The sequence below is a fragment of the Sphingomonas sp. Leaf4 genome (genome assembly GCF_920939515.1).
Taxonomy (GTDB): Bacteria; Pseudomonadota; Alphaproteobacteria; order Sphingomonadales; family Sphingomonadaceae; genus Sphingomonas.
Map to the genome: position 1 here is coordinate 111447 of NZ_CAKLBB010000006.1, position 54594 is coordinate 166040.

The window sequence follows — 54594 nt, forward strand, 5'->3', positions numbered from 1 at the left end:
TGAACGATTTGGCGAAATAATCGGGCAGCCAGAACAGGAAGGTCCACCACACCGGATCGATCAGGAACCGCCCGGCGATATAGGCCCAGGTCTGGCGGATGCGGAACATCCGGCTCCACGGCACCGCCCGCTGCGGCTCGACCGGATCGGCCTCGATCCACGCCAGCTCTTCCGCCGATAGCGAGGCCTTGTCGCGCGGCCGGCGATAGAAGCCGAACCATGCCGCCAGCCACACCAGCGACAGCGCGCCGGTGATCCAGAACGCGGCGCGCCACCCAAGATCGAGCGTCACGACGATGAACGGCACCAGCAGCGGCGTCAGCAGCGCGCCGACGTTCGACCCCGCATTGAAAATGCCGATCGCCAGCGCCCGCTCGCGCTTGGGAAACCATTCGTTGGTCGCGGCGATCGCGGCGGGGAAGGTGCCCGCCTCGCCCGCCGCCAGCGGCATCCGCGCGAGGATCATGCCGCTGGTGGAGGTGAAGGCGGTGTGCAGCACATGGCCGACCGTCCACACGATCATCGCCAGCGCATAGCCGGCCTTCGCCCCCACCTTGTCGACGATCCGCCCGGCGACGACATAGGCGAGGCCGTAGGCAAGCTGGAAATAGAAGGCGAGATCAGCATAGCCCGTTTCCGACCAGCCATAGGTCTGCGCCAGATCGGGCTTCAACACCGCCAGCACCAGCCGGTCGACATAGGACAGCACGACCGCGAAGAAGAGCAGCGCGCACACGATCCAGCGCACCCGGCCGGCTGGCTTGGCCAGCGGTGGCAGCGGGGAAGCCGGCGATTCGGGCGGATTCGGGGACATGCGCTCTCCTGTACGCCACGTTCTCTGACGTGGTAGCGCTACCATGACCGTCATGCTATGCCACTGTCAACGCCGTCGGTCAGACGGGACGAGAAAGAGGATGCGGCATGGTGAAATGGATCGGGCTGGTCGCGCTGGCGGGTATGCTGTGGAGCGCGCCAGCGTGCGCCGAGGATGGCTATGACCTGTGGCTGCGCTATCGCGCGTCGCCCGCCACGGCCGCGCAGGCTGCCGTAGCGACCGGCGTGGTGCGCGACGAACGCGATCCGACGATCGATCTCGCCGCCGCCGAACTGGCGCGCGGATTGTCGGGGCTGACCGGGCGCAGCGTGGGCGAATCGGCGATCGGTGACGGCAGCGTGGTGATCGGCACGCCGCGTTCGCCGCGTATCGCCGCGCTGCGCCTGCCGCTCGAAGGGCTGGGGCGCGAGGGCTATGTGTTGCGCTCGGCAACCATCGACGGCCGGCGGGTGACGGTGGTCGCCGCCAACGCGCCGGTCGGCGTGCTGTACGGCAGCTTCCGGTTGCTGCGCACGCTCCAGACCGGGTCGTCGATCGCCGCGCTGAACGTGCGCGACCGGCCGAAACTCGATTTGCGCCTCCTCAACCACTGGGACAATCCCGATCGCTATGTCGAGCGCGGCTATGCCGGGCGGTCGCTGTGGGACTGGCAGAAACTGCCCGGCTTCGCCGACCCGCGCTATACCGAATACGCCCGTGCCAATGCCTCGGTCGGGATCAACGGCACCGTCCTCAACAACGTCAACGCCAGCGCCGACATGCTGACCCCGGCGTTCCTGCCGAAGATCGAGACGCTCGCCGGCATCTTCCGCCCATGGGGGATCAAGGTCTATCTGTCGGCGCGCTTCTCTGCCCCGATCGAGGTCGGCGGCCTCAAGACCGCCGATCCGCTCGACCCGCAGGTGGCGGCATGGTGGAAGGCGAAGGCCGACGAGATCTACGCGCGCATCCCCGATTTCGGCGGCTTTCTGGTCAAGGCCAATTCGGAAGGCCAGCCTGGCCCCGGCGACTATCACCGCAGCCATGCCGAGGGGGCGAACATGCTCGCCGCCGCGCTCAAGCCGCACGGCGGGGTCGTGATGTGGCGTGCCTTCGTCTATGCCAGCGAAAAGCCCGAGGACCGCGTCCGTCAGGCCTATAGCGAGTTCGCGCCATTGGACGGCAAGTTCGCCGACAACGTCATCGTCCAGGTCAAGAACGGCGCGATCGATTTCCAGCCGCGCGAACCCTTCCACCAGCTCTTCGGCGCTATGCCGCGTACGCCGCTGATGATGGAAGTGCAGATCACCAAGGAATATTTGGGCTTCGCCACCCATCTCGCCTATCTCGGCACGATGTGGGAGGAGGTGCTCAAGAGCGACACCTACCGCCCCCGTGCCGGCACCACCGTCGCCGACACGCTCGAACGCCCGGTGCGGCCCGGCGCGCCGACCGGCATCGCCGGGGTGGCCAACATCGGCACCGACCGCAACTGGTCGGGATCGCAGTTCGATCAGGCCAACTGGTACGCCTTCGGCCGGTTGGCGTGGGACCCGCAGGGGTCGGCCGGCGAGATCGCACGCGACTGGGCGGCGATGACGTGGAGCCCCGATCCGGCGGTCGTCGCCCCCGTCACCGCGATGATGCTGCGCTCGCGCGAGGCGGTGGTCGATTACATGATGCCGCTCGGCCTCAACCATCTCTTCGCGACCGGCCATCATTATGGCCCGGGGCCATGGGTGAACGATCTGGCGCGCGAGGACTGGAACCCGACCTATTTCCACAAGGCCGACCGCAGCGGCATCGGCTTCGACCGGACCCGCACCGGCAGCGACGCGGTGTCGCAATATGCCCCGGCGCTGACGCGGACCTGGGGCGATCCGAAGCGGGTTCCCGAAAAGCTGCTGCTGTGGTTCCATCACGTCTCGTGGGACCGGCGGATGGAATCGGGCCGGACGCTGTGGGAGGAACTGGTGGCGCACTACGATCACGGCGTGGCCGAGGTCGCGGCGATGCAGGAACAATGGGCCGCGCTGGAGGGCAAGGTCGATCCGCAGCGCTTTGCCGAAGTCACGCAGTTCCTCGCCATCCAGCGCGGCGAGGCACAGTGGTGGCGCGACGCCTCCATCGCCTATTTCGCCGAGGTGTCGGGTCGGCCGCTCCCCGCCGGCACCGTGCCGCCGCCGCAGCCGCTCGCCTACTACAAGGCGATCCGCACCCCCTATGCGCCGGGCAACGGCAAATGACCTTCGCGCTCGATCCCGCCGCCGCGCCGCGTACCGCGCGGATCGGGACCGAGCGTGAGCCGCTGCTGCTGATCGACGGCGCGCTGCTCGATCCGCAGCGGCTGGTCGAGATCGCCGCCGCCGGCAGCTTCGCTCCGGCCTATGGCCCGGCGGGCGGCTATCCCGGCATCCGAGCGCCGATGCCGAGCGCCTATGCCGATACCGTGGTCCGCGCGCTCGACCCGCTGTTGCGCGATGCCTTTGCATTGGGCGACGTCCGGCTCGGGCGTGCCGAATGTTCGTTCTCGATCGTGACCCGCCCCGCCGCCGACCTCGTCCCCACGCAGCGCGCGCCGCATGTCGACACGGTCGATCCGCTCCAGTTCGCCATCCTCCATTATCTGTGCGATCCGGCGCATGGCGGCACCGCCTTCTATCGTCACCGCGCGACCGGGTATGAAACGCTGACCGCCGATCGCCTGCCGCAGTATGAAGCGGTGCGGGCAGGGGAGGCGGACCCACCCGGCTATATCGACGGCACCACCCCCGCATTCGAACAGACCGCGATCGTCGCGGGCCGCTGGAACCGGCTGGTCGTCTATCGCAGCCGGGTGCTGCATTCGGGGCAGGTCCATGGGGCACTCGATCCCGACCCGCGCCGGGGGCGGCTGACCGCGAACATCTTCCTGACCTACCGCGCGAACGGGTAGCGTACGATAGCCCCGGCGCCGTCGCTGAACCCGATAATGGAGAGGTGTCGGGGCATCATGGTGCCCGGAACCGCTGGTGACCCCTACGAGAATCGAACTCGTGCTTACGCCGTGAGAGGGCGTCGTCCTAACCGCTAGACGAAGGGGCCGTGTAGCGGAGCGCGGCCTCTATGCCCGATCGCCGTTGCCGTCAAGCGGCTTGTCGGCGGGAGCAAACGCCTTTTGTCATCGGTCGCCCGGGAAAAGTTGCGGAATGATATTCATCTCCGCGAAACCTTTCGCGCGTTCCGGCTTTGAAACGCCAAACTCTCCATGATCGGATCATCGCATGAGCAAGGCCGTTCCCGTCATCCTTTCGCTGATTCCGCTGGCCGCCGTCATCGGTGCCTGCGTGGCCTGCCCGTAAAGCCCCACCGCTTGCCACACACCATAACGAAAAAGGCCGCCGGGATCGCTCCCGACGGCCTTTTCCATGAATCCCGAAGGACAGGGCTGGATCAGCCCTGCTGGCCCTCGTCCGCGTCGTCGCGGGCGATGTCGCCCGGCTCGGCGTTGGGGTCATAATCCTCGGTGAAGCCGGCGTCGTCACGCTCGAACATCGATGCCATGACATCGACGCCCTGCGCCTGCATCTCGGCCTCTTCGGGCGAGCGCGCGACGTTGACCTTGACGATCGTCGTCACTTCGGGGTGCAGCGCGACCTTCACGTCGTACAGGCCGATGGCCTTGATCGGACGGTCGAGCACGACCTGCGACTTGTCGACCTTGTGGCCGTCGGCGACGAGCGCGTCGACCAGATCGCGAACTGCGACCGAACCGTAGAGCTGGCCGGTGTTCGACGACTGACGGATCAGCGTGACCGACACGCCTTCCAGCGTCTTGGCTTCGGCTTCCGCGTCGGTACGACGGGCGGCGTTGTCGGCGACGATCCGGTCACGGTTCGCCTCGAACACCTTCTTATTGGCTTCGTTGGCGCGCAGCGCCTTCTTGCGCGGCAGCAGGAAATTCCGGGCGAACCCGTCCTTCACCTTCACCACGTCGCCGATGGCGCCGAGCTTCTCGACGCGCTCCAGCAGAATGACGTCCATGGGGGCGCTCCTTACTTAACGATGTAGGGCAGCAGGCCCAGGTGACGGGCGCGCTTGATGGCCTGGGCCAGTTCGCGCTGCTTCTTCGCGCTCACCGACGTGATGCGCGAGGGGACGATCTTGCCACGCTCGGACACGAAGCCCTGCAGCAGCCGGACATCCTTATAGTCGATCCGGGGAGCGTCCTTCGCGGAGAAGGGGCAGCTCTTGCGGCGGCGGAAAAACGGACGTGCCATGGGTGTTCTTCCTTACGCTTCGGCGTCGGCGGGGGCCGACTGCTCGCGGTCGCGGCGCGGGCCGCGGTCATCACGGTCGCGGCCACCGCGACGTTCGCCACGCTCCGAACGCTCGCTCTTGCGCATCATCACGGTCGGACCTTCCTCGTGGCCGTCAACCTTGACGGTCATGAAGCGGATCACGTCCTCGTTGATCTGCGTCTGGCGCTCCAGCTCGGCCACGACGTCGCCCGGCGCGTCGATTTCGAGCATGACGTAATGCGCCTTGCGGTTCTTCGCGATGCGATAGGCGAGGCTGCGCAGGCCCCAGGTCTCGGTCTTCACGACCTTGCCGTTCATGTCCTGAACGATTTTCGTGGCGGTTTCCGCCAGCGCGTCCACCTGCGCCTGTGCCAGATCCTGGCGCGCAAGGAACACGTGCTCGTAGAGAGCCATATTCTGATCCGTCTGTTGGCCGATCGCTGACGCCGCGCCAATCGCGGTCGCCCCTCCGGCTGTCGTCGTCAAATGCAATCCGGGGCGGCAGGTACGACCTGCCACCCCGGATGTTCATGGCCCATACCCGAATCGGGCGGGAAAGCAAGGTCAGTTCAGGATCGCGCCGCCGATCACCGCGCCGATCACCCCGCTGGCCAGCGCGACCAGCACCGCGTCGTTGCCCGAACGCACCCACTGATAGCCGCGCGGCGGGGCATAGACGCCGCGCTGGCGATATGCGCGGTAATCGATCACCCGGTAGTTGGCGGCGCGGTTGCGGTCGAACCGCTGGCCGCGCTGCCACTTGGCATAGCGTGCCGGCTGCTGGCGGACCACCGTCTTGCGGACGTTCTGGCCGTGGCGGTTCTTCTCGACCACGACCGTGCGGCCGGGGCGTTCCTTGATGACGGTGCGGCCCTGCGCCGACGCGGCCATCGGGGTGGCGAACAGCGACGCGGTCATCGCAGCAAGGATCAGTTTCTTCATCGCACAGGCTCCTGATTGCGTTTCGATGCCCCAAGAATGGCGACCGCATATCGCAGCGGTTTGTCACCTGCTGGCCCAAATGGTCGCATGCTGTCGCGGCGGCGCCCCTTGCGTTCAGCTTGGTGGCGGGACTAGGCGCGCGGGCTTGGAATTTGCAGGAGAGACGGCGATGCGGGCATTCATCTTCCCAGGGCAAGGCAGCCAGTCGGTCGGCATGGGTGCGGCGCTGGCCGCCGCCAGCCCCCATGCGCGCGAAGTGTTTCAGGAGGTCGACGACGCGCTCGGCCAGCATCTCTTCCGCCTGATGGCCGACGGCCCCGATGCCGACCTGCTGCTGACCAAAAATGCCCAGCCCGCGATCATGGCTAATGCCATCGCGACGCTGCGCGTGCTGGAGCGCGAGGGCGGCATCCGCTTGGCGGAGAAGGCGGACTTCGTCGCGGGCCATTCGCTCGGCGAATATACCGCGCTGTGCGCCGCCGGCGCGCTCGACCTGTCGACCACCGCGCGGCTGCTGAAGCTGCGCGGACAGGCGATGCAGGCGGCGGTGCCGGTGGGCGAAGGGGCGATGGCCGCGCTGCTCGGCGCCGATCTCGCCAAGGCGCAAGCGCTGGCCGAAGCGGCGGCGCAGGGCGACGTATGCACCGTCGCCAACGACAATGATCCGTCGCAGGTGGTGATCTCGGGCGCGAAGGCCGCGATCGATCGCGCGGTGCCGCTGGCCAAGGAAATGGGCATCAAGCGCGCGGTGATCCTGCCGGTGTCGGCCCCGTTCCACTGCCCGCTGATGCAGCCCGCCGCCGATGCAATGACCGAGGCGCTGGCGAAGGTGACGCTCTCCGCGCCGCTGGTCCCGCTCTACGCCAACGTCACCGCCGCCCCGGTGGCAGATGCCGATACGATCCGCCGCCTGCTGGTCGAACAGGTGACGGGCATGGTCCGCTGGCGCGAATCGGTGCTGGCGATGCAGGACGTGGGCGTCACCGACTTCGTCGAACTGGGCGGCAAGGTGCTGGGCACGATGGTAAAACGCATCGCCCCCGACGCCACTGTCACCAGCGTCACAACGATGGCCGACATCGAGGCTTTGGTCGGGCGGTTGTAAGGTCGGTTCACGCGGAGGCGCGGAGACGCGGAGGAAGTATGGACCTGGAAGCGGTTTCCGGTGATGTGGTCGACGTTGCCCTGCGACTGCACCGGGAACTGGGGCCGGGGCTTCTCGAAAGCGTCTATGAAATGCTGCTTGCAGGACGGCTCGAAGCAATGGGCTACGCCGTCGTCCGGCAACAGCCGATCGACGTCATCTTCGACGGCCTCCGCTTTGAAAAAGCATTCAAGATTGATCTGTTGGTGGCCGGACGGCTGCTGATCGAGATAAAATCGGTCGAAAAGCTCCTTCCGGTCCATGGGAAGCAATTGCTGACCTATTTGCGCCTGACCAAACAGCCCGTAGGGCTACTCATCAATTTCGGCGGCGAAACGCTCAAGGAGGGGCTGCGCCGGATCGTCAACGACTACCGCCCCTCCGCGTCTCCGCGCCTCCGCGTGAATCAATCTTCCGGAGAATAACGATGTTCGACCTAACGGGAATGACCGCCCTCGTCACCGGCGCCAGCGGCGGCCTCGGTTCCGCCATCGCCAAGGGCCTTGCCGCGCAGGGCGCGCGCCTCGCGCTGTCCGGCTCGAACCAGGCCAAGCTCGAAGCCTTCGCCGCTACCCTTCCCGGCGATCACGTCACGCTCGTCTGCGACCTGTCCGACGGGGCGCAGGTCGACGCGCTGGTGCCGGCCGCAGTGGCCGCGCTCGGCAAGCTCGACATCCTCGTCAACAATGCCGGCGTCACCCGCGACAACCTCGCGATGCGGATGAAGGACGACGAATGGGATCAGGTGATCCGCGTCAATCTCGAAGCCGCGTTCCGCCTCTGCCGCGCCGCCGCCCGGCCGATGATGAAGGCGCGCTTCGGCCGCATCGTCTCAATCACCTCGGTCGTCGGGCAGACCGGCAATCCGGGGCAAGCCAATTACGCCGCGTCAAAGGCTGGCCTCGTCGGCATGTCCAAGGCGCTGGGGCAGGAACTCGCCAGTCGCGGCATCACCGTCAACTGCGTCGCCCCCGGCTTCATGGCCTCGGCGATGACCGACGTGCTGCCCGAGGCGCAGAAAACCGCCCTGCTGGGCAAGATTCCCGCCGGGGCGCTCGGCACGGGCGATGACGTGGCGGCGGCGGTCGCCTATCTTGCCAGCCGCGAGGCCGGGTACGTTACCGGGCAGACGATCCATGTAAACGGCGGGATGGCGATGGTATGAGCGTATTTCTGATGGTCGCGGCGATGGCGGCGGCGGGCGACGGCAATGTCGTCAAATGCGCGGTCGCCAAGATGCCGAAGCTCGAACTGGCCAAGCTCCAGCAGGGCATGATCGTCGGCGTGCTGGAGGGCAAGAAGCCCGCCCCGCCGATCGAGGCGCTGGTGAAGAAGGCGCGCGCCCATGCCGCCACCTGCCAGCCGGGCACCGGCAAGGCCGATACCCGCGCGGGCGAACTGGTCGTCACCAGCATCGCGGTCGAGGCGCTGGCCTCCGGGCTCGGCGCCAACGGCGTCGATCCGGTGGCGATCAACCGCCGCCTCAGCCAGACCCCGCCCGCCGTCCTCAACGCCTTCCTCGCGCGCAAGCAGACGGCGGAGGTGGATGCGTTCATGAACGGCATGCTCGAACTGGCCGGCGCGAAAAAGGCGCAGGTGCGCGTGCAGCGGCTGATGGGCGGCTATGCGTTCAACGCCGCGACGCTGGCCCGGCTGTTCGCATCGCGCGCGGCCTGAGGGTCCGGTTGAAAACTGGCGGAGGGGCGCGCCGGTGCCGCGAAATGCGCTTCGGCGCATTTCCGAACGGACCCCGATGAAGCCGCGCCGGGTCTTGCGCGCGGCATTCGTGCGTTCTAGGGGCGTTCAGGAATACACCCCGCAGGTGAAGAGGGAATGAATATGAGCGAGACCGCCGAGCGCGTGAAGAAAATCGTCGTCGAGCATCTGGGCGTCGAAGCCGAGAAGGTCACCGAGGACGCGAGCTTCATCGACGATCTGGGCGCGGACAGCCTCGACATCGTCGAGCTGGTCATGGCGTTCGAGGAAGAATTCGGGGTCGAGATTCCCGACGATGCCGCCGAGAAGATCACGACCGTCAAGGACGCGATCACCTATATCGACGAGCACAAGGGCTGATCCGGCCGGGGCGGCACCGCCGCCCCGCCGACCTGCCAGAGAGTTTCACGGCCCCCCGTCCCGGCGTAAAGCCATGGGCGGGGGGTCGTTCGTATCGACGCTGAACGAAAGAGGAATGCCCATGCGCCGCGTAGTCGTGACCGGCCTCGGCCTCGTGACCCCGCTGGGTGCCGAGGTCGAGGTTGCCTGGAAGAACCTGATCGCCGGCAAATCGGGCGCGGGGCCGATCACGCATTTCGATGCGTCGAACCAGAAGTGCCGCATCGCGTGCGAAGTGAAGCCCGCCGGCCATGAATATGGCTTCGACGCGGGGCTGCGCGTCGATCACAAGATCCAGCGGCAGGTCGATCCGTTCATCGTCTTCGGCATCGACGCCGCCGGACAGGCGCTGGAAGACGCCGGCCTGACCGACATGACCGAGGAAGAGCGCTACCGCGCCGGCTGCTCGATCGGCGCCGGCATCGGCGGCCTGCCCGGTATCGCCAGCGAATCGCTGGTGTGCGAGAACAAGGGCCCGTCGCGCGTCAGCCCGCACTTCGTCCACGGCCGTCTCATCAACCTGATCTCGGGTCAGGTATCGATCAAATACGGCCTGATGGGGCCGAACCACGCCGTCGTCACCGCCTGTTCGACCGGCGCGCATTCGATCGGCGACGCCGCGCGGATGATCGCGATGGACGATGCCGACGTGATGCTCGCGGGCGGCTCGGAAGGCGCGATCTGCCCGCTGGGCATCGCCGGCTTCGCGCAAGCGCGTGCGCTCTCGACCGCATTCAACGATCAGCCTGAAAAAGCATCGCGCCCCTATGACCGCGACCGCGACGGCTTCGTGATGGGCGAGGGTGCCGGCGTCGTCGTGCTCGAGGAATATGAGCGCGCCAAGGCGCGTGGTGCCAAGATCTATGCCGAAGTCATCGGCTATGGCCTGTCGGGCGACGCCTATCACGTAACGGCACCGCATCCGCAGGGGTCTGGCGCGTTCCGGTCGATGGAAATGGCGATGCGCAAGTCGGGGCTGTCGCTGACCGACATCAACTATATCAACGCGCACGGCACCTCGACTCCGCTGGGCGACGAGCTGGAGCTGGGCGCGGTGCGGCGGCTGTTCGGCGATGCGATCGGCGACATCGCCATGTCGTCGACCAAGTCGGCGATTGGCCATCTGCTGGGCGGCGCGGGCGCGGTCGAGAGCATCTTCTGCATCCTTGCGATGCGCGACGGCATCGTGCCGCCGACGCTCAATCTCGACAATCCGTCGGAAAATTGCGCGGGCGTCAACCTCGTCCCCCACACCGCGCAGGAGCGCAAGGTGAAGGCGGTGCTGAACAACTCGTTCGGCTTCGGCGGCACCAACGCTTCGCTGGTGATGAAGGCGCTCTGAGCCCCATGCGCCGGATCGGTTGCCTCGGCCTGATCGTCGGACTGCTCGGGATCGCCGCGCTGTTTGTCGTGATGCAGGGCTGGGGCGGGGCCGGTCCGGCGACGCGGACGCTGACCGTCGTCATCCCCGAAGGTGCCAGCCTGACGGCGGCGGCGGGCGAGCTGGAAAAGGCCGGGGCGATCCGCTCCGCCGACCGTTTCCGCCTCTATGCCCGTTTCCTCGGCAGCGGCGATCCGATCCGCGCCGGCGAGTATCAGGTGCCCGCCGGCCTCAGTCAGTCGGACATCCTGAAACTGCTGCAAGGCGGCCGCACGCTACGCCGCTTCGTCACCGTCCCCGAAGGCTGGCCCTCGGTGCTGGTGCAGGAAGCGGTCGCCAAGGCTCCGCAACTCGAAGGGCCGACCCCGCTTCCGCCCGAAGGCAGCATCCTGCCCGACAGCTATGATTATCAGCGGGGCGACACCCGCGCCGCCTATGTCGCGCGGATGCAGGCGGCGATGGACCGCTACCTCACCGCCGCATGGGCCAGCCGCAAGCCGACCACGGTCGCCAAGACCCCGCGCGAGGCGATCATCCTCGCCTCGATCGTCGAGAAGGAGACGGGCAAGCCGTCCGAACGGCGGATGGTCGCGGCGGTCTATTCCAATCGCCTCCGCATCGGCATGCCGCTTCAGGCCGACCCGACCGTCATCTACCCGATCACGAAGGGCAAGCCGCTCGGCCGACGCATCCTGCGCTCCGAACTGCTGGCGAAGAATGGCTACAACACCTATGCCTCGCGTGGGCTGCCGGTCGGGCCGATCGCCAACCCCGGCCGTGCCTCGATCGACGCGGTGCTCGATCCCGAGGACAGCGAGGCGCTGTATTTCGTGGCCGACGGCAGCGGCGGCCATGTGTTCGCGAACACGCTTGCCGAACACAATGCCAACGTCCAGAAATGGTATGCCATTCGGAGGGCGCGGGGAGAGATGTGATGCGGAGGATGGTGCTGGTTGCCGCGCTGGGCGTGGTCGCGCAGCCGGCAGCGGCATGTGCCGCCCCCACCCCCTATCGTCCGCTAACCGCACGACCGGCCGGAACCCAAAGCGTCCTGCTGGTCGAGGTCGTGTCGCTCGACTTCGCCCGCTATCCTGCGGTCGCGACGGTTAGCGTGATACGGGACGGCAAGCGCGCCGCAACCACCCACCGCATCTCCTTCCAACGCTCGATCTGCGGCGGCGAGCGCGATCCGGCAAAGGGCGACCGGCTCGTCGTCTATCTGCGCGGCTCCGACGCGCTCGGCTGGGCGATACCGGCCGAGGCGAAGAGGCTCGAGCGCAGTTTCGGCTGAACCCTGCTCCCCTCCCTGACAAGGGAGGGGCTGGGGGTGGGTAGGCCCGCGAGGGAACGGCTCACCTGCCACCGGCCGACCCACCCCCAACCCAGTTTCGGGTGAACAGTGCCCCGCACTGTTCAGGTCATGCCGAGGGCATGACCGACCCGAAACTCTTGTCAGGGAGGGGAGTACGTGGGGCACCCTACACCACTACTGTCACCCCGGACTGGTTCCGGGGTCCACGGTTCCGCACACACTGTAATCCGTGCGCTCGCGGCACGGTGGACCCCGGAACCAGTCCGGGGTGACGGTAGCGGTAGATACGGGTCGGCCGCTACACCGCCACACCAACCCTCACCCCCGCAACCCGCTCGCTGCATGCGCGCGCGTTTCGGTTTCGGCGTGGGTCGCGCCGACGATCCAGCTTCCGCCGACGCACAGCACCGGATCGAACGCCAGCCATTCGGACGCGCTCGCTTCGGTAATCCCGCCGGTCGGGCAGAATTTCGCCTGATAGAAGGGCGCGGCCAGCGCCTTGAGCGCCTTCAACCCGCCCGACGCCTCGGCCGGAAAGAATTTGAAGTGGGTGAGTCCCAGATCCAGCCCGCGCATGATGTCGCCCGCATTGGCGATGCCCGGCAGGAACGGCACGCCGCTGTCAAGGATCGGCCGGGCGATCGTCTCGGTCAGGCCGGGCGACACGATGAACTCGCTGCCCGCATCCATCGCCTGCGCGAACTGCTGCGCGCTCACCACGGTCCCGGCACCGACGATCGCGCCCTCGACCTTCTTCATCTCGGCGATCGCTTCCAGCGCGGCGGAGGTGCGCAGCGTGACTTCCAGCACGCGCAGGCCGCCCTTCACCAGCGCCTCGGCCATCGGCCGCGCCTGTGCGGCGTCGTGGACGACCAGCACCGGGATGACCGGGCTGGTCTGCATGATGGTTTGAATGGAGAGGGGGGCAATCGAAACGGTCATCGTGCGTGCTCCTGCGCGAAGGCTGCGGCGGCCCCGAACAGGCCGGGCTGGGGATGGGTGATAAGCTTGACCGGAATGCCGGCCATCAACGTCTGGAACCGCCCCTTGGCGGTGAAGCGCGTGCCGAAGCCCGATTCGAGCAGATGGTCCTTGAGGCGCAGGCCGAGCCCGCCAGCGATCACCACCGCCTTGGCCCCCTGTGCCAGCGCCAGATCGCCCGCGACCGCGCCCAGCGTCAGGCAGAAGCGGTCGAGCGCGGCGACGGCGATGCTGTCGGTCCCCTCCAGCGCGGCGGTCCAGATCGTCTTGTCGTCGCTATGCGGCACCGACACGCCCTCGATCTCGGCCAGCGTCTCATACCATGCCACGATCGACGGCCCGGCGCAGGCGCGTTCGGCCGATCCCCGGCCATGCGCGCGGCGCAACCGCTTGAGCAACGCATCCTCAATCCCGTCGAGTGGCGCGAAATCCTGATGCCCGCCCTCGGTTTCCAGCACATGATAGCGCTCGTCGGTGCGCAGCAACTGCGCGACGCCAAGTCCCGTACCCGGGCCGCAGATCGTCACCACGCCGCGCGTCGGTAATGGCCCCTCGGGGCCGCACAGATGGATAAAATCGTCGTCCGACACCTGGGCCACGGCATGGCCGACCGCGCCGAAATCGTTGATGATCGACCACACGTCGACGCCCAGCCGCTCGTTCATCAGCGGCGGGCGGATGATCCACGGATTGTTGGTCAGCTTGATGAGCGTGTCGTTGACCGGCGAGGCGACGGCAAGGCTGGCGGCACGCGGCAGCGGCCGACCGAGATCACGTTCGAATGCACGCCACGCCAGTTGCAGGCTGCCATGCTCGGCCACCTTCTGCGTGACCGGTTCGCCCAGATGCACCACGCGCCCGCCCGCGACCTCGGCGATGGCGAAGCGCGCGTGCGTTCCGCCGATGTCCACCGCTACGACTTCCATAGCCTCTCCTCTTGTCGTTCTTTGGGGACGGCGGGCTGTTTTACAGCCCCGCCGCCGCCAGCATCGCCGATCCGCCAGCTTCCGCTTCGCTCGCACCCTGGCGCATCATCGCGAAAATCTCGCGACCGGTGCCATCGGCGGCCGGCGGCACGGGCACATGCTCGCGCGCGGCCCATTCGTCGGCGGGGACCAGCGCTTCGAGCGTGTTGGCATTGGCATCCAGCCGGATGACATCGCCATCGCGCAGCTTGCCGATCGGCCCGCCGCCCAGCGCCTCGGGCGACAGGTGGATCGCGGCGGGCACCTTGCCCGATGCGCCCGACATGCGGCCATCGGTGACGAGCGCCACCCGATACCCGCGGTTCTGGAGCACGCCCAGCGCCGGGGTCAGCTTGTGCAACTCGGGCATACCGTTGGCCTTGGGCCCCTGATGGCGCACCACCACCACCACGTCGCGGTCGAGCTCCCCGGCCTTGAACGCCGCCTGCACCGCTGCCTGATCGCTGAACACGCGCGCCGGTGCCTCGATCACCCAGCGGTCGCGGTCGACCGCCGATACCTTGATGCAGGCCCGGCCGATGTTGCCCGACAGGATGCGGAAGCCGCCTTCCTCGCTGAACGGATTGTCGATCGTGCGGACGATGCTGTCGTCGCCGCTCGTCGGCGCATGGTCGCGCCAGACGAGCTGGTCGTCCTCGATCACCGACTGACGGCCATAGGCGGCCATGCCGTCCTTCGCGATGGTCAGCGTATCGCCGTGCATCAGTCCGCCGCGCAGCAGCTCGCGGATCACGAACGATGGCCCGCCGGCATCCTCGAAGCCGTTCACATCGGCCGATCCGTTGGGATAGACTCGCGTGAGCAGCGGCACGACCTCGCTCAACCGGTTGAAATCCTCCCAGTCGATCACGATCCCCGCCGATCGCGCGATCGCGGGCAGGTGAATCAGGTGGTTGGTCGACCCGCCGGTCGCCAGCAACACGATGGCGGCGTTGACGATCGCCTTTTCATCGACGACCCGCCCGATCGGGCGATAATCGTCGCCGTCCCAGCCGATCTCGGCGAGGCGATGCACGGCGGCGCGCGTCAGTTCCTGCCGCCGCTTGGTCCCCGGATTGGCGAACGAGGCGTCGGGGACATGCAGCCCCAGCGCTTCCATCATCATCTGGTTGCTGTTCGCGGTGCCGTAAAAGGTACAGGTGCCCTTGCCATGATACGCCGCGATCTCGGCGTCGAGCAGTTCCTCGCGCCCCACCTTGCCCTCGGCATAGGCTTCGCGCACCGCCGCCTTCTGCTTGTTGGCGATGCCGGTGCGCATCGGCCCGCCGGGGATCAGCACCATCGGCAGGTGGCCGAAGCGCAGCGCCCCCATCAGCAGGCCGGGCACGATCTTGTCGCAGATGCCGAGCAGCGCCGCGCCCTCGAACGTGCCATGGCTGAGCGCGATGGCGGTCGACAGCGCGATGGTATCGCGGCTGAACAACGACAGCTCCATGCCGGCATAGCCTTGCGTCACGCCGTCGCACATCGCCGGCACGCCGCCCGCGACCTGCGCCGTCACGCCCGCCTCGCGCGCCCACACCTTCATCTGTTCGGGATAGCGGTAATAGGGCGCGTGCGCCGACAGCATGTCGTTGTAGGCGGTGACGATGCCGATGTTCATCCGGTTCGCCGGGCGCATCGCGTCTCGGTCCTCGTCGGTCCCGGCATAGGCGTGCGCGAGGTTCGCGCAGCCGAGCATCGGCCGGTCGACGCCCGATTCGCGCTCGCGGTCGATCAGCGCGAGGTACGCGGCGCGTCTGTCGCGCGACGCTTCGATGATGCGGTCGGTGACGGCGGCGATCGTGGCGTTCAGGGCCATCATGCGCTCCAGTGAATATCGACGGGAAGTTCGACTTCGGCCAGCACCCGGCCGATGGGATAGGGCGACGACGCCCCCTGATCGATCGCGCGTTCGAGGACCGATTTCTTCTCGTCCCCGGTGATCGCGATCATCAGCGCGCGCGCCGACGCGATCGCCGCATGGCTCAGCGTCACGCGCGCCACCGGTGCCTCGGGCGGCAGCGGATCGGGCATCACGCCCAGCGCGCGGCGCTCCTTCGGACCGGTCAGCGCTTCGGTAAGATCGGGGCCGGGGAAGATCGACGCGGTATGCCCGTCGCCGCCCATGCCGAGCAGGCACAGGTCCAGCGGCCAGTGGAGGTCCTGCAACCGCGCGTCGGCGGCGCGCCCGGCGGCCTTGTAGTCTGCTGCCTTCTCGGCGGTCAGCGGGATCACCCGTGCGCCCTTGGGCAGAAAAATCTTGGCAAGGCCGGTGACGTTCGACAGCGCGTCGCCCATCGGCACGATCCGGTCGTCGGTCGGCACGATCGTCACGCGCTTCCAGTCGATCTTGGCCTTGACCAGCTTGTCATAGATCGGGGCAGGGGTGCGCCCGCCCGCCAGCGCGATCACCGCCGCGCCGCGTGCGTCGATCGCCGATTCGATGATGAACTGGATGTCGCCGGCAAGGGCTGCGGCGAACTCGGCGGGTTCGTCATATTCCCACCATTCGATCTCGGTCATGTATCTCTGTTCCGTAGCATAATGTTCAGCGGGTCAAGCGAGCGACCAACGCTACTCGTTCCACGTTACCCCGTCGCGCTCGGTCAGCGCGACGCTGGCGTTCGGCCCCCAGCTTCCCGAGGGATAGGGCTTGGGCGCGGTGCCATTGGCCTTCCACCCGTCGCGGATCGCGTCGATCCACTGCCACTGCGCCTCCACCTCGTCGCGGCGGACGAACAACGTCGGATCGCCTTCGATCAGGTCGAGCAGCAAGCGCTCATAGGCGATCCGCCGCCGCGTGCCGGCGAACGCGGTGGTCAGCGACAGGTCGAGCGGGACTTCGCGCAACCGCACCCCGTCGCGGTCGAGGCCGGGTTCCTTGGCCATCACCAGCAACCGGACATATTCCTCGGGCTGTAACCGGATCACCAGCGTGTTCGGCTGCAACCGCCCGCCGCGATCGGCGAAGATCGAATGCGGCACCGGCTTGAACTGGATCGAGATTTCGGAATGGCGGTCGGTCATCCGCTTGCCGGTGCGCAGGTAGAAGGGCACCCCCTGCCAGCGCCAGTTGTCGACATGCGCCTTCACCGCGACGAACGTCTCGGTATCCGAATCCTTGCCCAGCTCCTCGTCATAGCCGCGCACGATCTCGCCCTTGACCGCGCCGGCGTCATACTGGCCGGTGACGGTGTGGGTGCCGACCTCGGCCGGCCCGATCGGGCGGAGCGAGCGCAGCACCTTGACCTTTTCGTCGCGGATCGCGGTGCCGTCGAACTTGGCGGGCGGTTCCATCGCGATCAGGGCGACCAGTTGCAGCACATGGTTCTGCACCATGTCGCGCAGCGCGCCGACCTCGTCGTAATAGCCCGCGCGGCCCTCCAGCCCGACCGTCTCCGAAATGGTGATCTGGACATGGTCGATGCCGCGCGCGTTCCACACCGGCTCGAACATCGCATTGCCGAAGCGCAGCGCGAGGATGTTCTGGACGGTTTCCTTGCCCAGATAATGGTCGATCCGGTAGGTCCGCTCCTCGGGAAAGCCGGCGGCGACCAGATCGTTGATCTCGCGGCTCGACGCCAGATCCTTGCCGAGCGGTTTCTCGAGGCTGATCCGCACGTTCGGCCCGGCGAGGCCAGCGCCCTGCAACCCGGTGATCGTCGGCCCGAACAGCCACGGCGCGGTCGACAGGAAGATCGCTAGCCCGCCCGAGATGTCGCCCAGCTTCTCGGCCAAGACGCCGAAGCCGTCGACGTTCGACGCATCGAGCGGTTGATAGTGCAGCCGCGCGAGGAAGGCGTCGATCGCGCTTTCGTCCTTGCGGTCGTCGCTCAGGAATTCGTCGAGCGCGTGGCGGGCGAAGGCGCGGAAACCCTCGTCGTCATGCTCGTGGCGCGCGGTGCCGGTGATCGTCAGCCCCTGCGGCAACAGCCCGTCGGCATGCAGCCCATAGAGCGAGGGGAGCAACATCCGCTGCGACAGATCCCCCGTCGCGCCGAACAACAGCAGCTTCGCCACCGGTTGCCTCGTCATGCCTGCTCCTTGGTCCAATCGTCGGTCGTGCGCGCTCCTAGCAGCCAATTTCGCAAACGCGAAGGCGGCATAGGTATGCGACTTGTGAAAACGATTGTCGGGCAGGGTGGGGGGCGGCGAGCGGGCATAGGTCTGTACTGCGTCACGCGATCGTCATTCCGGCCTTTGCGGGGATGACGATCGTGAATGCGGCAGCCCCAGCTCCGAACGTAAGGACGGACCCCGCCCCAAAACTCCGTCATTCCGGCGAAAGCCGGAATCCACGGATACAAGCCGGCGCGACCCTTGCGATACGTCCCGTGTCCATGGATTCCGGCCTGCGCCGGAATGACGAAGTTTGCGAGGCTACCGCCCGGCAAACCAAAGGCGGCCCGGAACAACGGACCACAGCCCTCCTACAGCACCAACCCGGCAGTCTGGTCGAACCCGGCCATCAGGTTGAAATTCTGCACCGCCGCGCCCGCCGCACCCTTGCCCAGATTGTCGAGCGTCGCGATCAGCCGGGCCTGTCCCGTCTCCATATTGCCGAACACCCGGAGCGACAGCCGGTCGGTGCCGGCATCCGCCTCGATCTCCACCACCGCCTCATCGCCCGGCAATACGCGGACGACCGGCGATTCGCGGTACGCATCCTGCAACGCCTGTTCCATCGCGGTCAGGCTCGGCCGCCGCTGGAACGCGAACAGCGGCAACGGCACCTCGACCACCATGCCGCGATAGGTATCGACCACGGCGGGGGTGAACAGCGGCGGATGGGCGAGCCGCGCATGGCGCTGCATCTCGCCGACATGCTTGTGCGCGAGACCAAGGCCATAGCCCCGGTACGCCGTGTCGGCACCGCCGCCCTCGAACTCGGCGATCATCGCCTTGCCGCCACCCGAATAGCCCGACACCGCGTTGACGCTGACCGGCCAGTCGTGCGGGATCAGCCCGGCGCGCACCAGCGGCCGCACCAGCGCGAGGAAGCCGGTGGGATAACAACCCGGGTTCGACACGCGCATCGCCGTGGCGATGGCGCCGGGCTGCGACGGTTCCAGCTCGGCCATGCCATAGGTCCAGCCATCGGCGGTGCGATGCGCGGTCGATGCGTCGATCACCCGCGTGGTGTCGTTGTCGATCAGCGCCACCGCCTGCCGCGCGGCATCGTCGGGCAGGCACAGGATCACGAAATCGGCGGCGTTCAGCGCGTCGCGCCGCGCCGCCGGGTCTTTCCGCTGCGTATCGTCGAGCGTGATGAACTCGACGCCCGCGCGCCCGGCCAGCCGGTCGGCGATCTCGAGGCCGGTGGTGCCGGCGGCACCATCGATGAACAAACGGGTCATGCGGGGCGTCTCCGGGCAAGAACGGGGCCGAACCGGTCGAGCGCGGCGATCGGCTCGACCGTCACGCTGCCATCGGCATGGATCGCGGTATCGCCGTCGACCAGCATCGCGACATGATCGGCAAAGAACAACAGGTCGCCGCGTCGCAGCGGATCGCCGCCGGCCAAGGCCACGCCGAACTCGGCCGCCTGCAAATCGACGAAGCGGGCAGGGGCCTCGCCGGTGATGCCATGGGCGAGGAATATCAGTCCCGCCGCATCGACCCCGGCACCCGACCGGCCACCCGCCACCACGGCCACGCCGCGCAGCGCCAGCGCTGCCGCCACGGCATCGCCCGACAGGTCGGACAGCGCGCGCAGGTGCTCGGCCGGCACATAGCCGCCATCGACCTCGGCCCAGTCGCCCGTTACCGTCGCGGCAACGCGCGCACCCATCGGCAATGGCATCGGCAGGGGGGTAGCGGTCGAGCGGTCGGCATGCACCACGCTCTCGCGCACCACTACGATATGACTGACGGCATATTCGCCGATCAGCGCGTCGCGCGCGACCAGCCCGACGCTGCCATCGATCGGCGAGCGACCCCAGGCGTGGGTCGAGGTGAATTCGAGAACGTCGAACGGCTCGCCCGGCAGCAGTTGCGAGAGGACAGGGCCGCCCGCGCTCGTCGTCACGTCGGTCATGCGTCCCACGCTGCGCCGTACCGCTACCGCATAATGCGGCGCGAACACGCGGTCGGCGAGACGAATGTCGGCGAGGTCGCGCCGGACCGCCTCGGTCCGTCCGTCGAGCCGAACCGATCGCCCGCGCAGCGCGAAACGGCTACGCGGTGGCGTGTCGCCGATTGAAGTCGCCGACTCCGTCGCCGTCCATGAACTGCCCGAACTCTGCAAGAAAATTGGCCCCTTCGCTCGTCTGCGCGACGAAGATGTTGCGCTTGTCGGCGTCGTCGCGTTGACGGCGCAGATAGCCGAGCGTGCCCAGTCTGTTCAAGGCGCGTGTCACGACGGGCTTCGACACGTTCAAGGCGCGCGCCAGTCCGCGCACGGTATGCGGTCCGGGCTGGAGGTAGACGATCATCATCAACGCCATCTGGCGGTTCGTCAGATCGGGTTCGCCCGACCGGACGTAATCGACGAGCCCGTCCATCCATTTCTTGAGCAACGCAGCTTGGAACATCACTGGAACCTAACGTTCAAAACGACCGTACGGCGGGGTCGGAAACAGGAACGTCGCAGTCGCGCGCTTAGTTTCCCGTTCGATACGATTATGTTACGGATGTACGTTCAGGTGCGCTGCGGATACGGTCGAACCGATGCTGCCGGTCGGCCGGGTTCGCAAAGGCAGGGGGCGTAGACTTCCGCGCCCGAAACCGAGGCTTCGGTTGGACCCGAGCGACCCAGGGCAAACAAAACACTTCCCGGGAATTACCCCGAAAAGTCATCGAGTCGTGTAAATTTCGCACCCCGGGGAAGCCGCCCCGGCGCACCGCCGGCGTGTGATCCATCCGCACAGAACCGTCGCCCCGGCGAAAGCCGAAGCCGCAGGCGACTCTCGTCGCACGCTGTTCTCGGAAGATCCCGGCCGTCGCCGGCACTACGTGAAGGGACCAGCCCCCGGAACCGGCCACCACGCACCGATGTTTACACTATCCGCAAAACCGGCGTGCCCCGAACGGCAAACGGCCGGACTGTCGCCAGCCCGGCCGCCTGCGTGACGATCGCTCGTCAGCCCCCTTGTCAGCCACCGCTTCTACGCCCCTTCCCCCCTTCCAGGGCGGAGCCGGTTGGCCTCCCCGAACCGTGGCCTGTTGTGCCTGCGTTTCGTGAGGTCTTCGATACGTGTCCGAACTGTTGCTGTCACCAGCCCAGCGACCCTGTGCTTACGCTTTCCTTCACCATGTGTTCATTGTGCAACAGCCGCCCTTGCGGGGGGGGCGGGGCGTACCTACAGCGACAGGCGAACCGTATTTGTCAGGACCAGAACCACCCCCATGCTGCTGTCGCGCTACGAGCGGATGATCGCCCGCCGCTATCTGCTGCCCGGTCGGGGGGAGGCGTTCATCGCGCTCGTCGCCTCGATCAGCCTCGTCGCGGTGATGCTCGGCGTCGCCGCGCTCGTCATCGTCATGAGCGTCATGAACGGCTTCCGCGCCGAACTGTTCGACAAGATCGTCGGGCTGAACGGCCATGCCATCATCCAGGGTTACAACAACCAGTTGCCCGACTGGAAACGCATCGCCGCCGAGGCGCGCCGGACGCCCGGCGTCACCAGCGCGACCCCGCTGATCGAACAGCCGCTGTTCGCGACCTACAACGGCCGGTCCGAATTCATCCTGACCCGCGGCATGCGCGTCGAGGATATTCGCTCGACCCCGACGATCCGCGACAATGTGAAGCTGGGCTCGCTCGGTCCGGTGACGGCGGGCAGCGGCAACGTCGTCATCGGTTCGCGGCTGGCGCAGGCACTGGGCGTGACGGTCGGCAGCGAGATGACGATCATCAGCCCGCAGGGACCGACGACGCCGTTCGGCACGATGATCCGCCAGGTGCCCTACCGCGTGGCGGCGATCGTCGAGGTCGGCGTGTATGATTACGACAAGGCGTTCGTCATCATGCCGATCGAGGATGCGCAGCAACTGCTCCTCACCGGCGACTCGGTCGGCATGATCGAGATCGAGACGAACGACCCCGACGACATCGACCGCATCATGGCGCCCTTACGCGAAAAATTCGTGGCGCAGGCGCAGGTGTCCGACTGGCGGCAGCTCAATTCGGAACTGTTCCAGGCGCTGTCGGTCGACCGGATCGTGACCTTTACCGTATTGTCGATCATCATTTTGATCGCGGTGTTCAACATCCTGTCGTCGCTCATCATGCTGGTGCGTGCCAAGACGCGCGACATCGCGATCCTGCGCACCATGGGCGCGACGCGCGGCGCGCTGCTGCGCATTTTCATGACGGTGGGCACCGCCATCGGCGCGCTGGGCGTCGGGGCGGGGCTGGTACTGGGCTTCGTGTTCCTTGCCTTCCGCCAGCAGGTGGTCGCCGGGATCGGCAAGGTGACGGGGATCGAGATCTGGGACCCGACGATGCGCTATCTGACCGAACTGCCGTCGAAGGTCGATCCGGTCGAGATCGTCGGCATCGCGCTCACCGCGCTGCTCTTTTCGTTCCTCGCCACGCTGTATCCGGCGTTCAAGGCGGCCAATACCGATCCCGTCCAGGTGCTGCGCTATGACTGAAGCCGTTCTCGAAACCCGCGACCTCCGTCGCAGCTTCACGCAAGGGGAAGCGACGATCGACGTCCTGCGCGGTGTGAACCTGCGCGTCGCGCCGGGCGAGATCGTGGCACTCCTTGGTCCCTCGGGCTCGGGCAAGTCGACGTTGCTGCAAGCGGTCGGCCTCTTGGAAGGTGGCTTCAAGGGCGAGATACTGGTGTGCGGCCAGCAGGTCGCCCGCGCCAGCGCCAACGGCCGGACCGAGGTCCGCCGCGACCGGATGGGCTTCATCTATCAGTTCCACCACCTGCTGCCCGATTTCAACGCGCTGGAAAACGTCGTCCTGCCGCAGTTGGTGCGCGGCAGCCACCGCAAGGAGGCCGACGCCCGCGCCACCGAACTCCTGACCGCGCTGGGCCTCGGCAATCGCCTGACCCACCGCCCCAGCCAGTTGTCGGGCGGCGAGCAGCAGCGCGTGGCGGTCGCCCGCGCGCTTGCCAATCGCCCAGCGCTGGTGCTGGCCGACGAACCGACTGGCAATCTCGACGAGGCGACCGCCGATGTCGTGTTCGCCGAGTTCCTCCGGCTGGTGCGCGGGCAGGGGTCGGCAGCGCTGGTCGCGACGCATAACGAACGCCTCGCTGCGCGGATGGACCGGGTGGTGCGACTGCACGACGGGGTACTGGCATGACCGATCTCCACGCGCTGCCGGTCACGGCCGCCGACGGGACCACGACCACGCTGGCGGCCTATCGCGGGCAGGTGCTGCTGGTGGTCAACGTGGCCTCCAAATGCGGCTTCACCCCGCAATATACCGCGCTGGAGGCGCTGCACCGCCGTTATGGCCCCCAAGGCTTCGCGGTACTCGGCTTTCCCTGCAACCAGTTCGGCGGGCAGGAACCGGGAGACGCGGCGGAAATCGCCAATTTTTGTTCGCTGACCTACGACGTGAGTTTCCCGCTCTTCGCCAAGGTAGACGTCAACGGCGCGGATGCCGCCCCACTGTTCCGCCACCTCAAGGCGGCGGCGCCCGGCGTACTGGGCAGCGAGGGGATCAAATGGAACTTCACCAAGTTCCTGATCGACCGCACCGGGGAAGGGGTGAAGCGCTATGCCCCCACCACCAAGCCCGAGGAACTGGCGAACGAGATCGAGCGGCTGCTCGGCTGAACCGCCGCCGCCCGGTTGATCGCGGGCGACGTGTCGCCTATGTGCGCCGCTTCACGGCCGTGCGCGGTCGCACCAACTTCGGAAATGTTCCCCGCCCATGTTCACCTTCCTGCTTGTCGTCCATGCGATCATCGCCGCGTTGCTCGTGACGGTGATCCTCATGCAGAAGTCGGAAGGCGGCGGGCTGACCACGGGCGGCAGCCCTTCGGGGCTGATGTCGGCGCGCGGCGCGGCCGATTTCCTGACGCGGGCGACGGCGGTGCTGGCGGGACTGTTCATCACGATGAGCATCGCGCTGGCGGTGATCGCGGCGAATCGCGGCACGGGCACGATCGATACCTCGCTCGCGCGGCCGACGACTCCGCCGCCGGCCGCGACCGGTCCGGTCAATCCGGCCGCCGATCCGGTTGGCAATCTGACCGGGGCCGACAACGGCGCCGTTCCGCTCGTCCGCTAAAACCCTTATCCATCAACCGGTCCGTCGTATTTCGCGGGCGTGGGGGCAACCCCGCGCTTGGCGGCGATGGCGTTCGACGCTAGGCGATTTCTCCCATGGCGCGGTATATCTTCATCACCGGCGGCGTGGTTTCGTCGCTCGGCAAGGGGCTCATGGCGGCCTCTCTCGCAGCACTCTTGCAGGCGCGGGGCTACAAGGTCCGCATCCGCAAGTTCGACCCCTATCTCAACGTCGATCCGGGCACGATGTCGCCCTATCAGCACGGTGAGGTCTATGTGACCGACGACGGGGCCGAAACCGACCTCGACCTCGGCCATTACGAACGCTTCACCGGCGTCGCGGCGCACCAGAGCGACAATGTCACCTCCGGGCGCATCTACCAGACGATCATCCAGCGCGAACGGCGCGGCGATTATCTGGGCGCGACGGTGCAGGTGGTCCCCCACGTCACCGACGCGATCAAGGCGTTCGCGCAGGCCGATACCGTCGATGACGACGGGCAGGACCTCGACTTCGTGCTATGCGAGATCGGCGGGACGGTCGGCGATATCGAATCGCTGCCGTTCATCGAGGCGATCCGCCAGTTGAAGAACGAGCTGGGTCGCGGCCGCTCGATCAGTATCCACGTCACGCTGGTGCCGTACATCGCGGCGGCGGGCGAGCTGAAGACCAAGCCGACGCAGCATTCGGTGCGCGAACTGGCGGCACTGGGCGTGCAGCCTGACGTGCTGGTGTGCCGCTGCGAAAAGCCGCTGCCGGCCAGTGAGCGCGCCAAGATCGCGCTGTTCTGCAACGTGCCCGCCGCCGCCGTAATCCCCGCGCTCGACGCATCGAGCATTTATGCGGTGCCCGAACAATATCATGCCGAGGGCCTCGACGCCGAAGTGCTCCGCGCGTTCGGCATCGAACCGGGCGACGCACCCGATCTGTCGCGCTGGTCCGACATCATGGACCGGTTGCAGAACCCCGAGGGGCAGGTGACGATCGGCGTGGTCGGCAAATATGTCGGCCTGCAGGACGCCTATAAGTCGCTGAACGAGGCGCTGGTCCATGGCGGCATCGCCAACCGGGTGAAGGTCAACATCCGCTGGATCGACGCCGAACTGTTCGAGGGCGACCACGATACCGTCGCCGCCGAACTGGAACCATGCCACGCGATCCTCGTCCCCGGCGCGTTCGGCGAACGCGGTGCCGAGGGCAAGATCGCCAGCGTCCGCTTTGCCCGCGAACGCCGCGTGCCCTATTTCGGCATCTGCTTCGGCATGCAGATGGCGTGTATCGAGGGAGTCCGCGATCTGGGCGGCGTCGCCGACGCATCGTCGACCGAATTTGGTCCGACCGAGCAACCGGTGGTCGGCATGATTACCGAATGGATGACCCCCGAGGGTATCCAGAAGCGCGAATCGGACGGCGATCTGGGCGGTACGATGCGGCTGGGTGCCTATGAAGCGTCGCTCGCCGGCAATTCGGTCGTCGCCTCGATCTATGGCGGCACGACGATCAGCGAACGCCACCGCCATCGCTACGAGGTGAACACGGGATACCGTGAGATGCTCGAACAGGGCGGGCTGGTATTCTCCGGCATGTCGCCCGATGGCATGCTGCCCGAGATCGTCGAGCGCCCCGATCATCCGTGGTTCGTCGGCGTGCAGTTCCACCCGGAGCTGAAGTCGAAGCCGTTCGACCCGCACCCGTTGTTCGCCAGCTTCATCGCAGCGGCGGTGAAGCAGTCGCGGCTGGTCTGACCCGTCCGCCTGTCGGTCCGACGTAGGCGTGGGAAAAGAAGGTTGGTTCACGCGGAGGCGCGGAGGAGACGCGGCTCCCCACTAGTTGCGCGCCGCAGGCGACATCGACCTTGGCGCTGCCGGATACGAGAGCGACGCTGCCGCGTCCGATACACCTCCGCGCCTCCGCGCCTCCGCGTGAACCAACTTTCTTCCTCTATACTACCGCGTAAAACGCGAACGGGCGCCCGGACCATCGTCCGGGCGCCCGCCCACGGCGCGCAAAGGGGGGAAACGCGCCGTAGCGCTTACGCGGCCTGCGCGGTGTCGTTGGCGATCACCGGCGCGGCAGGCGTTTCGTTGCCGATCGCCACGCGGCGCGGCTTCATCGCATCGGGAACTTCGCGACGCAGGTCGATCGTCAGCAGCCCGTCGGCCAGATCGGCCGCCTCCACCACGATGAAATCGGCCAGCTCGAAGCGCCGCTCGAAGCTGCGGTTGGCGATGCCCAGATGCAGCACGGCGCTCTTCTGCGCATCGGTCTGCTCCGCCTTGCGGCCCGACACGACCAGCAGATTCTGCTGCGCGGTGATCTCGACCTCGTCGCGCTTGAAGCCCGCGATCGCCAGCGTGATGCGATAGCGATCCTCGGCGACGCGCTCGAGATTGAACGGCGGATAATTCTCGCCCGCATTGGTGCGGGTGTTGCTTTCCAGCATGTCGAACAGCCGGTCGAAGCCGACGGTCGAACGGCGGTAGGGGGTGAAGTCGAAGCTACGCATGTCAAATCCTCCAATCGAAGCGATGTGAACGTCCTCGGCATCCGTCATCACGCGATACCGGTTCGTGAGCGACCCGTATGGCATCGCTCGATAACCGATATGGTTCGATCACGATCGGCTTCAAGGCATGCGCGTGAACAATTCAACCTTCATGGGGCGCAACTGCTTCTTTCTACCAAATCCCTATGGGTAAAATAGGGTATTGGCATAAGCAGAACCGATCAGGGGGTCTCCATGCGCCGTTTCCGTTCTTTCGCTGTGCTGAGCGCAGCGACCATGTTCACGCCCGCCGCCTTCGCCCAGGCAGGCCCGCCGGGGCAGTTGGCGATGCTCGTGCCGCCCGCCGCACCCGTGACGGCGGCCGCGCCGGCGGACGACCCGGTCGAACCGGTGGTCGACCAGCGCAATTCGGGCGACATCGTCGTCACCGCGCGTCGCCGGGAGGAGAATGTGCAGGACGTGCCAGTCGCGCTGTCGGTCATCGGCGGCGCGCAACTGGAAGCGCAGGGGACCTACAACCTCAACCGGCTGACGCAGTTGCAGCCGACGCTCCAGTTCTTTTCCACCAATCCGCGCAACACCTTCATCAATATCCGCGGCATCGGCGCGCCGTTCGGCCTGACCAACGACGGGTTCGAACAGGGCGTCGGCATCTATATCGATCAGGTCTATTACAACCGTATCGCCGCCGCGACGCTCGACTTCGTCGATGTCGAACGGATCGAGGTGCTGCGCGGGCCGCAGGGCACGCTCTACGGCAAGAACACCACGGCGGGGGCGATCAACGTGACCACCCGCGCGCCGAGCTTCGCGTTCGAGGGACGCGCCGAAGTGTCGGTCGGCGATTATAATTTCAAGCAGGCCAAGGTTTCAGTGTCCGGTCCATTGGCCGACAATCTGGCGACGCGGATCAGCGTGTCGAGCACTGACCGGCGCGGCACGATCTATAACGTCGCCACCGGCCAGTGGATCAATTCGCAGGACAATCTCGGCGTGCGCGGCGCGCTGTTGTGGAAGCCGACCGACAGCCTGAACGTCACACTGGCCGGCGACTTCAACGTGCAGGACCCGATCTGCTGCGGGCAGATCTATGCCCGCGTCGGCACGACGCAGCGCGCCGCCAACCGGCAATATGCCGCGCTGACCGCGCTGTTCCCCGGCTACCGCGTGCCCAGCACCGATCCGTTCGACCGGGTGACCGATCTCGACGCGCAACTGCGCGCGCGCAACGAGATGGGCGGCGCATCGCTGCGGGCCGAATGGGATGTCGGTTCGGGCACCGTCACCTCAGTCACGGCATGGCGCTATTGGGACTGGCAGCCGGCCAACGACCGCGATTTCACCGGGTTGCCGGTCTATCTGCGGGTCAACAACCCGACCAAGCAGGACCAGTACACCCAGGAACTGCGCTATGCGCATGAGGGGACCGGTTACGACTTCGTCGTCGGCGCGTTCGGCTTCTATCAGAAGATTCACACCACCGGCGTGCAGGAAACCGGCACGGCGGCCAGCGCGTGGCTGCTCAACCCGACCAGCGCCTTGTCGCGCAACCCGGCGGTACTGAACCGGGTCATCGCCGAGAACGACATCCGCCTCGACAATCTGAGCGTCGCGGCGTTCGGCAAGCTCAACTGGCACGCGACCGATGCGCTGACGATCTCGCCGGGCGTCCGCGTCAATTACGATCGCAAGAACGGCCTCTACAATTCGGTCGTTACCGGCACCGCGTCGGACGGCACGCGACAGGTGGTCAGCAGCACGCCGGGCAGCCCCTATTACAACGACCCGTGGACGGCGGCGCAGCGCGGGGTGCAGGCGTCGCAGTTCTTCGAGCCGAAGTTCAGCGCGTGGAACCTCTCCTACGACCTGAACCTCGCCTATGAGGTCACGCCCGACGTGCTGACCTATGCGACCTATGCGCGGTCGTTCAAGACCGGCGGCATCAACCTGAACGGCGTGCCCAGCCGTGCCGATGGCACCCCCGCGCTCGACGTGGCGCAGATCGATCCCGAAAAGGTCGACCATCTCGAACTGGGGCTGAAGACCCAGTTCTGGGATCGGCGGATCACCTTCAACGTCGCCGGCTTCTGGACGATCATCAAGGATTTCCAGGCGAGCGTCATCAGCAACGTCAGCGGCAGCAATGTGCTGCGCGGCTATCTCGCCAATGCCGACCGGGTGCGCTCGCGCGGCGTCGAGGCGGATTTCTCGATCCGGCCGTCCGATCGCCTGAGCGCCTATGCGAGCGGTGCGTTCACCGATGCGAAGTTCGTCCGCTTCCTCGATGCACCATGCCCGCCCGAACTGGCGGGCGGCGGCACCGGCCTGCCGGTCGGGGCAGCAGCGACGCCGGGGGCGAACAGCCCGGCCAACTGCAACGTCTCGGGCCAGTGGCTGCCGGGCATCTCGAAATGGGCATTTTCGTGGGGGACCGAATATGCGCTTCCCGCCAAGCTGCTCGATCGCGATGGCAAATTCTATGTCGGCTATGACGCCAATTATCGCTCGAAATTCTCGTCCAACGCCTCGCGGTCCGCGTACACCGACATCGACGGCTATTCGATCCACAATTTCCGGGCGGGCTATCGTACCGGGGAGTTCGATATTTTCGGCTGGGTGCGCAATGCGTTCGACCAGGATTACTTCGAATCGCTCGCCGTCACGCCGGGCAATACCGGGCTGATCTCGGCGCAACTGGGCGATCCCCGGACGTGGGGCGGTACGGTCAAGCTGTCGTTCTGATGCGGGAATGGGTCGGTGTCCCGCACCGGCCCATTCGCGGCTTAGACTTCCTTGCGGTCGGACAGCGCGCTGATGATCGCGATGACACCGCCGAACAGGAAGCTAGCACCGAGGATATAGCCCGGCAGGGTCAGCGCGGACCATGGCACCGTCGTATAGAGTGCGATCGCCAGCAGGACGTTCAGCGCGCCGAGAACCAGCATCGGCCAGCGCAGTCGCCGGAAGCGGAAAGCGACGATCAATTCCATGACGCCGCGTACGCCGAGCCACAGGATGACCATCAGCGTCAGCGACAATGCTCCGCCGACCGGCATGAGGATCATATACCCGCCGGCGAGCACCGAGAGCGCCCCGAACAGGATCGAATAGGCGCGGTGCCCCCGGCGGTTGCGAAACCCCGCCACCAGCGAGGCGATGCCGCCCGCCAGAAAGAAGAAGCCGACGACCAGCGTCGCCGCCAGCGTGGCGGGAAAGGGCGCGGCAAAGGCGAGGATGCCGACCAGCACCGATACGATGCCATAGGCAAGGGTCCAACCCCATCCGGTCGGGGCGATACGGGTATCGCGGGCGAAATCGGTCATGCTTGTCCTCCTGTTCCGGCCCGAACGGGCGCGGCGGACGGCGGTTCCGTCGCACCCGCACTGGTCGAATCAGGATGCTGGGAGTAGGTATGCGGCATGTCGCATTCCGGGTTCGTGCCGCTCCGCATCTTTTCGTCCTACACCATGCTGGAAGGCGCGATCGATCCGAAGGCGATCGCCAAGACCGCGCGCAAGCTGAATTTTCCCGCCGCCGGGCTGACCGATCGCAACGGCCTGTATGCCGCGATGGCCTTTTCGGACGGGTGCAAGGATGCGGGCGTGCAGCCGGTAGTCGGCACGCTGCTGGCGGTCGCGCGACCCGATCACCCGGGCGATGTCCAGATCGACTGGCTGGCGCTCTATGCGCAGGATAGCCGCGGCTATGACAATCTGTGCGCACTGGTGTCGATGGCGCACCTCGACCGGCCGGTTGAAATCCCGGCGCATGTCCCGCTCGACGCACTGGTCGGACGCAGCGACGGGCTGATCGCGCTGACCGGGGCGGGCGACGGCGCGCTCACCCGGCTGTTGGGGGAGGGGCAGGCCAAGGCGGCGCATGCCTATGCCGACCGGTTGCAGGCGCTGTTCGGCGACCGGCTCTATGTCGAGCTGGCCCGGCGTGGCGAGGTGGTGGAGGAACGTGCCGAGGCGGCGCTGATCGACCTCGCCTATGCCCGCGACCTGCCGCTGGTCGCGACCAATCCGTGCTGTTTCGCCGAACCCGATTTTCATGACGCGCACGACGCGATGCTCTGCATCGCCTCGTCGAGCTATGTCGTCAGCGAGGACCGGCAGCGCTCGTCGCCCGAAGCTTGGCTGAAACCCGCGCCGGTGATGCGGACGCTGTTCGCCGACCTACCCGAAGCGCTCGCCAACACATTGGTCGTGGCGCAGCGCTGCGCGGTGGCCGCCCCCAAGCGCAAGCCGATCCTCCCCAGCCTTGCCGGCGACCGCGAGGGCGAGGCGATGAAGCTGCGCGTCGATTCGCACGCCGGGCTTGTCGACCGGCTGCGCAAGATCGTGGCACTCGACGCCGGGCTGGTGCAGGCCGAGGTCGCGGTCGAGGAACCGGCACCATGGGAGGACGCGCCGACCCCGGCCGAGGTCAACGGCACCGTGCCCGAGATTTCCGAAGCCGAGTTGGCAGAGCGCTTCCCCGATTATTTCGCCCGGCTCGACTTCGAACTCGACGTCATCTGCCAGATGGGGTTTCCCGGCTACTTCCTGATCGTCGCCGACTTCATCAAATGGGCCAAGGATCACGACATTCCGGTCGGGCCGGGCCGTGGTTCGGGTGCAGGTTCGGCGGTCGCGTGGGCGCTGACCATCACCGATCTCGATCCGATCAAGCTGGGCCTGCTGTTCGAGCGCTTCCTGAACCCCGAGCGCGTGTCGATGCCCGACTTCGACATCGATTTCTGCGAAACGCGGCGGGGCGAGGTCATCCGCTACGTCCAGCACAAATATGGCCGCGATCAGGTGGCGCAGATCATCACCTTCGGGAAGCTGAAGGCGCGCGCGGTGCTGAAGGACACCGGCCGCGTGCTCCAGATGAGCTATGGTCAGGTCGATCGTCTCGCCAAGCTGGTGCCCAACCACCCGACCGATCCGTGGACGCTGACCCGCGCGCTGAACGGCGTGTCGGAACTGCACCAGCAATATACCCGCGAGGACGACGTCCGCCGGCTGCTCGATCTGGCGATGAAGCTGGAGGGGTTGCCGCGCCACTCCTCGACCCACGCCGCCGGCGTGGTGATCGGCGACCGGCCGCTGAGCGAACTGGTGCCGCTCTACCGCGATCCCCGCTCCGACATGCCCGTTACCCAGTTCGACATGAAATATGTCGAGGGTGCCGGGCTGGTGAAGTTCGACTTCCTCGGCCTGAAAACGCTGTCGGTGCTGAAATTCGCGGTCGAGCTGCTGGCGCGGCGTGGGGTCGTGGTCGATCTCGACAGCCTCGGCTGGGACGACGAGGCGACCTATGACCTGCTCAAGCGTGGCGATACCGTCGGCGTGTTCCAGTTGGAATCGGAGGGCATGCGCCGCACGCTGACGGCGGTGCGGCCGACCAACTTCGGCGACATCATCGCGCTCGTCTCGCTCTATCGCCCCGGACCGATGGACAACATCCCGATGTTCGGCGCGCGCAAGGCCGGGCGCGAGCCGATCGTCTATCCGCACGACGCGCTCGAACCGATATTGAACGAGACCTACGGCATCTTCGTCTATCAGGAACAGGTGATGCAGGCGGCGCAGATCCTCGCCGGCTACAGCCTCGGCGGCGCGGACATGCTGCGCCGCGCGATGGGCAAGAAGGTGCAGGCGGAGATGGACGCGCAGCGCTCGATCTTCGTCGAGGGCTGCGCCAAGGTGAACGGCATCAAGGAGGCGAAGGCCAACGAACTGTTCGACCTGATCGACAAGTTCGCCGGATACGGATTCAACAAGAGCCACGCCGCCGCCTATGCGCTGCTCGCCTATCAGACCGCGTGGTTGAAGGCGCATCATCCGCATGAATTCTTCGCCGCGTCGATGGCGTTCGACTATGCGCAGACCGACAAGCTGGCGATCTTCGTCGACGACATGAAGCGGCTGCGCATCGACTGCCTGCCGCCGTGTGTGAATGCGAGCGATGCGACCTTCGGCGTCGAGCCGGTCGGGGACGGGCTGGCGGTGCGCTATGCCCTGTCGGCGCTGAAAGGCGTGGGCGAGCGCGCGATGGAGTTGATGGTGGTCGAACGTGCCGCCAACGGACCGTACCAGTCGCTCGACGATTTCGCCGCGCGGGTCGATCCCAAGCTGCTCAACAAGCGCCAGATCGAGACGTTGGCGGCGGCCGGGGCATTCGACTGCATGCACGCCGACCGGGCTGGCGTCCATGCGCTGGCCGATACGCTGATGGCGACGGCCCAGCGGACCGAGGCCAATCGGACGAGCGGGCAGGGCGGCCTGTTCGGCGAAGCGACCGGTGCCGCCGAAGCGGCGATCCGCCTGCCGGATGTCCACTGGTCGCTGACCGAGGCGATCGCGGCGGAAAAGGATGCGTTCGGCTTTTACTTCTCGGCGCATCCGCTCGACCGCTATGCCCATCTGGCGAGTGCGCATGGCGCGCGGCAGATCGCCGATCTGGCGTCGACCGCCGTTCCCGAAGGCGGCCGGGTCGGCGCGACCGTCGCCGCGCTGGTCGAGGATGCGCGCTGGCGGACCTCGGCACGGGGCAAGCGCTATATGATGGCGACGCTGTCCGATGCGTCGGGGCAGGTGCCTGTCACCTGTTTCGACGAAGGCCCGGCCAACGACCTCGAAGCAGCGGGCAAGATCGGTGGATGCGGACTGTTCACGCTCGAACTCGACCGCCGGGCGGGCGACGAGAGCGCGCGGGCGACGGTCAAGGCGATCAAGCCGTTCGACACGATCGCGAAGGACGTGCGGCTGCGGCTCGACCTGACCGTCGACGATGCGGTCGCGTTTCCGGCCCTTGCGGCGCTGGTCGATGGCGAACGCGGCGGGCGCGGCGAAATCTGGGTACAGGCGCCGGCGGACGGTGGAATCGAAGCCTGGGTATGCCTCGGCCGGACCTATCGTATCGATGGCGAGCTTGCCGAACGCGCGCGCAGGTTGCAGGGTGTGACCCATGCGGCGTTCGATACGGTGAAGGCACCGCTCGCCGCCGTGGGTTGAGCGCGCCGTCCCCCGCGCTCATCGGCTAAGGAGAGCGTGATGCTGGGCGGGATGCAGGACTTCGAGCTTCGGGTGCCGCGACTGCTCGACCATGCCGAGCGCGAGCATGGCGGCCGCGAGATCGTCACCCGCTGGGCCGATGGCAGCGAAAGCCGGACCGACTGGGCCGGGATCGCCCGCGACGCGCGGCGGCTGGCGCAGGCGCTGGCGGCGATGGGAATCCGCCCCGGCGACCGGGTGGCGACGCTGGCGATGAACCATGCCCATCATCTGGTCGCATGGTACGGCGTGATCGGGATGGGCGGGCTGATCCATACCATCAATCCGCGGCTGTTCGACGACCAACTGGCCTATATCGCGACCCATGCCGGCGACCGGGTGCTGCTCCATGACCGTGCCTTCGCTCCCATTGTCGAGCGGATGCGGTCGCGCTGGCCGACCATCGAGCGCTATGTCGTGATGGACGGCGACGGCCCCGACAGCCTGCGCGCGCTGATCGAGGCGCAGGACGGCGATTATGCGTGGGTCGAGGGGAGCGAGCGCGAGCCGTGCATGGTCTGCTACACCAGCGGCACGACCGGCGATCCCAAGGGCGTGGTCTATTCGCATCGCTCCAATGTGCTGCATGCCATCGCCGAGCTGCAACCGGCCGAGTTCGATCTGTCGAGCCGCTCGGTCTGCCTGCCGGTGGTGCCGATGTTCCATGCGGTCGGCTGGGGTCTGCCGTTCGCCGCCCCTGCCGTGGGGGCGAAGCTGGTATTGTCGGCGGTGAACGATGCGGGGGTGCTGTGCGAGTTGATGAACCGCGAGCGCGTGACCCATTCGGCAGGCGTGCCGACGGTGTGGTTCGCGATGTTCGAGCATATCGACCGCACCGGCACCCGGCCCGAACATCTGAAGATCGTCACCATCGGCGGATCGGCCGCGCCGCGCGCGATGATCGAGCGGATCATGGGCATGGGCGTGCGGGTCAACCATGCGTGGGGCATGACCGAGACGTCGCCGATCGGCACGATGGGTGCGCCCAGTCTCGATTGGGATGACCTGAGCTTCGAGGCGCGGGTCGATCAGGTCTGTCGACAGGGCAAGGTGCCGTTCGGCGTCGAGCTGCGCACCGTCGACGACGCCGACCGGCTGCTGCCGCGCGATGGGGTAACGTCGGGCCGGTTGCAGGTACGCGGACCATGGGTCATCAAACGCTACTTCCTCGACGAAAGCGGCGATGCGCTGACCGCCGATGGCTGGTTCGATACCGGCGATGTCGCGGTGATGCACCCCGACGGCACGATGCAGATCACCGATCGCGACAAGGACGTCATCAAGTCCGGCGGCGAATGGATCAGTTCGGTCGAGCTGGAGAATGCGGCGGTCGGTTGTGCCGGCGTCGCCGAGGCGGCGGCGATCGGCGTGCCGCACCCGCGCTGGGACGAACGGCCGATCCTGCTGGTCGTGCGGCAGGCGGGGAGCGCGGTGGACGAGGCGACCATCCACGCCCATCTGGCCGGGCGGGTGGCGAAATGGTGGCTGCCCGATGCGATCCTGTTCGTCGAGCAGCTACCGCACAGCGCCACCGGCAAGCTGCGCAAGAGCGAACTCCGCGCGCAATATCGTGACTATCCGATTTAAAGCACGCGATCGTCGAACAGGCCGGTCATGACGGTGGAGGCATAGAGCCGCACCGCGCGGTCGCGTTCCATCGTCGCGGCCCAGTTGCGCATGTCGAACGCCGCGTTCTGGAGCGCCATCAGCGCCTGTGCCGCGATCAGCGGGTCGACCGCGCGGACCGATCCTTCGGCGATGCCGTCGCTGATCGTGCCGGCGAAGCGGCGGGCGATGCGGTTCGACCGGTCGACCATCGCCTGCCGCACGCCGAGCGGCAGGCCCGAGAGCGCGGTGGTGCGCAGCAACGGGCCCTGTTCGGCGAACTGCGCATCGACCAGCAGCGCGATCGCGCTCGACAGGCGTTGCCAGTGGCTGCCCCCGGCACGATCGGCGGCGCGTTGCGCTTCGCCGATCGTGTCGAAGCTGCGGCGATAGCAGGCGGTGACGAGATCGTCCTTGGCATCAAGATGATGGTAGAACGAGCCCTTGGTCACGTTCAGCTCGGATGCGATCCGCTGGACCGAGGCCCCGCGATAGCCCAGCTCGTTGATGAGCCGGGTGGCCGCGCGCAGAAAGGCGTCGCGGCCGGGTTCCTCGCTGGCAGGGGCGAGGGCGAGCGGGGCCGGGCTCCAGTGCTGGCCGGGCGCGGCGAGGCCATGGGCGAACACATCCATCAGCCGCGCCTCGACCCGGTCGTACTGGTCGGGTTCGTAGCGATCGAGCCATACCGTCAGCCAGAAGCTGTTTTCGAGCAGGACATGGGCGCGCGCGCTGTTCAGGTCCTTGTGCGCGCGGTCGCTGTCGGGGCCCCAGAGCGTGCGGGTCTTGCGGAACACGTCGCGCCAGCCGGCGAGCAGCCGCGCCTTGAACGGATCGTCCATCGCGCGCAGATCGGCGAGGACGGCGGTCGGGCGTTCCTCGCCCGCTTCGATCCGGCGCTGGCGTTCGAAATGGATGGCGAGGAAGCGGGCGACGCGCGCCTGCGGGGTAGGCTCGGTCAGCGATTCGTCGAGCGTCGCCTGCAACCAGCCGAGCGTATGATCGAACGCGGCGGCGGCAAGGTCTTCCTTGCGCTTGAAATAATAGGTGACGCTGGTGGTGTTCAGCCCCACCCGGCGTGCCACGTCGGCGAAGGTCATACCCTTGGCGCTGGCTTCGTTGATCGCTTCTGCTGCTGCGGCGAGGATGGCGTCGCGCTTGGCGCGGTAGCGTTTGGTGGCCACGGGGCTGGTCGTCATGGTCGCGATCCTAGCAGATCGGGTGTGCGCCCCAACCCCCTTTTTCCGGCAATGGATGTTCATTACCGAAATCAGGGTATGGCCGGAACGGCATGCGTCGGCCGCGATGGCGGCGCGACCGATACCGTACCGGCAGCGGCCCGCCCGGAACGAACGGAATGCCCGGCACTTGGTCAGGGGATATTCCGTTGCCGAGGTGCCCGATGGCCGACATGCTGACCCCGCCGATCCGCTTCACCCCCGCGCTCGAACAGCGTGAGCCGGACGAGGCGGAGACGATCGCCGATCTGAACCGGTCGTTCGACATCATCCTCGACACGACGGCGACGGATTATGGCAAGGCGGTGCGGGCGGTACATGCCAAGGCGCATGGCATCGTGAAGGCCGAACTGACGGTCCACGACGGACTGCCGGACGAATATGCGCAGGGGCTGTTCGCCACGCCGGGCCGCCATGCGGTGTGGATGCGCTTTTCGACCAATCCGGGTGATATTCTCGACGATGCGATCGGGTTGCCGCGGGGCCTCGCGTGGAAGGTGCTGGACGTCGATGGCGAACGGTTGGCGGGGGCCGAGGGGCGGACGCAGGACTTCGTGATGGTCAACGCGCCGGCCTTCGCCGCGCCCAACCCGAAGAAGTTCGCCGGCAATCTGAAGCTGCTCGCCAAGACGACGGACAAGGCGGAATGGGCGAAGAAGGCGCTGTCGTTCGTGCTGCGCGGGGCCGAGGCGGCGCTGGAAGCGGTCGGGACCGAAAGTACGTTGCTGAAAACGATGGGTGGGGCCAAGAACGTCCATCCGCTGGGCGAAACCTATTTTTCCGCCACGCCGTTCCGCCATGGCAACTATGTCGCGAAATATCAGGTGGTTCCGGTGTCGGGCGACCTGACCGCGCTGACCGATACGGTCGTGGATACCAGCGGGCGGCCCAACGCCATCCGCGAGGATATGCAGGCATCGATGCGCGACCTGCACGGCGTCTGGGAAGTCCGCGTCCAATTGCTGCGCGATACCGAGAAACAGCCGATCGAGGATGCCGCGACGCCATGGGACGAGGCCGACAGCCCGTTCGTCACCGTGGCGACGATCCGTGCCGAACCGCAGGATAGCTGGGCGGCCGACAAGGTCGCGCAGGTCGATGAGAATCTGCGGTTCAGCGTGTGGACCGGGCTTGCCGCGCATCAGCCGCTGGGTGGGGTCAACCGCGTGCGCAAGCCGGTGTATCAGCATTCGGCGGACTATCGGAAGCGGGTCAATGGATGCCCGATGTACGAGCCAGACGCGCCGGGCAAGGCGTAGCGAAGCTACGCCGAGCCACAAGGCGCGTCCGGCCGGCGGCGCGGAAAGCGCCGACCGACGACACGGGCTTTGCCCGTGGCCGGCCCCGGAACTACTGTGGAGCAAGCGCCGCGTCGTCAGCGTGTATGGATTCCGGCCTTCGCCGGAATGAAGGAGGAGAGAGGCTCACCCGCCAATTCCCCCAAAGTTTACAAAGTTTACACTAACGACGTGGTTCGCCGGTATCTCAATACCGGCGAAGCAGTCCCGCCAGGCGACCCTGTACCCGCACCTGATCCGGGCGATAGCGCTGCGGATCGTGGCTGCGGTTCGCGGGATCGAGGCGGATCATCGCGCCTTCGCGGCGGAAATATTTGAGCGTTGCCTCGCTCTCCTCGATCAACGCCACGACGATCTCGCCGTCGCGCGCCGTTTCGGTGCGGCGGACCAGCGCGTAATCGCCGTCGAGGATGCCGGCTTCGACCATCGAGTCACCGGCGACTTCAAGCGCGTAATGATCGCCAGCCCCCAGCAGCGCGGCGGGGACGGGGAGCGTCGCCTGCCCCTCGATCGCCTCGATCGGCAGGCCGGCGGCAATGCGGCCGTGCAGCGGCAGTTCGACCACGTCGTTGGCGGGAGTGGGAATGGCGCGCGGTGCCGCCGCCTTGACCATCGGCTTCTTTTCGTCCGGCCGGTCGGGCATCCGCAACACTTCCAGCGCGCGGGCGCGGTTGGGCAGGCGGCGGATGAATTCGCGTTCTTCCAGCGCGCTGATGAGGCGGTGGACGCCCGACTTCGACTTGAGGTCGAGCGCGTCCTTCATTTCCTCGAACGAAGGCGACACGCCGGTCGCGCGCAACCGGTCGTCGATGAAGCAGATCAACTCGTGCTGCTTACGGGTCAGCATACCATCCTCCGTCGGAACAGACGTGGAACCAATAGGAAACGTTTTTCTTGCCGTCAAGCGAGTTGCAGGATTTCCGCCGAGTCGCCCGCCATTGCTGCCGGGGCATGCGGCGCGCGGATGATGAGGCAGTCCGAGCGCGCCAGCGTGCGCAGCATCGAACTGTCCTGGATCGCGGCGGTCGACACCGTGCCGCCGATCAGCGTCGCGCGCAGATAGTCCTGGCGCGGGCCGTTGGCGGGCAGCGGATGGGCAAGCGTTGCGGCGATCGGACGGGGCAGCGGTTCGGCCGCGCCGGCGATCCGCGCGACCAGCGGGCGGACGAACAGCAGCGCGGTGATGCAGGCCGATACCGGATTGCCGGGCAGCCCCAGCACGGCGGCATCGCCCCGCCGCCCGGCGAGCATCGGCTTGCCCGGTCTGAGCGCGATCCGCCAGAAGTCGAGGCTGCCCCCGGCGGCGATCAGCGCGGGCTTGACCAGATCGTGGTCGCCGACCGACGCGCCGCCGGTCGTGACCAGCAGGTCGCAATCGACCGCGCGGAACGCCGCTTCGAGCGCATCCATCCGGTCGGGCAGGATGCCGAGGTCGATCCGGTCGACCGGCAGATCGGCGAGCAGCCCGGCGAGCATCAACCCGTTGGTTTCGGGGAGCTGATCGGGGCCGATCGCGCTGCCCGCCGGGACCAGTTCGTCGCCGGTCGCGGCGATCGCGACGCGGACGCGGCGGCCGACCACCAGCGTGCCATGCCCGCCGATCGCCGCCAGCGCGGCGCGGGTGGGGGTGATACGTTCCCCGGCGGCGATCAGCACCTCGCCCTCGCGGAAATCGAGCCCGGCGCGGCGGACGTTGCCGCCACGCACCGGGCCTTCGCCGGTCAGCGTCAGCCGGTCGCCGTCGCGCGCGGCTTCCTCCTGCACCAGCACGCAGTCGGTCCCGGCGGGCATCGCCGCGCCCGTGAAGATGCGGGTCGCCTGTCCCGTGCCGACGCTGCCGACGAAGGATGCGCCGGCGGCGGATTCGCCGATCACCTGCCACGGGCCGGGCAGGTCGTCGAAGCGGATCGCATAGCCGTCCATCGCCGACAGCGGCCGGGCGGGCTGGGTGCGCAGCGCGACGATGTCGGCGGCGGCGAACCGGCCGATGGTGTCGGCGATCGGCAGCGTTTCGGGCTGAACCGCGCGGCCGAGGGCGAGGACGCGGGTCTGGGCGTCGGCGACGGGGAGGAGGGTCATGGCGCGGCCTTTGCGGAGAATGGGTACGGAGGATGGATATTCCCCCTATCGTACCCCGGCGAAGGCCGGGGTCCAGTTGGATGGCGATCGCAAAAGGGTGTGATCCATCCACCTTGAAACAGACGTCATCCCAGCGAAGGCTGGGATCTCATCGGGATAGCGTGCGACAGGAGCCGCTTGAGGCCCCAGCCTTCGCTGGGGCGACGATGCCATTCAGACGGACCAGACTCCGAGGTACGAAGCGGTGCGAGCACGCGCATTCAACGGCGTTCGCTCACCCGCGCACCCAGTCGCCCGACTTGCCGCCGCGCTTTTCGAGCAGGCAGACGCCTTCGATCACCATTGTCTTGTCGATCGCCTTGGCCATGTCGTAGACGGTCAGCAGCGCGACCGAGGCGGCGGTGAGCGCCTCCATTTCCACCCCGGTCTGGCCGGCGGTGGCGGCGGTGGCGGTGGCGCGGATCGCTTGCGGCTCGAACGCGAAGTCGACCGACAGCTTCGTCAGCGGCAGCGGATGGCACAGCGGGATCAGGTCGCTGGTGCGCTTGGCCGCCATGATCCCGGCGACGCGGGCGACGGCGAGGACGTCGCCCTTCTTGACGAGGCCATCGCGGATCGCGGTGATGGCTTCGTCCGACAGGGTGATGCGGCCGGTGGCGATCGCCTGCCGCTGCGTTACCGCCTTGCCACCGACGTCGACCATGTGCGCGCTGCCGTCGGCGTCGAGGTGGGTCAGGCTCATCCGATCATCGCCCGCGTCGCGCCCTCGACATCGGCATGGCGCATCAGCGCCTCGCCGATCAGGAAGCAGCGGACGCCGTGGGCGGCCATCGCGTCGAGATCGGCGCGTGAGGTGAGGCCGCTTTCGGCGACGAAGGTGCAGCCGGCGGGTGCATGGCCGACCAGTTCGTAGGTACGATCGAAGCTGACCGAAAAGTCCTTGAGATTGCGGTTGTTGACCCCGATCAGCCGCGAGCGCAGCGCCAGCGCGCGGTCGAGCTCGGCGCGGTCGTGGACCTCGACCAGCACGTCCATGTTTCGTTCGATCGCCGCCGCCTCGATCTCCTGCATTTGGCTGTCGGAGAGGGCGGCGACGATGATGAGGATCGCGTCGGCTCCGATCGCGCGGGCTTCGGCGACCTGCCACGGATCGATATTGAAGTCCTTGCGCAGTACCGGCAACCCGCACGCGGCGCGGGCGGCGATCAGATACTCGTCGGCTCCCTGAAAATAGTCGACATCGGTCAGCACGGAGAGGCAGGCAGCCCCCCCGGCGGCATAGGCGCGGGCATGGGCCGGGGGATCGAAATCGGCGCGGATCAGCCCTTTGGACGGGCTGGCCTTCTTGATCTCGGCGATCAGCGCATGGCCGGGCGCGGCGTCGAGCGCGGCGCGAAAGCCGCGTGGCGCGCTCTGTTCGCTGGCCCGTGCGTCGAGGTCGGCGATCGAGGCTTTGGCCGAACGCTCGGCGACTTCGGCGCGCTTGGTGGCGAGGATGGTGTCGAGCATCGTCATGAATAGGCGATCCATTGGTCGAGCAGCCGGTCGGCCGCGCCATTGTCGAGCGTTTCGGCGGCGCGCTCTGCCCCGTCGGTGAGGTCGGCGGCGGTGCCGGCGATGAGCAGCGCGGCGGCGGCGTTGAGCAGCACCGCGTCGCGGTAGGCCCCGCGTTCGCCCCGCAACAACCGGCGCAGCGCCGCTGCGTTATGGCGTGCGTCGCCGCCGCGGATCGCGCTGATCGGGTGGCGCGGCAGGCCGGCGTCCTCGGGCACGATCCGGTCGGACAGCGTCATGCCGACGGGGACGACGATGGTCGGGCCGGCGCCCGAGATTTCGTCCAGCCCTTCCTCGCCCGACACGATCAGCGCGGTTTCGGCACCGAGCAACTCCATCGCCTGCGCATAGACCGGCGCGTAATCGGGGCGGGCAATGCCGATCAACTGCCGCGTCACCCGCGCCGGATTGGCGAGCGGCCCCATCAGGTTGAAGATGGTGCGGCGGCCGATCTTCTGGCGGATCGGGGTGATGCGCTTCATCGCCGGATGGTGGTTGGCGGCGAACAGGAAGGCGATGCCGAGGTCGGCGAGCGTCGCCTCCGCCTGTCCTCCGGCGCGCGCCATGTCGAGGCCGAGTGCCTCGAGCGTGTCGGCCGCACCCGCCTTGCTGGAGGCGGCGCGGTTGCCGTGCTTGGCGACGGGCACGCCCGATGCCGCCACGACGAGGCTGACGGCGGTCGAGACGTTGAGCGTGTGATGGCCGTCGCCGCCGGTGCCGCAGACGTCGATCGCTCCCTCCGGTGCGTGGATCGGGATCATCCGGGCGCGCAGCGCGCGGGCGGCCTCGGCGATCTCGATGCTGGTTTCGCCGCGCTGCGTCAGCGCGATCAGGAAGCCGGCGATCGCCTCGTCCGCCACGGTGCCGTCGAGGATCGCGGCGAAGGCTTCGGCCGCGCTTTCGTGGGACAGCGGCGTCGACGGATCGGGGAGCAGCGCGCGCGTGGTCATGCGCGCAGCCCCGCGTCCTTCAGGAAATTGGCGAGCATGGCGTGGCCGTGTTCGGTGGCGATGCTTTCGGGGTGGAACTGCACGCCGTGGATCGGGAGGTCACGGTGGCGGAAGCCCATGACGCTGGCGTCCGATGCGGTCGCGTTGACGTGGAGGCAGTCGGGCACATCGGTGACGATCAGCGAATGATAGCGCGTCGCGGTGAACGGCGAGGGGAGGCCGGCGAACATGCCAGTGCCGTCATGCTCGACCGGGCAGGTCTTGCCGTGCATCAACCCGCCGCGCACCACCTTGCCGCCGAAATGCTGGCCGATCGCCTGATGGCCGAGACACACGCCGAGCAGCGGGCGCTTCGCTTCGGCACAGGCGGCGACGAGGTCGAGCGAGATGCCGGCTTCGTTGGGGGTGCAGGGTCCGGGCGAGATCAGCAGCGCGTCAGCCCCGGTCGCCAGTGCCTCCGCCGCGGTCATGGCGTCGTTGCGCTCGACGCGGACCTCCACGCCCAGTTCCATCAGATAATGGACGAGGTTCCAGGTGAAGCTGTCGTAATTGTCGATGACGAGGATCATGCCCCCGCCATAGCGTGCGATGTCCGCCGTGCAACATCCCGAAATCCTCGTGCGTTCAGCCAATGCTAATCAAGGGCACCGGTATGAGTGGGGTCATGAGGAGATCGGCGATGATGCGGACGGGTTTGGCGGGGCTGGCGTTGCTGTTCGTGGTTCCGGCGATGGCGCAGGACGCACCGGCCGATCCGCCGCGCAAGGTGCGTAACGCCACCGTCTATGGCGAGGAGCCATGCCCCAAGGCGGCCGACCCCGAGGAAATCGTGGTGTGCGCGCGGCTGGGCGAGAGCGAGCGCTATCGCATCCCCAAGCGCTTCCGCGACCAGCCGTCGCAGGCGAGCGGCGATTCGGCATGGTCGGCGCGGGTCGACACCGCGATGGAGGCGGCGCGGATCGGGCGGCCGAACAGTTGTTCGCCGGTCGGCGACGGCGGGCAGACCGGCTGTACCCAGGCGATGCTGCGGCAGTGGTTCGCTGAACGGCGGCAGACCCGGGCGGCGGAAAGCGATATTCCCTGATTTGATCCGCTCACGCGGATGCGGCGGTGCCGGCCCGCTTCCCCGCCCGGCCACCCACGCAAGTATATTGATGGGTGGCCGGGTGAGGGTAGCCCAGCAAAGTATTACTTTGCTGGGACCCGTGGGGGAGCGGGCCGGCACCGCTTCGATCCGGCACCGGCCGGATCGCGAACAACTTCACGCCGCGCTGCTGAACCGGTCGCCGGGGCGGGGCGCGTAGCGGCGGCCGGTGCCCTTGCCATCGTCCTTGGCGGCATAGAGCGCGGCGTCGGCGCGGGTGCGCAGTTCAGCGCTGGTCGCGGCATCCTCGGGGAAACAGGCATAGCCGATGCTGGCCCCCACCATCGCCGACCCCGTGTCGCCGACGTCGTAGGAGCCGCCGGCGATGCGGTCGATCAATCCACTGGCGAAGGCGTCGACGGCGGCCGGGGGCATGTGGCGGACAACGATCATAAATTCGTCCCCGCCCAGTCGCGCGACGATGTCGTCGGGGCCGGTCGCGGCGAGCAGGCGCGCGGCGACGCCCGCCAGCAACCGGTCGCCTGCGGCGTGGCCCAGCCGGTCGTTCACGCCCTTGAATCCGTCGAGGTCGAGGCACAGCACCGCCATCGCCCGGTCGTCGGCATGGGGCAGCATGGTCAGCGCCTCGTCCAGCCCATAGCGGTTGAGCAGGCCGGTCAGCGCGTCGTGGCGCGCGAGATGGCGGTTCGCTTCCTCCGCCTCCAGCGTGGCGATCAGCGTGCGGTTGAAATTGCCGAGCACGAAGCGGATGCCCAGCACGAACGGAATCATCATCGGCAGGATCGCGAGGAGCAGCGGAATGCCCGAGAGCGCGGCGCCAAGCTTGAACGGCACGTCGCATAACAGGACCAGCAGCATCGCAAGGCGTGGCGCAGCGTAATTGCGCGCGCAGATCGGCGCGATGACGCCCATAATCATCGTCGTCGACACGATCATCAGCACCGGTTCGGCCCGCAGCATGATCGTGGCCGCGACCGCCCCTTGCAACGCGCACCAAAGGATCGACAGCACGACCGAAGCGTCGATTGCCGGTATCTCGCCACGGGCACGCTCTGCCTCGATCCGGCGGACGGTGCGAACGCGCACGGTCAGCAACGCCAGTTCGATCGCGGCGAAGGCGAGGAACACGGCGGCGTGCGTCGAGAACCATGCGACGCCAAGGACGAGCAGGCCGTTCGCCGCACCGAGGAACAGCGCGACCGGCGACGACAGCAGCTCCGCCAGCAGCATCGGCCGGGCGTTCGCGCGGACCGGTGCGCCGGGCTGGACCAGCCAGGACAGCAGCGGATTGCGCGACGACAATCTGGCCCGTGGTCGGTTCATCAGGGCTTTTCCCTCCAACCCGGCAGCATGACCGAAGGGTCCTGCGATTCGGTTAAGACGCCGGCGTCGATCCCTTGCGCGACTCGCGGCGGCAGCGGTCGGAGCAATAGACGACATTGTCCCAGTCGCGCTCCCATTTCTTGCGCCATGCGAACGGGCGCTCGCACACCGGGCAGAGCTTGGTCGGCAAATTCGCCTTGGCGACGCCCTGCGGCATCAGCGCGGCTGCGCGTTCAGGAAGGCGGCGACGTCGCCGAGGTCGACGCTGCGGTCGAGATAGGTCGCTCCGATGCCGCGCACGAGCAGGAACGGCAGCGTGCCGCCCTCGCGCTTCTTGTCGTGGAGCATATGGCCGACCAGCGTCTCGCCCGAGGCGGATATGCCGGTGGCGGCAAGGCCGTCGGGCAGGCCGGCGGCGCGCAGATGCGCGGCGACCCGCGCGGCGTCCTCCGGCGGGCACAGCCCCTTTTCGGCGGAATAGGCAAAGGCCAGCGCCATGCCGGCCGCCACGCCCTCGCCGTGGAGCAGCGAGCCATCGTATCCGGCCTCCGCCTCCAGCGCATGGCCGAAGGTGTGGCCGAGGTTGAGCAGCGCGCGCCGCCCGCTCGTCTCGCGCTCGTCCTCGCCGACGATGCGCGCCTTGGCGGCGACCGAGCGGGCGATGGCGTGGGTGCGGGCGGCGGGATCGCCGGCCAGCAGCGCGGCGACGTTGGCTTCGCACCAGTCGAAAAATTCCGGGTCGTCGATCAGGCCGTATTTGACGACCTCGGCATAGCCGGCGCGGACTTCGCGGGGAGGCAGCGTGTCGAGCGTCTGCGGGTCGATCAGCACCAGCGCGGGCTGGTGGAACGCGCCGACCAGATTCTTGCCGGCGCGGGTGTTGATCCCGGTCTTGCCGCCGACCGACGAATCGACCTGTGCCAGGAGAGTCGTCGGCACCTGCACGAATCCGCAGCCACGCTTCAGGATCGCGGCGGCGAAACCGACGAGATCGCCGATCACCCCGCCGCCCAGCGCGACGATATGGTCGCCGCGCTCGATGCCCAGCGCCAGCAGCGAATCGAGCAGCGTCTCCAGCGTCGCCCAGCTTTTCGAGCCTTCGCCCGCCGCGATCGTGACCGCCTCGTTCGCCACGCCCGCCGCCGACAGCGAATCGCGCAGCGTCGCGAGGTGTCCGGCGACATTGGCGTCGGCGACGATCACCATCCGCCGGCCGCGCGCGATGGCGGCCAGCCGTTCGCCGCTGCGCGCCAGCACCCCGTCCTCGATCACGATGTCATAGCCGCGCTCGGCAAGGGCGACGGGGATGATGGTCATTGGCCGATGGCTTTCAGGATGGCGGAAACGGTGGCGTCGTGCGGCGCATGCTGGCTGACGACATGGACGGGGGCGAGCGCATAGACCGGATTGCGCACGCGGGCGAGGTCGGTCAGCACCCGTTTGGGGTCCTTGCCGCGCAGCAGCGGACGGGTGTCGCGCCGGCGGACGCGGTCGGCGAGTACGTCGGGCGACGCATCGAGCCAGATCGCCAGCGCCTGGTCGAGAATCAGGTCGCGCGTTTCCGCCTGCATGAACGCGCCGCCGCCGGTCGCGATCACCTTGGGCCGGCCATCGATCAGCCGGGCGATGACCCGGCGTTCGCCGTCGCGGAAATGATCCTCGCCGAAGCGCTGGAAGATTTCGGCGATGGTCATGCCGGCGGCATGTTCGATCTCGTTGTCGGCATCGACGAAATCCAGCTTCATCCGCTGGGCCAGACGGCGGCCGACGGTGGATTTGCCGACGCCCATCAGCCCGATCAGTACGATCGGCTTGCCGCTCCAGCGGGGCGGCACGGGGGGGCGGGGGTCTTGGGTTTGCAGCATTGCGCCGGGGGCTATACAGCCGCCCCGCCGATCGGGCAAAAGGCGCGTCGTCGCAACCCACCCCCTTTGTTTCGGGACGATCTGATCCATGTCGCGTTCGCTTCTAGTGCTTCTCGTCGTCCTTGTCGCCCTGATCGGCGGCATGTTCGTGTTGGCGGGGCGGTCGACCGAGCAGCAGCCGGTGCAGGTCGAAAAGGCGGTTGCGCTTGAAAATCTCGCCAACTGATCGCTGGCGCATCGCCGCCGGCCTGACGATCGCCCTGGTCGCGGGCGTGCCGGCGATCGGGCAGGACGTGCCCGAATCGCTGTTGCCGCCGGGCTTCGGTGACAGCCCTGCGCCGACTCCCGCCCCCACGCCGACCCCGCGGCCCAGCGCGTCGGCAGCGCCGGGCGGGCAGAGCTTCGCGCCGCCCGCGCCGATCGTCCAGCCGTTGCCCGGCACGATCGGCCTGCCGGTGCCCGGCGCGACTCCTGCCGCGACGCCGACGCCGACCCCGGTCGATGCGCAGGCGCTGCGCGAATATGAACTGCCCGACTATGCCCGCCGCTCGACCGCCGAGATCGGCATCGCCGGCGAAGCGGGTGCGGCGTTCGGGGCGAATGCGTTCGGCGATGCCGGCGGGCCGTGGCTGCAGGCGCTGATGCGGCGGCTCGACGCGCCGGTCGCCTCGCGCTGGCTGTCGATCGCGCTGCGCCGCGCGCTGGTCGCGAACGTCGCGACCCCGGGCGGCGTGAACGGCGCGGATTTCGCCGCCGAGCGCGCATGGCTGCTGCTGCGCATGGGCGAGGCACCCGCCGCCCGCGCGATGGTGCAGGCGGTCGACATCGAGAATTATACGCCCAAGCTGTACCAGATCGCGTTGCAGGCGATGCTGGCGACAGGCGATCCGGGCGGGCTGTGCCCGCTGGTCGACGGTGGGCTTGCCAGTTCGAACGAGCGCGGCTGGCGGCTGGCGAACGCGATGTGCCTCGGCCTGTCGGGCGAACCGCGCCAGGCGGGGCGGATCGTCGATCAGGCGAAGCGACAGGCGCCGGGCGGCGGCGCGATCGACGTGGCGCTGGCCGAAAAGATCGTCGGCGCCGGCGCGCAGGGCCGCCGCGCGGTGACGATCGAATGGGACGGCGTCGATCGCCTCAGCGCATGGCGCTATGGCCTCGCCGCCGCCAGCGCGACCGAGGTGCCGGGATCGCTCTATGCCACGGTCGGCCCGCAGGTCCGCTACTGGCATGCGACCGCGCCGCAATATGCGGCGGGCGCGCGGCTTGCCGATGCCGATCTGGCGGCGGCGCAGGGCGTGTTGTCGAGCGGGGCGCTGGTCGATCTCTATGCGCAGCTCGGCACCGATGAGGATGCGACGAGCACCCAGACCGCGCTGTCGAGCGACCTGCGCACCGCCTTTACCGGCAGCGATGCCGACCGGCTGGCGATGCTCAAGCAGTTCTGGGCGGTCGAGGGCAGCGGCCCGCTGGGGTTCGCGCGGCGGGTGCTGACCGCGCGCGCGGCGGCGATGATCGCCCCGGTCGCCGCGCATGTCGCCGATGCCGATGCGCTGATCGCGTCGATGCTGACCGCCGGGCTCGACCTGCCGGCGATGCGCTGGGCGGGGGTGGTCGCGCCCGCCAGCGATGGCTGGGCGATGCTGGCGCTGGCCGATCCGGTCGGGCGGATGGTGCAGCCGGGCGCGGTGTCGGACTATGCCGGAAGCGACGAGCGCAAGGGGCAGTTGCTGTTCGCTGGGCTGGCCGGCCTCGGCCGGTTGCCGCAGGGCGAGGTGCGGGGGCTCGCCAGCGACCTCGGCGTCGCGATCGGCGCGCGCAATCCGTGGACCGATGCGATCGACCGCGCCGGGGTGAACGGGGAAGCCGGAACCGTGCTGCTGCTCGCGGCGGTGGGCATGCAGACGCGCGACTGGCGCGGGGTGGGAGCGGAGACGCTGTTCCACATCGTCGCCGCGCTGCGCGCCGCCGGCCGCGAGGGCGAAGCGCGGATGATCGCGGCCGAAGCGATCGCGCGGGGGTGAGCGGGGCGATCCGCTACTCCCGTCGTCACCCCGGACTTGTTCCGGGGTCCACCGTGCCGCGAGCGGTAACGCCTGATCCATGGGCGGCAACGCCTGTCGACGGGTGGACCCCGGAACGGGTCCGGGGTGACGGTGGTGTCTGGGGCGGCGGCTTGTGACCACCGACCGCATCCTGATCGACCGGTTCCTCGAAATGATGGCGGCCGAGGCCGGCGCTGCGCGCAACACGATCGCCGCCTATCGCACCGACCTGACGCTCGCCTCCGACACGTTGAACGGCCGGCTGGGCGAGGCCGATGCGGCGGCGATCGGGCGGGTGGCGGACGAGTGGCGTACCCACGCCAAGTCGACGGTCGCGCGCAAGAGCGCGGCGCTGCGCCGGTTCTTTGCCTTCCTGCTCGACGATGGCCTGCGTGCCGACGATCCGGGCGAGGCATTGCCCCGGCCCGGCGCGCATCGTGCGTTGCCGCGCACGCTGTCGACCGGCGATATAGACGCGATGTTCGCCGCGATCGCCGACCGGATCGCGCGCGTGCCGCCCGACCGCAACGACCTGCGCCTGTCCGCGCTGTTCGAGCTGCTCTATGGATCGGGGCTGCGCGCGACCGAGCTGGTGTCGTTGCCGCGCGGCGGGATCGCCAGCGACCGGCCCTATCTGATCCTGAAGGGCAAGGGCGGGCGCGAGCGGATGGTGCCGCTGTCCGACCGCGCGCGCGCCGCCGTGGTGCGCTGGCGCGCGCATGTTCCCGCCGACAGCGTGTGGCTGTTCCCGTCGGGCAAGGGGCATCTGACGCGGGTGCGCCTGTACCAGATCGTCCGCGCGCTGGCGGCCGAGGCGGGCATTCCGCCCGACCGGATCAGCCCGCACGTCCTGCGCCATGCCTTTGCCACGCATCTGCTGGAGGGGGGGGCGGACCTGCGCGCGTTGCAGGCGATGCTGGGCCATGCCGACATCGCCACGACCGAAATCTACACCCATGTCGACACGTCGCGGCTGGTGCGGCTGGTCAACGAACGCCACCCGCTGATTGACGAAGGGCGGGTGCGGCCATAGGGCGCGGGACCATGGCCACCTTTCTCGACTTCGAAAAACCCATCGCCGAACTGCAGGCGCGGATCGACGAACTGCGCGATACCGCCGCCGATGGCGCGGTCGATATTGCCGCCGAGATCGGCCGGTTGCAGACCAAGTCCGACCGGCTGCTGCGCGAGACCTATGCCCGGCTGACCCCGTGGCAGAAGACGCAGGTCGCGCGCCACCCCGAACGGCCGCACTTCAAACATTATGTCGCCGCGCTGGTCGAGGATTTCATGGAGCTGGGCGGCGACCGCGCCTTTGCCGACGACAGCGCGATCCTGGGCGGGATCGGCCGGTTGCGCGGGCGCCGCGTGATGGTGATCGGCCATGAGAAGGGCGACGACACCGCGTCGCGGCTGCGCCACAATTTCGGCATGGGCAAGCCCGAGGGCTATCGCAAGGCGATCCGGCTGATGCAGCTCGCCGACCGGTTCGGCCTGCCGGTGGTGACGCTGGTCGACACCTCGGGCGCGTTCCCCGGCATCCAGGCCGAGGAGCGCGGCCAGGCCGAGGCGATCGCGCGCTCGACCGAAGCGGCGCTGAACCTTGGCGTGCCGATGGTATCGGCGATTCTGGGCGAGGGGGGCTCGGGCGGCGCGATCGCGCTGGCGGCGGGCAACCGGGTGCTGATGATGGAGCACGCGGTTTATTCGGTGATCTCGCCCGAGGGGTGCGCGTCGATCCTGTGGCGCACCGCCGACAAGGCGCCCGAGGCGGCCGAGGCGATGCGGGTGACGGCGCAGGACCTCAAGGCACTGGGCGTGATCGACACGATCGTCACCGAACCGCTGGGCGCGGCGCACCGCGATCCGGCGGCGGCCATCGCCGCGCTGGGCGATGCGATCGAGGGGGTGCTGACCACGCTGGTCGGGCAGGACGCGGCGAGCCTGCGCGCGGCGCGGCGGCAGAAGTTTCTGGCGATGGGGCGGCTGTAACGCCGTCCGCCATCCCAAAACGGGGGCGTCGATACACGAACGGGCGGCGGAACCATCGTTCCGCCGCCCGTCGCGTATAATCGATCCTTGGAACGATTATCAGGTAGCCGGCGTGTTCTTCATGTTCGACGTCACGTTGTTGAAGGTCGACGTGAGCTGACCGCCCAGACCCTTCATCGCGGTGATGGCGGCAACGGCGATCAGCGCGGCGATCAGGCCGTACTCGATTGCGGTCGCGCCCTTGCTGTTCTTCACGAAATTACGAATCTGCTGCATTCCGGTCTCCATGGTTCTGCGTGGTTCGACTTACCCGGCCGTTCGGATGATCCACCCGTTCAGCACCACCCTTGTACCGATCCGCTGGTTGAGAAAGTTTTAAGACCGGGAACCCGACGCGATGCGCAATGTTATGGGCGCGGCCCGTTTTGGATCACTTTTTCGCTGACGTGCGCCCACATGTCGGTCGTGGTGCCGGCCAGCAGCTTCAGGCTGACGATCAGCACGACCACCACCAGCCCGAGAATCATGCCATATTCGATCGCGGTGCCGCCACGCCGGTCGCGCCATAGTTTGCGTGCGAAACGCAGGACCGATCGCATACAGCCACCCCTCCCCGGACTAGGTTCGCCCCGATTGATAACGATACGAGGTTAATGAAATGTCGATGCTGTTCGTCACCGCCGCCGCCATGGTCGATCGCGACGGGCGCGTGCTGGTCCAGCAACGGCCGCCGGGCACGCACATGGCCGGGCTGTGGGAATTTCCCGGCGGCAAGGTGGAGCCGGGCGAAACGCCCGAAGCGGCGCTGGTGCGCGAATTGCACGAGGAACTGGGGATCGTGGTCGACCATAGCTGCCTTGCCCCCGCCGCCTTCGCCAGCGAACCGCTGGGCGAACGGCATCTGCTGCTGCTGCTCTATGCGCTGCGCAAATGGACGGGCATCCCGCAAGCGCTTCAGGCGACGGCGCTCAAATGGGTCCGCCCGGTCGAACTCCACGCGTTGGCGATGCCACCCGCCGACCGGCCGCTGATCGCGCTGCTCGAAGCGCTGATCTAGTGTCGGATTCACCTGACCAGAAGCGTCGCCCCAGCGGAGGCTGGGGCCTCCCGCGATTCCTGCTGCGTGCCAAAACGGGGAGATCCCAGCCTTTGCCGGGATGACGCCTGGTTCGAACCCGACGGATCAAACCCTACCCCTCCTTGCGTCCCAGCGCGTCGGCGAGCGAGGCGGTGGCGCTGCCCCGGCGGGCCGGTTGCGGCTGGCTGGGGGCGGGGGCCCAGCCGGTCAGGTAGATCACTTCGAACGTCTCGGTCGTGCGGCCATCGGCGTCGGCCTGCGCCGCGAAGCTTTCGGCGGCGGCGGCGAGCGTGTCGCGCGCCAGCGGTGCCTGTCCGAGCAGACTGGTCGCGCCCATGCCGCGCAGGTCGCCGATCAGCCGGCCGATCCCGGCATAGCGCACGCGCAGCACCTCCGAATCGGCGACCGGCAGCGCGAATCCGGCGCGCACCAGCAGGTCGCCCGCCGATCGCAGGTCGATCTGCGGATGCACCCGCGCCGCCGGTCGCTCGCTCTCGGCGGTCAACAGCGCGCGCCGCAACGTGGCCAGCGTCGATCCGCCGGTGAAGGCGGCGAGGAACAGCCCGTCGGGACGCAGCGCACGGCGGATCAAAGTCAGCGCGCCGGGCAGGTCGTTGACGCTGTCGAGCGTGCCCACCGATACCACCAGATCGAACGCGCCATCGGCGAACGGCAGCCGGTCCTCATCACCCTGCACGCCACCGGCGGCGCGGGCAAAGGCGAAGCCGGGATCGAAGCGCACCACCCGCGCCCCCGCCGGCGGGACGAAGGCGGCATCGGCACAACCGAGGTCGAGCACGTCGGCAAAGCTGCGGGTGACGGCGTCGAGCCGTTCGGCGACCCCCTCCAGCATGAAGCGATGCAGGAAATCGGCCTCGGCGAAGCCGGTGGCGGCACGGTCGCGGTGCGCGCGGCGGCGGCGGCGGGCGAAAAGATCGGGAACACTCACGCCGCCGCTTGTGCCGGGCGGGGGCCGCCGCGACAAGGGCGGGCATGCGCCCCGCCGCCCTTCTTGCCGGACTCGCCGCGCTGGCGCTGCCGCCGCGCTGCCCGGGGTGCGGCGTGGTGGTGGAGGCGGATCACCGCTTCTGTTCGGCATGCTGGAGTGGCTTGCGGTTCCTCGGCGATCCGGCCTGCGCGCGCTGCGGCATCCCGTTCGCGGTGGCGGGGGAGGCGGTGTGCGATCCCTGCCGCCGCCGCCCGCCGGCGCATGGCGGGGTGCGCGCCGCCGTCGCCTATGGTCCGGTCGCGCGCGATGTGGCGCTGAAGCTCAAATATGGCGGGCGGCTGGCGCTGGCCGACACGATGGCGCGGCTGATGCGGCGGCAGGTGCCGGGCGACGTGACGCTGATCGTGCCGGTGCCGCTGCATCGGCGGCGACTATGGACGCGCGGGTATAATCAGGCGGTGCTGATCGCCGATGCGTTGGCGCGCGCCACCGGTCTGCCGGTCGAGCGTCATGCGCTCACCCGTATCCGCGCCACGCCGCCGCTGCGCGCGATGGGCCGGTCGGCGCGGGCGAAGGCGGTCGCGGGGGCGTTCGCCTGTGGCGATCCGGCGCTATTCCGGGGGCAGGCGGTGCTGCTGGTCGACGATGTCCACACCAGCGGATCGACCACCGACGGCTGCGCGCGGGTGCTGCTGGCGGCCGGGGCGGCGTCGGTCCGGGTGCTGTGCTGGGCGCGGGTCGTGGGGACGGACGATTGACAAGGGGGCGCTCACGCCACACCTCCACCCCATGGCTACCATTCTCATCTACACCAAGGCGTTCTGCCCATACTGCGTCCGTGCCAAACGGCTGCTTGACGAAAAGGGCGCGGCCTATGACGAGATCGACATCTCGATGGGCGGGGCCAAGCGGCAGGAGATGCTGGCGCGCAGCAACGGGCGGACCACCGTGCCGCAGATCTTCATCGGCGATACCCATGTCGGCGGGTCGGACGATCTGGCGGCGCTGGAGCGTGCCGGCAAGCTGGACCCGCTGCTGGCATCGTGAAGCTCGCGCTGCTCCAGATGACGGCGGGGATCGATCCCGCCGCCAATGCCCAAGTGCTGGTCGATGCCGTCGAACGGGCGGCGGCGGGCGGGGCGGCGATGCTGTTCACTCCCGAGATGTCGGGGCTGGTCGACCGCGACCGCGACCGGGCGGCGGCCAATCTGTTTGCGCAAGACGACGATCCGGTGCTGGCGGCGGTGCGCGAGGCGGCGGCGCGCGCCGGACTCTGGGTCCATCTCGGCTCGCTCGCGGTGCGGCGGGACGACGGGCGGCTCGCCAATCGCGGCTATGTGATCGACGCTGCCGGCACCGTCCGCGCGACCTATGACAAGCTGCACCTGTTCGATGTGACGCTGCCGACCGGCGAGGCATGGCGCGAATCGGCCAGTTACGCGCCGGGCGATGCCGCGCGGGTCGTCGCGACCCCGGTCGGGATGCTCGGCCTGTCGATCTGTTACGACCTGCGCTTTTCCGACCTGTTCCGCGCGATGGGCGATGCCGGGGCGCAGGTCCTGGCGGTGCCCGCCGCCTTCACCGTGCCGACCGGCCACGCCCACTGGCACGTTCTGCTGCGCGCCCGCGCGATCGAGGCTGGCGCGTTCGTCATCGCGGCGGCGCAGACCGGCCACCATGCCGATGGTCGCACCACCTATGGCCATTCGCTGGTCGTGGGACCGTGGGGCGAGGTGATGCTCGATATGGGGAGCGACGCCGGCATCGGCTTCGTCACGATCGATCCGGCGCAGGTGGCGGTGGCGCGCGCGCGCATTCCGGTCGCGCGCCAC

Annotated in this window: 57 protein-coding genes and 1 tRNA gene (2 of these 58 running past the window's edge); 28 read left to right on the plus strand and 30 right to left on the minus strand. The window is 67.9% G+C overall.

Annotation, left to right across the window (positions count from 1 at the left end):
- Nucleotides 1–814, minus strand: the 5' portion of a protein-coding gene (locus LRA89_RS10350) for an MFS transporter (protein WP_230770086.1). 503 nt of this gene lie to the left of the window's left edge; the window shows 814 of its 1317 coding nt (coding positions 1–814); it begins with the start codon at nt 812–814; the stop codon falls past the left edge of the window.
- 107 nt (nt 815–921) lie between these two features.
- On the opposite strand from LRA89_RS10350, the gene LRA89_RS10355 reads away from it, so the two are divergent.
- Together LRA89_RS10355 and LRA89_RS10360 are read left to right on the plus strand one after the other, a co-directional pair.
- Entirely contained in the window at nt 922–3060 is a 2139-nt protein-coding gene (locus LRA89_RS10355) for an alpha-glucuronidase family glycosyl hydrolase (RefSeq protein ID WP_230770087.1), read from the plus strand.
- Entirely contained in the window at nt 3057–3749 is a 693-nt protein-coding gene (locus tag LRA89_RS10360) for a DUF6445 family protein (RefSeq protein WP_056497796.1), read from the plus strand. The genes LRA89_RS10355 and LRA89_RS10360 overlap by 4 nt, the downstream gene beginning before the upstream one ends.
- A gap of 74 nt (nt 3750–3823) precedes the next feature.
- Here the strand turns inward: LRA89_RS10360 and LRA89_RS10365 are convergent.
- The 5 genes from LRA89_RS10365 to LRA89_RS10385 form a co-directional block, all read right to left on the minus strand.
- Nucleotides 3824–3898: transfer RNA gene (locus LRA89_RS10365), tRNA-Glu, on the minus strand.
- Nucleotides 3899–4246: 348 nt separating this feature from the next.
- A complete protein-coding gene (gene rplI / locus LRA89_RS10370) occupies nt 4247–4837 on the minus strand; it encodes a 50S ribosomal protein L9 (protein WP_055759909.1) in 591 nt (196 codons plus the stop codon).
- A gap of 11 nt (nt 4838–4848) precedes the next feature.
- On the minus strand, nt 4849–5073 hold the full coding sequence (rpsR, locus tag LRA89_RS10375; protein ID WP_010543816.1) for a 30S ribosomal protein S18: 225 nt from the start codon (nt 5071–5073) through the stop codon (nt 4849–4851).
- A gap of 12 nt (nt 5074–5085) precedes the next feature.
- Complete coding sequence (rpsF, locus tag LRA89_RS10380; RefSeq protein ID WP_055759912.1) at nt 5086–5508, minus strand: 30S ribosomal protein S6; 423 nt, start codon at nt 5506–5508, stop codon at nt 5086–5088.
- A gap of 150 nt (nt 5509–5658) precedes the next feature.
- Nucleotides 5659–6036, minus strand: coding sequence for an RcnB family protein (locus LRA89_RS10385; protein ID WP_230770088.1), 378 nt, complete (start codon nt 6034–6036; stop codon nt 5659–5661).
- 169 nt (nt 6037–6205) lie between these two features.
- On the opposite strand from LRA89_RS10385, the gene fabD reads away from it, so the two are divergent.
- The 8 genes from fabD to LRA89_RS10425 all read left to right on the plus strand — a co-directional run bounded on the left by fabD (nt 6206) and on the right by LRA89_RS10425 (nt 11967).
- The gene (gene fabD / locus LRA89_RS10390; protein WP_230770089.1) at nt 6206–7141 is read left to right on the plus strand and encodes an ACP S-malonyltransferase; all 936 of its coding nucleotides are present in this window, start codon (nt 6206–6208) and stop codon (nt 7139–7141) included.
- Nucleotides 7142–7179: 38 nt separating this feature from the next.
- Nucleotides 7180–7605, plus strand: a complete 426-nt coding sequence (locus tag LRA89_RS10395; RefSeq protein ID WP_230770090.1) for a GxxExxY protein — start codon at nt 7180–7182, stop codon at nt 7603–7605.
- Nucleotides 7606–7607: 2 nt separating this feature from the next.
- Complete coding sequence (fabG, locus tag LRA89_RS10400) at nt 7608–8345, plus strand: 3-oxoacyl-[acyl-carrier-protein] reductase (protein WP_230770091.1); 738 nt, start codon at nt 7608–7610, stop codon at nt 8343–8345.
- Nucleotides 8342–8857, plus strand: coding sequence for a hypothetical protein (locus LRA89_RS10405; RefSeq protein ID WP_055759926.1), 516 nt, complete (start codon nt 8342–8344; stop codon nt 8855–8857). The genes fabG and LRA89_RS10405 overlap by 4 nt, the downstream gene beginning before the upstream one ends.
- Nucleotides 8858–9019: 162 nt before the next feature.
- Nucleotides 9020–9256, plus strand: coding sequence for an acyl carrier protein (locus LRA89_RS10410; protein WP_055760552.1), 237 nt, complete (start codon nt 9020–9022; stop codon nt 9254–9256).
- A gap of 121 nt (nt 9257–9377) precedes the next feature.
- Entirely contained in the window at nt 9378–10637 is a 1260-nt protein-coding gene (gene fabF / locus LRA89_RS10415) for a beta-ketoacyl-ACP synthase II (protein WP_056497790.1), read from the plus strand.
- A gap of 5 nt (nt 10638–10642) precedes the next feature.
- On the plus strand, nt 10643–11611 hold the full coding sequence (gene mltG / locus LRA89_RS10420; RefSeq protein ID WP_230770092.1) for an endolytic transglycosylase MltG: 969 nt from the start codon (nt 10643–10645) through the stop codon (nt 11609–11611).
- Nucleotides 11611–11967 carry a hypothetical protein gene (locus LRA89_RS10425; protein WP_230770093.1) on the plus strand — a complete coding sequence of 119 codons (357 nt, stop codon included), beginning with the start codon at nt 11611–11613 and terminating at the stop codon, nt 11965–11967. Before mltG ends, LRA89_RS10425 begins: the two co-directional genes overlap by 1 nt.
- Before the next feature lie 339 nt (nt 11968–12306).
- On the opposite strand, the gene eda is transcribed toward LRA89_RS10425, so the two are convergent.
- The 8 genes from eda to LRA89_RS10465 form a co-directional block, all read right to left on the minus strand.
- A complete protein-coding gene (eda, locus tag LRA89_RS10430; protein WP_230770094.1) occupies nt 12307–12930 on the minus strand; it encodes a bifunctional 4-hydroxy-2-oxoglutarate aldolase/2-dehydro-3-deoxy-phosphogluconate aldolase in 624 nt (207 codons plus the stop codon).
- Nucleotides 12927–13895, minus strand: coding sequence for a glucokinase (locus LRA89_RS10435; RefSeq protein ID WP_055759939.1), 969 nt, complete (start codon nt 13893–13895; stop codon nt 12927–12929). The genes eda and LRA89_RS10435 overlap by 4 nt, the downstream gene beginning before the upstream one ends.
- A gap of 40 nt (nt 13896–13935) precedes the next feature.
- Nucleotides 13936–15759, minus strand: a complete 1824-nt coding sequence (gene edd, locus LRA89_RS10440) for a phosphogluconate dehydratase (RefSeq protein WP_443024962.1) — start codon at nt 15757–15759, stop codon at nt 13936–13938.
- The gene (pgl, locus tag LRA89_RS10445) at nt 15756–16460 is read right to left on the minus strand and encodes a 6-phosphogluconolactonase (RefSeq protein ID WP_055759945.1); all 705 of its coding nucleotides are present in this window, start codon (nt 16458–16460) and stop codon (nt 15756–15758) included. The genes edd and pgl overlap by 4 nt, the downstream gene beginning before the upstream one ends.
- A 51-nt stretch (nt 16461–16511) precedes the next feature.
- Complete coding sequence (zwf, locus tag LRA89_RS10450) at nt 16512–17972, minus strand: glucose-6-phosphate dehydrogenase (RefSeq protein ID WP_055759947.1); 1461 nt, start codon at nt 17970–17972, stop codon at nt 16512–16514.
- A 395-nt stretch (nt 17973–18367) separates the two neighbouring features.
- On the minus strand, nt 18368–19294 hold the full coding sequence (argC, locus tag LRA89_RS10455) for an N-acetyl-gamma-glutamyl-phosphate reductase (protein WP_055759950.1): 927 nt from the start codon (nt 19292–19294) through the stop codon (nt 18368–18370).
- A complete protein-coding gene (locus LRA89_RS10460) occupies nt 19291–20184 on the minus strand; it encodes an NlpC/P60 family protein (protein WP_230770096.1) in 894 nt (297 codons plus the stop codon). The genes argC and LRA89_RS10460 overlap by 4 nt, the downstream gene beginning before the upstream one ends.
- Nucleotides 20114–20440 (minus strand): MarR family transcriptional regulator, encoded by a 327-nt coding sequence (locus LRA89_RS10465; protein ID WP_055760554.1) that lies wholly within the window; start codon nt 20438–20440, stop codon nt 20114–20116. Before LRA89_RS10465 ends, LRA89_RS10460 begins: the two co-directional genes overlap by 71 nt.
- A gap of 844 nt (nt 20441–21284) precedes the next feature.
- Here LRA89_RS10465 and LRA89_RS10470 point away from each other — a divergent pair.
- The 5 genes from LRA89_RS10470 (at nt 21285) to LRA89_RS10490 (ending at nt 25883) form a co-directional block, all read left to right on the plus strand.
- Complete coding sequence (locus LRA89_RS10470; protein ID WP_055759958.1) at nt 21285–22535, plus strand: lipoprotein-releasing ABC transporter permease subunit; 1251 nt, start codon at nt 21285–21287, stop codon at nt 22533–22535.
- Nucleotides 22528–23202, plus strand: a complete 675-nt coding sequence (locus tag LRA89_RS10475) for an ABC transporter ATP-binding protein (protein WP_056497774.1) — start codon at nt 22528–22530, stop codon at nt 23200–23202. The genes LRA89_RS10470 and LRA89_RS10475 overlap by 8 nt, the downstream gene beginning before the upstream one ends.
- Nucleotides 23199–23681, plus strand: a complete 483-nt coding sequence (locus LRA89_RS10480) for a glutathione peroxidase (protein ID WP_230770097.1) — start codon at nt 23199–23201, stop codon at nt 23679–23681. The genes LRA89_RS10475 and LRA89_RS10480 overlap by 4 nt, the downstream gene beginning before the upstream one ends.
- A gap of 97 nt (nt 23682–23778) precedes the next feature.
- Entirely contained in the window at nt 23779–24138 is a 360-nt protein-coding gene (secG, locus tag LRA89_RS10485) for a preprotein translocase subunit SecG (protein WP_055759967.1), read from the plus strand.
- Between the two features lie 95 nt (nt 24139–24233).
- A complete protein-coding gene (locus LRA89_RS10490; RefSeq protein WP_230770098.1) occupies nt 24234–25883 on the plus strand; it encodes a CTP synthase in 1650 nt (549 codons plus the stop codon).
- 287 nt (nt 25884–26170) lie between these two features.
- On the opposite strand, the gene LRA89_RS10495 is transcribed toward LRA89_RS10490, so the two are convergent.
- On the minus strand, nt 26171–26644 hold the full coding sequence (locus LRA89_RS10495; RefSeq protein ID WP_055760558.1) for an Hsp20 family protein: 474 nt from the start codon (nt 26642–26644) through the stop codon (nt 26171–26173).
- 234 nt (nt 26645–26878) lie between these two features.
- Between LRA89_RS10495 and LRA89_RS10500 the strand changes: the two genes are divergently transcribed.
- On the plus strand, nt 26879–29386 hold the full coding sequence (locus LRA89_RS10500) for a TonB-dependent receptor (protein ID WP_230770099.1): 2508 nt from the start codon (nt 26879–26881) through the stop codon (nt 29384–29386).
- Between the two features lie 41 nt (nt 29387–29427).
- Here the strand turns inward: LRA89_RS10500 and LRA89_RS10505 are convergent, their stop codons facing one another.
- Complete coding sequence (locus tag LRA89_RS10505; protein WP_230770100.1) at nt 29428–29967, minus strand: HdeD family acid-resistance protein; 540 nt, start codon at nt 29965–29967, stop codon at nt 29428–29430.
- Nucleotides 29968–30063: 96 nt separating this feature from the next.
- Here LRA89_RS10505 and dnaE point away from each other — a divergent pair, with 96 nt between their 5' ends.
- Nucleotides 30064–33648 carry a DNA polymerase III subunit alpha gene (gene dnaE, locus LRA89_RS10510; protein ID WP_230770101.1) on the plus strand — a complete coding sequence of 1195 codons (3585 nt, stop codon included), beginning with the start codon at nt 30064–30066 and terminating at the stop codon, nt 33646–33648.
- Nucleotides 33649–33687: 39 nt separating this feature from the next.
- On the plus strand, nt 33688–35274 hold the full coding sequence (locus LRA89_RS10515) for a long-chain fatty acid--CoA ligase (protein ID WP_230770102.1): 1587 nt from the start codon (nt 33688–33690) through the stop codon (nt 35272–35274).
- On the opposite strand, the gene LRA89_RS10520 is transcribed toward LRA89_RS10515, so the two are convergent.
- Entirely contained in the window at nt 35271–36488 is a 1218-nt protein-coding gene (locus LRA89_RS10520) for a TetR/AcrR family transcriptional regulator (RefSeq protein ID WP_230770103.1), read from the minus strand. The genes LRA89_RS10515 and LRA89_RS10520 overlap by 4 nt on opposite strands.
- Nucleotides 36489–36700: 212 nt before the next feature.
- Here LRA89_RS10520 and LRA89_RS10525 point away from each other — a divergent pair, with 212 nt between their 5' ends.
- The gene (locus LRA89_RS10525; RefSeq protein ID WP_443024967.1) at nt 36701–37786 is read left to right on the plus strand and encodes a catalase family protein; all 1086 of its coding nucleotides are present in this window, start codon (nt 36701–36703) and stop codon (nt 37784–37786) included.
- Between the two features lie 226 nt (nt 37787–38012).
- Here LRA89_RS10525 and lexA read toward each other — a convergent pair whose 3' ends face one another.
- The 6 genes from lexA to LRA89_RS10555 all read right to left on the minus strand — a co-directional run bounded on the left by lexA (nt 38013) and on the right by LRA89_RS10555 (nt 42977).
- Nucleotides 38013–38672 (minus strand): transcriptional repressor LexA, encoded by a 660-nt coding sequence (gene lexA / locus LRA89_RS10530; protein ID WP_230770105.1) that lies wholly within the window; start codon nt 38670–38672, stop codon nt 38013–38015.
- 53 nt (nt 38673–38725) lie between these two features.
- The gene (locus tag LRA89_RS10535) at nt 38726–39904 is read right to left on the minus strand and encodes a molybdopterin molybdotransferase MoeA (protein WP_230770106.1); all 1179 of its coding nucleotides are present in this window, start codon (nt 39902–39904) and stop codon (nt 38726–38728) included.
- Between the two features lie 274 nt (nt 39905–40178).
- Complete coding sequence (gene moaC, locus LRA89_RS10540; RefSeq protein WP_230770107.1) at nt 40179–40646, minus strand: cyclic pyranopterin monophosphate synthase MoaC; 468 nt, start codon at nt 40644–40646, stop codon at nt 40179–40181.
- A complete protein-coding gene (trpC, locus tag LRA89_RS10545; RefSeq protein ID WP_230770108.1) occupies nt 40643–41419 on the minus strand; it encodes an indole-3-glycerol phosphate synthase TrpC in 777 nt (258 codons plus the stop codon). The genes moaC and trpC overlap by 4 nt, the downstream gene beginning before the upstream one ends.
- Complete coding sequence (gene trpD, locus LRA89_RS10550; protein ID WP_230770109.1) at nt 41416–42408, minus strand: anthranilate phosphoribosyltransferase; 993 nt, start codon at nt 42406–42408, stop codon at nt 41416–41418. The genes trpC and trpD overlap by 4 nt, the downstream gene beginning before the upstream one ends.
- Nucleotides 42405–42977 carry an anthranilate synthase component II gene (locus tag LRA89_RS10555; protein WP_230770111.1) on the minus strand — a complete coding sequence of 191 codons (573 nt, stop codon included), beginning with the start codon at nt 42975–42977 and terminating at the stop codon, nt 42405–42407. The genes trpD and LRA89_RS10555 overlap by 4 nt, the downstream gene beginning before the upstream one ends.
- 110 nt (nt 42978–43087) lie before the next feature.
- Here LRA89_RS10555 and LRA89_RS10560 point away from each other — a divergent pair, with 110 nt between their 5' ends.
- Entirely contained in the window at nt 43088–43492 is a 405-nt protein-coding gene (locus tag LRA89_RS10560) for a hypothetical protein (protein ID WP_230770112.1), read from the plus strand.
- A gap of 177 nt (nt 43493–43669) precedes the next feature.
- Here LRA89_RS10560 and LRA89_RS10565 read toward each other — a convergent pair whose 3' ends face one another.
- The 4 genes from LRA89_RS10565 to LRA89_RS10580 are packed head-to-tail and all read right to left on the minus strand — an operon-like array spanning nt 43670 to nt 46701.
- Nucleotides 43670–44836: a GGDEF domain-containing protein gene (locus tag LRA89_RS10565; RefSeq protein WP_230770113.1), complete on the minus strand. Its 1167-nt coding sequence runs from the start codon at nt 44834–44836 to the stop codon at nt 43670–43672.
- A 52-nt stretch (nt 44837–44888) separates the two neighbouring features.
- Entirely contained in the window at nt 44889–45053 is a 165-nt protein-coding gene (locus LRA89_RS10570; RefSeq protein WP_230770115.1) for a DUF2256 domain-containing protein, read from the minus strand.
- Nucleotides 45053–46153: a 3-dehydroquinate synthase gene (gene aroB / locus LRA89_RS10575; protein ID WP_230770116.1), complete on the minus strand. Its 1101-nt coding sequence runs from the start codon at nt 46151–46153 to the stop codon at nt 45053–45055. Before aroB ends, LRA89_RS10570 begins: the two co-directional genes overlap by 1 nt.
- A complete protein-coding gene (locus tag LRA89_RS10580; RefSeq protein ID WP_230770117.1) occupies nt 46150–46701 on the minus strand; it encodes a shikimate kinase in 552 nt (183 codons plus the stop codon). The genes aroB and LRA89_RS10580 overlap by 4 nt, the downstream gene beginning before the upstream one ends.
- A gap of 88 nt (nt 46702–46789) precedes the next feature.
- Here LRA89_RS10580 and LRA89_RS10585 point away from each other — a divergent pair, with 88 nt between their 5' ends.
- From LRA89_RS10585 to LRA89_RS10600, 4 genes are all read left to right on the plus strand, one after another.
- Complete coding sequence (locus tag LRA89_RS10585) at nt 46790–46927, plus strand: hypothetical protein (RefSeq protein WP_230770119.1); 138 nt, start codon at nt 46790–46792, stop codon at nt 46925–46927.
- A complete protein-coding gene (locus LRA89_RS10590; RefSeq protein WP_230770120.1) occupies nt 46908–48722 on the plus strand; it encodes a hypothetical protein in 1815 nt (604 codons plus the stop codon). Before LRA89_RS10585 ends, LRA89_RS10590 begins: the two co-directional genes overlap by 20 nt.
- 154 nt (nt 48723–48876) lie before the next feature.
- Nucleotides 48877–49776 (plus strand): tyrosine-type recombinase/integrase, encoded by a 900-nt coding sequence (locus LRA89_RS10595; protein WP_268934913.1) that lies wholly within the window; start codon nt 48877–48879, stop codon nt 49774–49776.
- 11 nt (nt 49777–49787) lie between these two features.
- On the plus strand, nt 49788–50735 hold the full coding sequence (locus LRA89_RS10600; protein WP_230770121.1) for an acetyl-CoA carboxylase carboxyltransferase subunit alpha: 948 nt from the start codon (nt 49788–49790) through the stop codon (nt 50733–50735).
- Nucleotides 50736–50834: 99 nt separating this feature from the next.
- Here LRA89_RS10600 and LRA89_RS10605 read toward each other — a convergent pair whose 3' ends face one another.
- Nucleotides 50835–51011 (minus strand): Flp family type IVb pilin, encoded by a 177-nt coding sequence (locus LRA89_RS10605; RefSeq protein WP_055760567.1) that lies wholly within the window; start codon nt 51009–51011, stop codon nt 50835–50837.
- A 131-nt stretch (nt 51012–51142) separates the two neighbouring features.
- On the minus strand, nt 51143–51334 hold the full coding sequence (locus LRA89_RS10610) for a Flp family type IVb pilin (protein WP_055760021.1): 192 nt from the start codon (nt 51332–51334) through the stop codon (nt 51143–51145).
- 59 nt (nt 51335–51393) lie between these two features.
- Here LRA89_RS10610 and LRA89_RS10615 point away from each other — a divergent pair, with 59 nt between their 5' ends.
- Complete coding sequence (locus LRA89_RS10615; RefSeq protein ID WP_056497727.1) at nt 51394–51792, plus strand: (deoxy)nucleoside triphosphate pyrophosphohydrolase; 399 nt, start codon at nt 51394–51396, stop codon at nt 51790–51792.
- 133 nt (nt 51793–51925) lie between these two features.
- On the opposite strand, the gene LRA89_RS10620 is transcribed toward LRA89_RS10615, so the two are convergent.
- Nucleotides 51926–52762: a class I SAM-dependent methyltransferase gene (locus LRA89_RS10620; protein ID WP_230770122.1), complete on the minus strand. Its 837-nt coding sequence runs from the start codon at nt 52760–52762 to the stop codon at nt 51926–51928.
- 44 nt (nt 52763–52806) lie between these two features.
- Here LRA89_RS10620 and LRA89_RS10625 point away from each other — a divergent pair, with 44 nt between their 5' ends.
- The 3 genes in view from LRA89_RS10625 to LRA89_RS10635 are tightly spaced (at most 31 nt apart) and all read left to right on the plus strand, a layout consistent with a single transcriptional unit that may run on beyond the window.
- Nucleotides 52807–53520 carry a ComF family protein gene (locus LRA89_RS10625; protein WP_230770123.1) on the plus strand — a complete coding sequence of 238 codons (714 nt, stop codon included), beginning with the start codon at nt 52807–52809 and terminating at the stop codon, nt 53518–53520.
- 31 nt (nt 53521–53551) lie between these two features.
- Nucleotides 53552–53809 (plus strand): glutaredoxin 3, encoded by a 258-nt coding sequence (gene grxC, locus LRA89_RS10630; protein ID WP_055760033.1) that lies wholly within the window; start codon nt 53552–53554, stop codon nt 53807–53809.
- Nucleotides 53806–54594: the 5' portion of a carbon-nitrogen hydrolase family protein gene (locus LRA89_RS10635; protein WP_056497721.1), read on the plus strand. The gene runs 36 nt beyond the window's last position; 789 of the gene's 825 nt are visible here — the first part of the coding sequence; it begins with the start codon at nt 53806–53808; its stop codon lies off the right edge, out of view. The genes grxC and LRA89_RS10635 overlap by 4 nt, the downstream gene beginning before the upstream one ends.

Excerpts from the sequence above, each read along its gene's own strand:
- LRA89_RS10610 (WP_055760021.1), bottom strand. The coding sequence starts at position 51,334 with ATGCGATCGGTCCTGCGTTTCGCACGCAAACTATGGCGCGACCGGCGT.
- LRA89_RS10395 (WP_230770090.1), top strand. The coding sequence starts at position 7,180 with ATGGACCTGGAAGCGGTTTCCGGTGATGTGGTCGACGTTGCCCTGCGA.
- rplI (WP_055759909.1), bottom strand. The coding sequence starts at position 4,837 with ATGGACGTCATTCTGCTGGAGCGCGTCGAGAAGCTCGGCGCCATCGGC.
- edd (WP_443024962.1), bottom strand. The coding sequence starts at position 15,759 with ATGATGGCCCTGAACGCCACGATCGCCGCCGTCACCGACCGCATCATC.
- LRA89_RS10600 (WP_230770121.1), top strand. The coding sequence starts at position 49,788 with ATGGCCACCTTTCTCGACTTCGAAAAACCCATCGCCGAACTGCAGGCG.
- LRA89_RS10405 (WP_055759926.1), top strand. The coding sequence starts at position 8,342 with ATGAGCGTATTTCTGATGGTCGCGGCGATGGCGGCGGCGGGCGACGGC.
- LRA89_RS10495 (WP_055760558.1), bottom strand. The coding sequence starts at position 26,644 with ATGCGTAGCTTCGACTTCACCCCCTACCGCCGTTCGACCGTCGGCTTC.
- LRA89_RS10480 (WP_230770097.1), top strand. The coding sequence starts at position 23,199 with ATGACCGATCTCCACGCGCTGCCGGTCACGGCCGCCGACGGGACCACG.
- fabD (WP_230770089.1), top strand. The coding sequence starts at position 6,206 with ATGCGGGCATTCATCTTCCCAGGGCAAGGCAGCCAGTCGGTCGGCATG.
- LRA89_RS10615 (WP_056497727.1), top strand. The coding sequence starts at position 51,394 with ATGTCGATGCTGTTCGTCACCGCCGCCGCCATGGTCGATCGCGACGGG.
- LRA89_RS10410 (WP_055760552.1), top strand. The coding sequence starts at position 9,020 with ATGAGCGAGACCGCCGAGCGCGTGAAGAAAATCGTCGTCGAGCATCTG.
- argC (WP_055759950.1), bottom strand. The coding sequence starts at position 19,294 with ATGACCCGTTTGTTCATCGATGGTGCCGCCGGCACCACCGGCCTCGAG.
- LRA89_RS10360 (WP_056497796.1), top strand. The coding sequence starts at position 3,057 with ATGACCTTCGCGCTCGATCCCGCCGCCGCGCCGCGTACCGCGCGGATC.
- zwf (WP_055759947.1), bottom strand. The coding sequence starts at position 17,972 with ATGACGAGGCAACCGGTGGCGAAGCTGCTGTTGTTCGGCGCGACGGGG.
- moaC (WP_230770107.1), bottom strand. The coding sequence starts at position 40,646 with ATGAGCCTGACCCACCTCGACGCCGACGGCAGCGCGCACATGGTCGAC.
- grxC (WP_055760033.1), top strand. The coding sequence starts at position 53,552 with ATGGCTACCATTCTCATCTACACCAAGGCGTTCTGCCCATACTGCGTC.
- LRA89_RS10425 (WP_230770093.1), top strand. The coding sequence starts at position 11,611 with ATGCGGAGGATGGTGCTGGTTGCCGCGCTGGGCGTGGTCGCGCAGCCG.
- LRA89_RS10515 (WP_230770102.1), top strand. The coding sequence starts at position 33,688 with ATGCTGGGCGGGATGCAGGACTTCGAGCTTCGGGTGCCGCGACTGCTC.
- mltG (WP_230770092.1), top strand. The coding sequence starts at position 10,643 with ATGCGCCGGATCGGTTGCCTCGGCCTGATCGTCGGACTGCTCGGGATC.
- LRA89_RS10490 (WP_230770098.1), top strand. The coding sequence starts at position 24,234 with ATGGCGCGGTATATCTTCATCACCGGCGGCGTGGTTTCGTCGCTCGGC.
- LRA89_RS10505 (WP_230770100.1), bottom strand. The coding sequence starts at position 29,967 with ATGACCGATTTCGCCCGCGATACCCGTATCGCCCCGACCGGATGGGGT.
- LRA89_RS10585 (WP_230770119.1), top strand. The coding sequence starts at position 46,790 with ATGTCGCGTTCGCTTCTAGTGCTTCTCGTCGTCCTTGTCGCCCTGATC.
- LRA89_RS10475 (WP_056497774.1), top strand. The coding sequence starts at position 22,528 with ATGACTGAAGCCGTTCTCGAAACCCGCGACCTCCGTCGCAGCTTCACG.
- fabG (WP_230770091.1), top strand. The coding sequence starts at position 7,608 with ATGTTCGACCTAACGGGAATGACCGCCCTCGTCACCGGCGCCAGCGGC.
- rpsR (WP_010543816.1), bottom strand. The coding sequence starts at position 5,073 with ATGGCACGTCCGTTTTTCCGCCGCCGCAAGAGCTGCCCCTTCTCCGCG.
- LRA89_RS10470 (WP_055759958.1), top strand. The coding sequence starts at position 21,285 with ATGCTGCTGTCGCGCTACGAGCGGATGATCGCCCGCCGCTATCTGCTG.
- LRA89_RS10435 (WP_055759939.1), bottom strand. The coding sequence starts at position 13,895 with ATGGAAGTCGTAGCGGTGGACATCGGCGGAACGCACGCGCGCTTCGCC.
- LRA89_RS10605 (WP_055760567.1), bottom strand. The coding sequence starts at position 51,011 with ATGCAGCAGATTCGTAATTTCGTGAAGAACAGCAAGGGCGCGACCGCA.
- LRA89_RS10355 (WP_230770087.1), top strand. The coding sequence starts at position 922 with ATGGTGAAATGGATCGGGCTGGTCGCGCTGGCGGGTATGCTGTGGAGC.
- LRA89_RS10525 (WP_443024967.1), top strand. The coding sequence starts at position 36,701 with ATGCTGACCCCGCCGATCCGCTTCACCCCCGCGCTCGAACAGCGTGAG.
- lexA (WP_230770105.1), bottom strand. The coding sequence starts at position 38,672 with ATGCTGACCCGTAAGCAGCACGAGTTGATCTGCTTCATCGACGACCGG.
- LRA89_RS10520 (WP_230770103.1), bottom strand. The coding sequence starts at position 36,488 with ATGACGACCAGCCCCGTGGCCACCAAACGCTACCGCGCCAAGCGCGAC.
- LRA89_RS10570 (WP_230770115.1), bottom strand. The coding sequence starts at position 45,053 with ATGCCGCAGGGCGTCGCCAAGGCGAATTTGCCGACCAAGCTCTGCCCG.
- rpsF (WP_055759912.1), bottom strand. The coding sequence starts at position 5,508 with ATGGCTCTCTACGAGCACGTGTTCCTTGCGCGCCAGGATCTGGCACAG.
- LRA89_RS10465 (WP_055760554.1), bottom strand. The coding sequence starts at position 20,440 with ATGGACGGGCTCGTCGATTACGTCCGGTCGGGCGAACCCGATCTGACG.
- secG (WP_055759967.1), top strand. The coding sequence starts at position 23,779 with ATGTTCACCTTCCTGCTTGTCGTCCATGCGATCATCGCCGCGTTGCTC.
- fabF (WP_056497790.1), top strand. The coding sequence starts at position 9,378 with ATGCGCCGCGTAGTCGTGACCGGCCTCGGCCTCGTGACCCCGCTGGGT.
- trpC (WP_230770108.1), bottom strand. The coding sequence starts at position 41,419 with ATGACGATGCTCGACACCATCCTCGCCACCAAGCGCGCCGAAGTCGCC.
- LRA89_RS10625 (WP_230770123.1), top strand. The coding sequence starts at position 52,807 with ATGCGCCCCGCCGCCCTTCTTGCCGGACTCGCCGCGCTGGCGCTGCCG.
- trpD (WP_230770109.1), bottom strand. The coding sequence starts at position 42,408 with ATGACCACGCGCGCGCTGCTCCCCGATCCGTCGACGCCGCTGTCCCAC.
- LRA89_RS10580 (WP_230770117.1), bottom strand. The coding sequence starts at position 46,701 with ATGCTGCAAACCCAAGACCCCCGCCCCCCCGTGCCGCCCCGCTGGAGC.
- eda (WP_230770094.1), bottom strand. The coding sequence starts at position 12,930 with ATGACCGTTTCGATTGCCCCCCTCTCCATTCAAACCATCATGCAGACC.
- LRA89_RS10535 (WP_230770106.1), bottom strand. The coding sequence starts at position 39,904 with ATGACCCTCCTCCCCGTCGCCGACGCCCAGACCCGCGTCCTCGCCCTC.
- dnaE (WP_230770101.1), top strand. The coding sequence starts at position 30,064 with ATGTCGCATTCCGGGTTCGTGCCGCTCCGCATCTTTTCGTCCTACACC.
- LRA89_RS10560 (WP_230770112.1), top strand. The coding sequence starts at position 43,088 with ATGATGCGGACGGGTTTGGCGGGGCTGGCGTTGCTGTTCGTGGTTCCG.
- pgl (WP_055759945.1), bottom strand. The coding sequence starts at position 16,460 with ATGACCGAGATCGAATGGTGGGAATATGACGAACCCGCCGAGTTCGCC.
- LRA89_RS10385 (WP_230770088.1), bottom strand. The coding sequence starts at position 6,036 with ATGAAGAAACTGATCCTTGCTGCGATGACCGCGTCGCTGTTCGCCACC.
- LRA89_RS10555 (WP_230770111.1), bottom strand. The coding sequence starts at position 42,977 with ATGATCCTCGTCATCGACAATTACGACAGCTTCACCTGGAACCTCGTC.
- aroB (WP_230770116.1), bottom strand. The coding sequence starts at position 46,153 with ATGACCATCATCCCCGTCGCCCTTGCCGAGCGCGGCTATGACATCGTG.
- LRA89_RS10565 (WP_230770113.1), bottom strand. The coding sequence starts at position 44,836 with ATGAACCGACCACGGGCCAGATTGTCGTCGCGCAATCCGCTGCTGTCC.
- LRA89_RS10500 (WP_230770099.1), top strand. The coding sequence starts at position 26,879 with ATGCGCCGTTTCCGTTCTTTCGCTGTGCTGAGCGCAGCGACCATGTTC.